At 71.3% G+C, this 56607-nt stretch carries 53 protein-coding genes, 1 tRNA gene and 2 pseudogenes (1 of these 56 running past the window's edge); 38 read left to right on the plus strand and 18 right to left on the minus strand.

Features of this window, described 5'->3' with window-relative positions:
* A pseudogene (locus AZE13_RS33655) lies at positions 1–240 on the minus strand (hypothetical protein); the annotation flags it as partial.
* A 678-nt stretch (positions 241–918) separates the two neighbouring features.
* Between AZE13_RS33655 and AZE13_RS03675 the strand changes: the two are divergent.
* Positions 919–3192 (plus strand): nitrate- and nitrite sensing domain-containing protein, encoded by a 2274-nt coding sequence (locus AZE13_RS03675; protein WP_066926680.1) that lies wholly within the window; start codon positions 919–921, stop codon positions 3190–3192.
* A gap of 98 nt (positions 3193–3290) precedes the next feature.
* Positions 3291–3779: a roadblock/LC7 domain-containing protein gene (locus AZE13_RS03680; protein WP_066927234.1), complete on the plus strand. Its 489-nt coding sequence runs from the start codon at positions 3291–3293 to the stop codon at positions 3777–3779.
* A 13-nt stretch (positions 3780–3792) separates the two neighbouring features.
* Here the strand turns inward: AZE13_RS03680 and AZE13_RS03685 are convergent, their stop codons facing one another.
* From AZE13_RS03685 to AZE13_RS03695, 3 genes are all read right to left on the minus strand, one after another.
* Complete coding sequence (locus AZE13_RS03685) at positions 3793–4023, minus strand: hypothetical protein (protein ID WP_066926681.1); 231 nt, start codon at positions 4021–4023, stop codon at positions 3793–3795.
* Positions 4024–4083: 60 nt separating this feature from the next.
* Positions 4084–4824, minus strand: a complete 741-nt coding sequence (locus tag AZE13_RS03690; RefSeq protein ID WP_066926682.1) for a TetR/AcrR family transcriptional regulator — start codon at positions 4822–4824, stop codon at positions 4084–4086.
* Between the two features lie 80 nt (positions 4825–4904).
* A complete protein-coding gene (locus tag AZE13_RS03695) occupies positions 4905–5852 on the minus strand; it encodes an AurF N-oxygenase family protein (RefSeq protein ID WP_066926683.1) in 948 nt (315 codons plus the stop codon).
* 204 nt (positions 5853–6056) lie between these two features.
* Here AZE13_RS03695 and AZE13_RS03700 point away from each other — a divergent pair, with 204 nt between their 5' ends.
* Complete coding sequence (locus AZE13_RS03700; protein WP_066926684.1) at positions 6057–7166, plus strand: ferritin-like domain-containing protein; 1110 nt, start codon at positions 6057–6059, stop codon at positions 7164–7166.
* Between the two features lie 16 nt (positions 7167–7182).
* On the opposite strand, the gene AZE13_RS03705 is transcribed toward AZE13_RS03700, so the two are convergent.
* The 5 genes from AZE13_RS03705 to AZE13_RS37770 all read right to left on the minus strand — a co-directional run bounded on the left by AZE13_RS03705 (position 7183) and on the right by AZE13_RS37770 (position 11260).
* The gene (locus tag AZE13_RS03705) at positions 7183–7659 is read right to left on the minus strand and encodes an HD domain-containing protein (protein WP_066926686.1); all 477 of its coding nucleotides are present in this window, start codon (positions 7657–7659) and stop codon (positions 7183–7185) included.
* A gap of 25 nt (positions 7660–7684) precedes the next feature.
* Positions 7685–9157, minus strand: coding sequence for a penicillin-binding transpeptidase domain-containing protein (locus AZE13_RS03710; RefSeq protein WP_066926688.1), 1473 nt, complete (start codon positions 9155–9157; stop codon positions 7685–7687).
* Positions 9154–10680, minus strand: a complete 1527-nt coding sequence (locus AZE13_RS03715; protein ID WP_079123651.1) for an FtsW/RodA/SpoVE family cell cycle protein — start codon at positions 10678–10680, stop codon at positions 9154–9156. The genes AZE13_RS03710 and AZE13_RS03715 overlap by 4 nt, the downstream gene beginning before the upstream one ends.
* Before the next feature lie 101 nt (positions 10681–10781).
* Positions 10782–11141 carry a hypothetical protein gene (locus AZE13_RS03720; RefSeq protein ID WP_107288228.1) on the minus strand — a complete coding sequence of 120 codons (360 nt, stop codon included), beginning with the start codon at positions 11139–11141 and terminating at the stop codon, positions 10782–10784.
* Positions 11138–11260, minus strand: coding sequence for a hypothetical protein (locus AZE13_RS37770; protein ID WP_258527553.1), 123 nt, complete (start codon positions 11258–11260; stop codon positions 11138–11140). Before AZE13_RS37770 ends, AZE13_RS03720 begins: the two co-directional genes overlap by 4 nt.
* Before the next feature lie 982 nt (positions 11261–12242).
* On the opposite strand from AZE13_RS37770, the gene AZE13_RS03725 reads away from it, so the two are divergent.
* Positions 12243–13529: a cytochrome P450 gene (locus tag AZE13_RS03725; RefSeq protein WP_079123652.1), complete on the plus strand. Its 1287-nt coding sequence runs from the start codon at positions 12243–12245 to the stop codon at positions 13527–13529.
* 414 nt (positions 13530–13943) lie between these two features.
* Here AZE13_RS03725 and AZE13_RS03730 read toward each other — a convergent pair whose 3' ends face one another.
* A complete protein-coding gene (locus tag AZE13_RS03730; protein WP_066926692.1) occupies positions 13944–14450 on the minus strand; it encodes a DUF6624 domain-containing protein in 507 nt (168 codons plus the stop codon).
* A gap of 142 nt (positions 14451–14592) precedes the next feature.
* Positions 14593–14755 (minus strand): annotated as a pseudogene (locus AZE13_RS33660) (transposase); the annotation flags it as partial.
* A gap of 212 nt (positions 14756–14967) precedes the next feature.
* On the opposite strand from AZE13_RS33660, the gene AZE13_RS03735 reads away from it, so the two are divergent.
* The 3 genes from AZE13_RS03735 to AZE13_RS03745 are packed head-to-tail and all read left to right on the plus strand — an operon-like array spanning position 14968 to position 16749.
* Positions 14968–15645, plus strand: coding sequence for a protein-L-isoaspartate O-methyltransferase family protein (locus AZE13_RS03735; RefSeq protein WP_258527554.1), 678 nt, complete (start codon positions 14968–14970; stop codon positions 15643–15645).
* 1 nt (position 15646) lies between these two features.
* Positions 15647–16366 carry a DUF429 domain-containing protein gene (locus tag AZE13_RS03740; RefSeq protein WP_066926694.1) on the plus strand — a complete coding sequence of 240 codons (720 nt, stop codon included), beginning with the start codon at positions 15647–15649 and terminating at the stop codon, positions 16364–16366.
* A 23-nt stretch (positions 16367–16389) separates the two neighbouring features.
* Positions 16390–16749: a hypothetical protein gene (locus tag AZE13_RS03745; protein WP_147264601.1), complete on the plus strand. Its 360-nt coding sequence runs from the start codon at positions 16390–16392 to the stop codon at positions 16747–16749.
* A gap of 90 nt (positions 16750–16839) precedes the next feature.
* On the opposite strand, the gene AZE13_RS03750 is transcribed toward AZE13_RS03745, so the two are convergent.
* Positions 16840–16911 (minus strand) — tRNA-Arg (locus tag AZE13_RS03750).
* A 243-nt stretch (positions 16912–17154) separates the two neighbouring features.
* On the opposite strand from AZE13_RS03750, the gene AZE13_RS03755 reads away from it, so the two are divergent.
* From AZE13_RS03755 to AZE13_RS03875, 25 genes are all read left to right on the plus strand, one after another.
* Complete coding sequence (locus AZE13_RS03755) at positions 17155–17676, plus strand: response regulator (protein WP_398780092.1); 522 nt, start codon at positions 17155–17157, stop codon at positions 17674–17676.
* A 90-nt stretch (positions 17677–17766) separates the two neighbouring features.
* Positions 17767–18888, plus strand: a complete 1122-nt coding sequence (nrtL, locus tag AZE13_RS03760) for an ArgS-related anticodon-binding protein NrtL (protein ID WP_066926698.1) — start codon at positions 17767–17769, stop codon at positions 18886–18888.
* A 116-nt stretch (positions 18889–19004) separates the two neighbouring features.
* Complete coding sequence (gene lysA, locus AZE13_RS03765; RefSeq protein WP_066926700.1) at positions 19005–20396, plus strand: diaminopimelate decarboxylase; 1392 nt, start codon at positions 19005–19007, stop codon at positions 20394–20396.
* A gap of 214 nt (positions 20397–20610) precedes the next feature.
* Positions 20611–21903, plus strand: coding sequence for a homoserine dehydrogenase (locus AZE13_RS03770; protein WP_066926702.1), 1293 nt, complete (start codon positions 20611–20613; stop codon positions 21901–21903).
* Between the two features lie 8 nt (positions 21904–21911).
* Entirely contained in the window at positions 21912–22988 is a 1077-nt protein-coding gene (thrC, locus tag AZE13_RS03775; RefSeq protein ID WP_066926704.1) for a threonine synthase, read from the plus strand.
* 368 nt (positions 22989–23356) lie between these two features.
* Positions 23357–24274 carry a homoserine kinase gene (gene thrB / locus AZE13_RS03780; protein ID WP_066926706.1) on the plus strand — a complete coding sequence of 306 codons (918 nt, stop codon included), beginning with the start codon at positions 23357–23359 and terminating at the stop codon, positions 24272–24274.
* 375 nt (positions 24275–24649) lie between these two features.
* Positions 24650–26728 carry a transcription termination factor Rho gene (gene rho, locus AZE13_RS03785; protein ID WP_066926709.1) on the plus strand — a complete coding sequence of 693 codons (2079 nt, stop codon included), beginning with the start codon at positions 24650–24652 and terminating at the stop codon, positions 26726–26728.
* Positions 26729–27125: 397 nt separating this feature from the next.
* Positions 27126–28247: an LCP family protein gene (locus AZE13_RS03790; RefSeq protein ID WP_066926711.1), complete on the plus strand. Its 1122-nt coding sequence runs from the start codon at positions 27126–27128 to the stop codon at positions 28245–28247.
* A gap of 234 nt (positions 28248–28481) precedes the next feature.
* Entirely contained in the window at positions 28482–28703 is a 222-nt protein-coding gene (gene rpmE, locus AZE13_RS03795) for a 50S ribosomal protein L31 (RefSeq protein ID WP_066926713.1), read from the plus strand.
* Positions 28704–28836: 133 nt separating this feature from the next.
* Positions 28837–29916, plus strand: coding sequence for a peptide chain release factor 1 (prfA, locus tag AZE13_RS03800; protein ID WP_066926715.1), 1080 nt, complete (start codon positions 28837–28839; stop codon positions 29914–29916).
* 174 nt (positions 29917–30090) lie between these two features.
* Entirely contained in the window at positions 30091–30936 is an 846-nt protein-coding gene (prmC, locus tag AZE13_RS03805) for a peptide chain release factor N(5)-glutamine methyltransferase (RefSeq protein ID WP_066926717.1), read from the plus strand.
* Positions 30937–30988: 52 nt separating this feature from the next.
* Entirely contained in the window at positions 30989–31636 is a 648-nt protein-coding gene (locus AZE13_RS03810; protein WP_066926719.1) for an L-threonylcarbamoyladenylate synthase, read from the plus strand.
* Positions 31636–32310 (plus strand): protein-tyrosine-phosphatase, encoded by a 675-nt coding sequence (locus AZE13_RS03815; protein WP_181690236.1) that lies wholly within the window; start codon positions 31636–31638, stop codon positions 32308–32310. The genes AZE13_RS03810 and AZE13_RS03815 overlap by 1 nt, the downstream gene beginning before the upstream one ends.
* A gap of 207 nt (positions 32311–32517) precedes the next feature.
* Positions 32518–33873 carry a serine hydroxymethyltransferase gene (gene glyA / locus AZE13_RS03820; RefSeq protein WP_066926721.1) on the plus strand — a complete coding sequence of 452 codons (1356 nt, stop codon included), beginning with the start codon at positions 32518–32520 and terminating at the stop codon, positions 33871–33873.
* A 181-nt stretch (positions 33874–34054) separates the two neighbouring features.
* A complete protein-coding gene (locus tag AZE13_RS03825; RefSeq protein ID WP_079123653.1) occupies positions 34055–35389 on the plus strand; it encodes an MraY family glycosyltransferase in 1335 nt (444 codons plus the stop codon).
* A gap of 288 nt (positions 35390–35677) precedes the next feature.
* Positions 35678–36115, plus strand: coding sequence for a hypothetical protein (locus AZE13_RS03830; RefSeq protein WP_066926725.1), 438 nt, complete (start codon positions 35678–35680; stop codon positions 36113–36115).
* Positions 36116–36394: 279 nt separating this feature from the next.
* Positions 36395–37189: a F0F1 ATP synthase subunit A gene (atpB, locus tag AZE13_RS03835; protein WP_066926727.1), complete on the plus strand. Its 795-nt coding sequence runs from the start codon at positions 36395–36397 to the stop codon at positions 37187–37189.
* A 79-nt stretch (positions 37190–37268) separates the two neighbouring features.
* Complete coding sequence (gene atpE, locus AZE13_RS03840) at positions 37269–37538, plus strand: ATP synthase F0 subunit C (RefSeq protein ID WP_181690237.1); 270 nt, start codon at positions 37269–37271, stop codon at positions 37536–37538.
* A 43-nt stretch (positions 37539–37581) separates the two neighbouring features.
* The gene (locus tag AZE13_RS03845) at positions 37582–38148 is read left to right on the plus strand and encodes a F0F1 ATP synthase subunit B (protein ID WP_066926729.1); all 567 of its coding nucleotides are present in this window, start codon (positions 37582–37584) and stop codon (positions 38146–38148) included.
* Positions 38145–38960, plus strand: coding sequence for a F0F1 ATP synthase subunit delta (locus tag AZE13_RS03850; protein WP_066926731.1), 816 nt, complete (start codon positions 38145–38147; stop codon positions 38958–38960). The genes AZE13_RS03845 and AZE13_RS03850 overlap by 4 nt, the downstream gene beginning before the upstream one ends.
* Before the next feature lie 123 nt (positions 38961–39083).
* The gene (gene atpA / locus AZE13_RS03855; protein ID WP_066926733.1) at positions 39084–40673 is read left to right on the plus strand and encodes a F0F1 ATP synthase subunit alpha; all 1590 of its coding nucleotides are present in this window, start codon (positions 39084–39086) and stop codon (positions 40671–40673) included.
* 20 nt (positions 40674–40693) lie between these two features.
* A complete protein-coding gene (locus tag AZE13_RS03860; RefSeq protein ID WP_066926735.1) occupies positions 40694–41614 on the plus strand; it encodes a F0F1 ATP synthase subunit gamma in 921 nt (306 codons plus the stop codon).
* Positions 41615–41619: 5 nt separating this feature from the next.
* Positions 41620–43062 (plus strand): F0F1 ATP synthase subunit beta, encoded by a 1443-nt coding sequence (gene atpD, locus AZE13_RS03865; RefSeq protein WP_066926737.1) that lies wholly within the window; start codon positions 41620–41622, stop codon positions 43060–43062.
* A 108-nt stretch (positions 43063–43170) separates the two neighbouring features.
* The gene (locus AZE13_RS03870; protein WP_066926739.1) at positions 43171–43554 is read left to right on the plus strand and encodes a F0F1 ATP synthase subunit epsilon; all 384 of its coding nucleotides are present in this window, start codon (positions 43171–43173) and stop codon (positions 43552–43554) included.
* Between the two features lie 146 nt (positions 43555–43700).
* Entirely contained in the window at positions 43701–44144 is a 444-nt protein-coding gene (locus tag AZE13_RS03875; RefSeq protein WP_066926741.1) for a DUF2550 domain-containing protein, read from the plus strand.
* A gap of 198 nt (positions 44145–44342) precedes the next feature.
* Here AZE13_RS03875 and AZE13_RS03880 read toward each other — a convergent pair whose 3' ends face one another.
* Both AZE13_RS03880 and AZE13_RS03885 read right to left on the minus strand, forming a co-directional pair.
* A complete protein-coding gene (locus AZE13_RS03880) occupies positions 44343–45050 on the minus strand; it encodes a response regulator (protein ID WP_066926743.1) in 708 nt (235 codons plus the stop codon).
* Positions 45047–46438, minus strand: a complete 1392-nt coding sequence (locus AZE13_RS03885; protein ID WP_258527555.1) for a sensor histidine kinase — start codon at positions 46436–46438, stop codon at positions 45047–45049. Before AZE13_RS03885 ends, AZE13_RS03880 begins: the two co-directional genes overlap by 4 nt.
* A 281-nt stretch (positions 46439–46719) precedes the next feature.
* Here AZE13_RS03885 and AZE13_RS03895 point away from each other — a divergent pair, with 281 nt between their 5' ends.
* Complete coding sequence (locus AZE13_RS03895; RefSeq protein ID WP_066926747.1) at positions 46720–47307, plus strand: hypothetical protein; 588 nt, start codon at positions 46720–46722, stop codon at positions 47305–47307.
* A gap of 8 nt (positions 47308–47315) precedes the next feature.
* Here the strand turns inward: AZE13_RS03895 and AZE13_RS03900 are convergent, their stop codons facing one another.
* The gene (locus AZE13_RS03900) at positions 47316–47888 is read right to left on the minus strand and encodes a cob(I)yrinic acid a,c-diamide adenosyltransferase (protein ID WP_066926749.1); all 573 of its coding nucleotides are present in this window, start codon (positions 47886–47888) and stop codon (positions 47316–47318) included.
* Positions 47889–48160: 272 nt separating this feature from the next.
* On the opposite strand from AZE13_RS03900, the gene AZE13_RS03905 reads away from it, so the two are divergent.
* The 3 genes from AZE13_RS03905 (at position 48161) to AZE13_RS03915 (ending at position 52593) form a co-directional block, all read left to right on the plus strand.
* Entirely contained in the window at positions 48161–49009 is an 849-nt protein-coding gene (locus AZE13_RS03905; RefSeq protein WP_066926751.1) for a 3-hydroxyacyl-CoA dehydrogenase family protein, read from the plus strand.
* Positions 49010–49181: 172 nt separating this feature from the next.
* Positions 49182–49505: an STAS domain-containing protein gene (locus AZE13_RS03910; protein ID WP_066926753.1), complete on the plus strand. Its 324-nt coding sequence runs from the start codon at positions 49182–49184 to the stop codon at positions 49503–49505.
* Between the two features lie 448 nt (positions 49506–49953).
* The gene (locus tag AZE13_RS03915) at positions 49954–52593 is read left to right on the plus strand and encodes an AAA family ATPase (RefSeq protein WP_066926755.1); all 2640 of its coding nucleotides are present in this window, start codon (positions 49954–49956) and stop codon (positions 52591–52593) included.
* A gap of 143 nt (positions 52594–52736) precedes the next feature.
* Here the strand turns inward: AZE13_RS03915 and nucS are convergent, their stop codons facing one another.
* Positions 52737–53399 carry an endonuclease NucS gene (nucS, locus tag AZE13_RS03920; protein ID WP_066926757.1) on the minus strand — a complete coding sequence of 221 codons (663 nt, stop codon included), beginning with the start codon at positions 53397–53399 and terminating at the stop codon, positions 52737–52739.
* A gap of 280 nt (positions 53400–53679) precedes the next feature.
* Here nucS and AZE13_RS03925 point away from each other — a divergent pair, with 280 nt between their 5' ends.
* Positions 53680–54072, plus strand: coding sequence for an SCO5389 family protein (locus AZE13_RS03925; protein WP_066926759.1), 393 nt, complete (start codon positions 53680–53682; stop codon positions 54070–54072).
* Between the two features lie 119 nt (positions 54073–54191).
* Here AZE13_RS03925 and AZE13_RS03930 read toward each other — a convergent pair whose 3' ends face one another.
* The gene (locus AZE13_RS03930; RefSeq protein ID WP_066926761.1) at positions 54192–55241 is read right to left on the minus strand and encodes an LLM class flavin-dependent oxidoreductase; all 1050 of its coding nucleotides are present in this window, start codon (positions 55239–55241) and stop codon (positions 54192–54194) included.
* A gap of 186 nt (positions 55242–55427) precedes the next feature.
* On the opposite strand from AZE13_RS03930, the gene AZE13_RS03935 reads away from it, so the two are divergent.
* Entirely contained in the window at positions 55428–55742 is a 315-nt protein-coding gene (locus tag AZE13_RS03935; RefSeq protein WP_066926764.1) for an ATP/GTP-binding protein, read from the plus strand.
* Between the two features lie 72 nt (positions 55743–55814).
* Here the strand turns inward: AZE13_RS03935 and AZE13_RS03940 are convergent, their stop codons facing one another.
* A protein-coding gene (locus AZE13_RS03940) for an ABC transporter permease subunit (protein ID WP_079123654.1) crosses the window boundary here: on the minus strand, positions 55815–56607 show its 3' portion. It continues 326 nt past the right edge of the window; 793 of the gene's 1119 nt are visible here — the last part of the coding sequence; its start codon lies beyond the right edge, outside the window; the stop codon is at positions 55815–55817.

A 56607-nucleotide genomic window follows, 5' to 3' on the forward strand; every position in this document is an offset into this window, starting at 1 on the left:
GGCGAGCACCTCAGTGAGCGTCATATCCCGGCGTGAGGCTGACAGTTCGAGCATCGCACCGCCGAGCCGCGCCGTGAACCACGGCACCGTGTGGACGCATCCGCAGTCCTCCGCGGGCGGTGTCACACCGTCCAGCAGGACCAGGGCACCGCCTTGGCCGGAGGCCGGTACGGCTACCGATGCATAGTCCTCATTGGGGTGTTGGGGGTCCCCCGGCTCGGTGGCGAGTTCGATGCGCATGACAGCCAGTCTGCCGGAGGGTGCGGTACCGGCCGGCGGGCCGGGTGCGCGCCGGAGGGGTGGTGTACGGCCGGGGCGAACGGCCGGGGCGGTGACGTAACGGAGGGTGCGGAAGAAGGTACGGACCGGAGGCCGCCGGATGCGGGCGGGCATCCTTCCAGGAGCGGGACGCATCTCCAAACCCGTCCGGGGGTTGCAGGAGGTTGCCGCCGAGAGCGTCGGTGCACGGAAGTTGATGGCCAAACTCCGATTGTTGTTCACTCGTTCAGGTGGCCAGGCATGTGTTGTCGGGCCGCTGCGCGGCGCCGGTGGAATGGTCGTTGCCCGTCCAGGGGTGGGGCCGGAACGTCCGTCGCGACGCGTGGAGCCGGACTGTTTACCCTTCGCGGAAGTGTGTGCTGCTGCGGTGTCTGCGCAGGTCCGCCCCGCGAGTGGAGAGCGAGCCGGTTCCGCGGCGCCGCACGGCGCGGGGCAGGCGAGACAGGAATGCGAGCAGCAGCGGTGCGGAAGAAGCGGCTTCGGGGCGGCGTGGGGGAGCCGGGTTCACCGGCCGGTTCGGGTTCGGGACCGGGGACGGGACCGGGGTCCGGGGCGGGGCAGGCGACGGCGCCGGGGTCCGGGCCGGGGCAGGCGGACGTGCCGGGCGGCCGGAACCCCGGGGGACGGCGTCCCGCACGGGTGCGCAACCGGCTGGTCGGCGCGGTGGCTGTGGTGGCCGCCGCCGTGGTGGGCGCCGGCGTACCGGGACTCCTCGACGCGGCCGACAACGCCCACGACAGCCAGCAGCTGGTCGATCTCGCCGAGCTGAACGCCCGCGCGATCACCCTGGCGCACTCCCTCGCCGACGAGCGCGACGCGATGACCGCGTACGTCGCCGCCGGACGTGGCGGCGGTGGCGACGGCGCTGGTGACGGCGGTTCGCGGCCTCAGCGCGCCCGGGTGGACCGGCAGATCGGCGAGCTGCGCTCCGAGGCCCAGGACTCCTCGGGGGACACCGCCGCCTACCGGTCCGCCGCCAAGCTCCTCCGCTCGCTCCCGCAGACCCGTCACAAGGCGCTGTCCGGCACCGATGCGGCCGATCACCTCTATACCGCCTACACCGAGATCATCCAGGCACTCGGCGCGATAGGCACCGACCTCGCCCGCGGACTGCCCGCCCGCGCGGACTCAGCGGACGCCGACACCCGGGCGCTGCCCGTCCTCGGCCGCGCCACCGAACAGGCGGCCGGCACCCGCGCGCTGCTGCTCGCCGCGCTGGACCAGAAGGGCGGCCCGTCCCGGCTGACCCGCCTCGCCCAGGTCACGAACATTCGCGAACAGGGCGCGTTGGGCGAATTCCGGCAGGACGCGAGCCCGGGCGCCCGCGATCGCTACGACCGCACCGTCACCGGCTCCGACGTCAACGCCGCCGAGCGCTATCTGACCTGGCTGACCGACCGGCCCCGCCTGGACACCGCCGACTTCCGGCTCGGCCGGCAGCGGGTGCGGAGCACCCTCACCACCCGCGTCGGGCTGATGCGGGGCGTGGAATCCGCCATGGCCACCGCCGACATCGAGCGGCTCGGCGGGCTCCGTGACGACGAGGTGACCGAGCTGGAGATCCGCGTCGGCCTGGCGGGGCTCTGCCTGCTGCTCGCCGTCGGTGCCGGTGTCTGGGCCGCCCGCACCATGACCCAGCCGCTGGCGGTGCTGCGGCTCGGTGCCCAGCGGCTCGCCGCCGACCCCGCGCACGAGGAGCCCCTCACCTACCAGGGCCGCAACGACGATTTCGCCGCCGCGGTGCGGTCCGTCAACGCCCTGCACGCCAAGGTGGGCGAGCTGGCCCGGCGCGCCGACGAACTGGAGGGCGAGCGCATGCGGCTGACCGGCGGCCGGCAGCGGCTGGCCGCCGAGCGCGAGGTCCGCCAGGAGCGGAGTACGACGCTCCGTGCCCAGGTCGCCGACCTCACCGAACGGCTGGCCCGGGCGCACACCGGAGTCCACGGCCGCCACCAGGACCGCCAGAACCACCAGGACCCGGTATCCCTGCCGGACGTGCTGCGTGCCGCGGTCGGTCAGATCGAGCGCGGTGAGCGGGTGCGGACGCGGTCGCTGCCGCCGGACGCCCAAGTCGCCGGGTTCGCCGCGGACGATCTCAGCCGTCTGATCGCCGAACTCCTCGACAACGCCACCGCGTTCTCACCGGCGGACGCCCATGTTGAGCTGTCCGGCCGGCTGCTGGAGAGCGGTGAGGTGGTGCTCTCGGTACACGACGAGGGCATCGGGATGACCGCGGAGCGGCTGGCCGAGATCAATGAGCGGCTGTCGGACGCGCGGGCCGCCGCGTCCTCCGAGGCTGTCGACGAGGCGCTGGGGCTGGGCCTGTACGTGGTGGTGCGACTGGCCGCCCGGCACGGCATCCGGGTCGAGCTGCGGGAGGCGCGGCAGGGCGGGGTGACCGCCGAGGCCGTCCTGCCGGGCACGATCCACACCACCTCGACCGGCGCCGGCGGCGAACAACACCGGAGGGCCGAGGACGACGCGAGCCCGGCCGCCGGTCCGGGGCCGGCGGACACGGACCCCACCGCCCCGGCCGCCGCCACCGCGTCGGACCCGTACGCCATCGGCCCGGACCAGCACACCCACGCCGGGTCGGAGACGGCACGTACCGGAGCCGGTGCCGCCACGGACGAACAGCCGCGGACCGCGCCGGGCTTGCCCAAGCGCACGCCCAGGACCGTGGCGCGTCAGGGCCGGCGGCCGGCGCCTGCCGCGACGCGCAAGGGCGGCGCGGCCCAGGCCGAGGCGCTACGGCGCCGGCTCGGCGGATTCCAGCAGGGGGCGCGCGACGGCCGGCGCGAGGCCGCGGCCGAGACCGGTCCACCGCGACAGCAGAAGACCCTTCCACAGACGGAGACCGACGGAGCGGGGGCGCCGGACGAGAGACACAGTGTCGAGGAGGCACACGAGTGAACGCGCAAGCGCCCACGGAGCACGGACAAGGGCACGGGCAGGAACAGGAACAGGGGCAAGGGCAGCGACAAGGCCAGGGCCAGGGACAGGGGCAGGGCCTGAGCAGTCAGGCACGGAATCTGCACTGGCTGCTGACCAACCTGGTCGACGAGGTGCCGGGCATCCGCTCGGTCGTGGTGGTCTCGTCCGACGGCCTGCCGCTGCTCAGCTCCGACCCGGCCGGGCCGGCCACCACTACGGCACCCCGGCCGGCCACCACCACCGCACCCCGGCCGGGCGGCCGCAGCGGCCCGAGAGGAGCCGACGCCGATCTGGCCACCATCGTGTCCGGCCTCGCCAGTCTGACCCGCGGTGCCGCGGACCTGATGGACGGCGGAACCGTCAAGCAGACCATGGTCACGATGGACGAGGGCAGCCTGTTCGTCGTGTCGATCAGCGACGGCTCACTGCTCGGCGTACACGCCACCCCGGACTGCGACATGAACGTGATCGCCTACCACATGGCGCTGTTCGTCGGCCGGGCCGGCCACGTCCTCACCCCCGAACTCCGCAGCGAACTGCGTCAGTCGATGGAGTACGCCGGCTGACCGCGATGTGGGATCAACCCCGCGTCGCGGCCGGGTCGTACTCGTACTTCCATCCTCGTGGCAGCCCCAGCCGGCCCACTCGCCCCGGGACCCGCCGGTAGACATGGAGCGTCGGCGGGCGCCCGTCATCGTTGGGCACCGGGATCTCGTAGGTCTTCGGCGGCTGGCCGGTCATCCCGACGAGCACGGGCAGTACCCGGCCGTCCAGGGGGCCGCCGACGAAGGGGGTGTTCTCGCTTCGCACGCCCCCCAGTCTTTCAGTATCGCGGTGAATGCGCAGGTCGCGGGGCGGCGGACGCGCAGGTCACAGGAGGTGTGTGGCGTCGCCGACGACCGGCAGGACCCGGCGGGCCAGATCGCCGAGGGGGCCGTCGGGCGCCTCCAGCTTCAGGGCCGCGCGGGTCACCCGGGCGGTCTGCGGGTCGCGGGCCGCGGTCGCGGTCAGCAGCGCGACGAAGTGGTCGACCAGCCAGTCGCGCAGCTCGTCCAGGGAGGGCTGCTTGTCCTCGTCGAGCCAGATCAGCGAGGCGCCCTCGACGGCGCTGATCCACATCCGGACGGTCATCCGCAGCCGGATGCCCGGCTCGGGTACGCCCAGATGCCGCAGGATCTGGTCGGCGGCGGCGCGCCGTACCTCGTCCACGATGGCGTTCGTACGGGCCGTCTCCACCACGCTGCCGCCCTGGAGCAGGGCGCTGAACCCGGCGTCGTGCTCGTCGACGAAGGCGAGGTAGCGGTCGAGGGCGTGCGCCAGCCGGTGCGTGAGCGGGCCGGTCTCCGGCTCGGCGAAGCAGCCCTCCAGGATGTCGGCCGCGCTGCGCAGCGCGGCCTCGTACAACTGCTGTTTGCCGCCCGGGAAGTAGCGGTAGACGAGCGGCCGGGACACCTCGGCGGCGGTGGCGACATCGTCCAGTGAGACGTCCTCGGGCGCGCGTTGCGCGAACAGCCCGAGCGCGGCGGAGAGCAGCTGACTGCGGCGCTGCTCGACGCTCAGCCTGCGGTAGGCGGGTCGGGGTACTGCTGGGGCGGTGCCGCTGCCGTTCATGCGCAGCAGGGTAACCGCCCCGGATGGCGACTCGCACAGGTGCGCTACGGGGTGCGCTACCGCATCCACTGCCGGGTCCACTACGCCAGCAACCCCGAGCTGCGCCACAACCGGCGGCCCACACCACGCAGTACGCCGATCTCGTCGAGGAAGTCGGTCAGCCGCCGGGCACCGGTCTGCATCACCTCCCGGCGGTGACCGCTCGCCCTCACCTGGGCGACCGCCTCCCGCTTGTCCAGCCCGACATTGCGGTACACCTCCGGATTGACGAAGGCGAGGGAGAACACCCGGGCGGCCTCACCGCAGCTGATCCGGGTCAACTCCCGCTCCCAGCGCGGCGCGGTGACCATCTGGCGGCGCAGTTCCTCACGGGCGTACCGGACGTGCCGGGCCTCTTCCACGACATGGATCCGGGTGACCCCGCGGACGAGGGGCTGCACCCGTTGGTCGGGGAACGTCAGGCGCTGCATCCAGTCCAGGATCTCCTCGCCGAGCAGGGTGCAGGCGAACGATCCCGGGGTGGTGGAGACCGTCTTGAGGACACGGGCGAGCTGGTGGTTCAGCCGCGAGACCGGGTACGCCGGTGCCCCGCCCCGCTGGATCATGCGCGCGAACATCTTGGAGTGCCGGCACTCATCGGCTATCTCGGTGAGTGCGTAGCGGACATGGGCGCTGGTCACCGGCTTGTCGTAGATATGCCGGACGAGCAGCTGCATCAGGATGATCTCGAACCAGATGCCCAGGGAGGCGAGCGAGGCGGCCTCGTGCCGGGCGAGGTCCTGCCGCTGCTCCAGCGGCATCCGCCGCCACAGCGGGGTGTCGTAGAGCGAGACCAGCTCCGGGGGCCAGAACCACTTGTCCGCTTCGAGGGGCGCGTCCCAGTCGAGTTCGGTGTCGGGGTCGAAGGAGTGCCTGGCGGAGGCGTCGAGCAGCCGCTCGGCGACCTGCTCCCGGTCCTTGAGCGGGCCGAGGGGGTCGCACGGGACGCCGGTGTCCGGCGCGGGCATCGGGGTGGGCGCGCTGGTCATGGCTGTGGGTACCTCGCTGGGGTCGGGACCGGTCCGGCGGATCAGGGCCGGAACCGCCCGCCCCGCCGCGGTACCGTCTTATGAGACTGCTTGTCAGCAAGCTCGTCAATCCCTCGCGCACGACTTATTGACCCGCGGGTAAGGAGCGTGTGAGCCTGCCAACCACCGCCTGCAGCAAGGCGTTTGGCGAGCCGAGGAGGCGCCGTGTCGACCCGAGAGCGCTACGTCCAGGATCCAGGCGACCCCCTGTGGAAGGTGCCCGCGTCCGGCGCGGCCCGCTTCAACTGGGAGTACGACGAGGGGCGCGAACGGCTGCTCGCGCTCTACCAGAAGGGCAAGGACAAGCAGTGGGACGCCAACCTGCGGATCGACTGGGATCTGGAGGTGGACCCCCAGGATCCGCTGGGCACCCCCGACGAGTCGCTGTCCCTGCACGGGACCAAGTACTGGGCGAAAATGACCCAGAAGGACCGCGGTGACCTGCGCCGGCACTACACCTCCTGGCAGTTCAGCCAGTTCCTGCACGGCGAACAGGGCGCCATGGTCTGCGCGGCCAGGATCGTGGAGTCCGTCCCCGACCTCGACGCGAAGTTCTACTCCGCCACCCAGACCATGGACGAGGCGCGGCACGCCGAGATCTACAGCCGCTTCCTCCAGGAGAAGATCGGGATGCTCTACCCGATCGACGACAGCCTGCGGTCACTGCTCGCCGACACCCTCGCGGACTCCCGCTGGGACATGCCCTACCTCGGCATGCAGGTCCTCATCGAAGGCCTGGCACTGGCCGCGTTCGGCATGATCCGCGACACCACCACCAAGCCGCTGCCCCGGCAGATCCTTGCGTACGTCATGCAGGACGAGGCGCGCCATGTCGCCTTCGGCCGGATGGCGCTGCGCGACTATTACCGGCAGCTCACCGACGCCGAACTGCGCGAACGCGAGGAGTTCGTCATCGAGGGCTGCTACCTGATGCGCGACCGGCTGCGCGGCCTCGAGGTCCTGGAGAACTTCGGCATCCCGCGCCAGGAGGCCGCCGTATACACCGAACGCTCCGAATTCCTGCACCTGTTCCGAAAGCTGCTGTTCAGCCGGATCGTGCCCTGCGTGAAGGACATCGGACTGTGGGGCGAACGCCTCCAGCGTGCCTATGTCGACATGGGCGTCTTCGAACTGGGCGACGCCAGCCTCGACCTGCTCATGACGCAGGACGAGGAGGCCGCCGAGGCGCTCGACGCCACACGCTTCGCCGCCGAGGAGGCGGCCCGCACGGCGGAGGTCACGGCCACCATCGCGGAGGGCGGGGCGGCGGACTGACCGACGGGGCCCGGCGTCAGCCCGGCGCCAGGCCCAGGAGGGCGCGCACGCGGGCGTACTTGGCCGTCAGGCGGTCGCGGGTCGGGGCGTCGAGTACGGACAGGCGGGACGGATCGGTGTTGTGGGCCAGGTCGGCTTCCTTGATCAGCAGCGCGCCCGGTGTGGCCAGGATGCGGGCGGTGTACGCGGCCGGCGGCTCGCCCGGCCGCTTGGTGACCGCCAGGACCATCGCCTTCGTCGCGTCGCTCAGCGCCGCACCGGCCAGCCACTCACGGCTGAGCGCCGCGTCCTCGACCGCGTCGTGCAACCAGGCCGCCGCGATCTGTTCGTCGCTGCCGCCGCGCTCGCGCACCCCCTCCGCCACCGCGGCCAGGTGCTCGGCGTACGGGCGGCCGGCCTTGTCGGTCTGCCCGGCATGGGCTCGCCGGGCCAGCGCCTCGACTTCGGGCAGGGACAGCGGCGGCAGCGGCGGGGGCGTGTCGGCGGTGGTCATCTGCCCATTGTGGGGTGGCCGGGGTTCACGGGGCGGAGCCCTCCGGTGATGCCGACGCGGCCATCACCGCGCGGGCGATCGGTGCGGCGCTCCCTCCGCCGCTGATGTCCGCGCGGTCGGCGGCCGCTTCCTCGACCACCACGGCCACCGCGACCGTCGGCTCGTACGAGTCCGGCTTCCGGGCCCAGGAGATGAACCAGGCATAGGGCGTGCCCTCGTTGTACACGCCGTGCTGGGCGGTGCCCGTCTTGCCGCCGACCGTCAGGCCCTTGACGGCCGCGTTCCGCCCGCTGCCGCGCTCGACGACGTCGACCATCATCTCCTGGAGCTGCTCGGCGGTGGCCGGACCGACCACCTGGCGGGTGGGCGGATGCGGTCCGGCCGCGACGAGCACACCCCCGGCGTCGGTCACCTTGTCGACCAGGTACGGCGGTCTCAGCTGGCCCCCGTTGGCGACCACCGCCGAGACCATCGCCATCTGGAGCGGCGTGGCGGCGGTGTCGTACTGCCCGATGGCCGACAGGGCGAGCTGCGCGGGATCCATCCGGGCGTCGAAGGTGCTGGGCGCGACGGCGGACGGGATGCGCAGCCGGCGGTCGTCGAAGCCGAACCTGCGGGCCGTGTCCGTCATTCCGCGCAGCCCGACCCTGGCGCCGAGCCGCGCGAAGACGGTGTTGCACGAGGCGCGGAAGGCGTAGCGGAGCGGTGCGTCCGCGCAGTCCACCGCCGCGTTGTCGAGCTGGGTGGTGGTGCCGGGCAGGGTGTAGGGATCGGGCGAGTCCGTACGGGCGTCGATATCGGTGACCAGCCCGCGCTCCAGCGCGGCCGCCGCGGTGACCACCTTGAAGGTGGAGCCGGGCGGATAGGTCTGCCGCAGCGCCCGGTTGAGCATCGGCCGGCCGGCGGCCCCGTTCAGCCGGCGCCAGGCGTCGGTGACCTCCGGGCCGTTGCCGGACAGCTCTCCGGGTTCGTACGACGGCGAGCTGACCAGCGCCAGCACGCGCCCGGTACGCGGTTCGATCGCGGCCACCGCGCCCTTCCGGCCGCCCAGGCCCTCGAACGCGGCGCGCTGCATCCGGGGGTTGATGGTGGTGTGGACCACGCCGCCCGCCCGGTGGGCGCGGGTCAGCCGGTGCCACCAGGGGAAGGCGACCAGCCGGTCGTCGGCGCCGGAGAGCACGCCGTCCTCGGCCCGTTCCAGCAGGGACGTCCCGTAGACCTGGGAGGAGTAGCCGGTGACCGGTGCGTACAGCGGCCCGTCGGTGTAGGTGCGCTCATAGCGCAGGCGCCCGCCGCTGTCCCGGGACCCGGTGACCGGCCGGCCCTCGACGAGCAGGGCGCCGCGGGGCCGTTCGTAACGCGCGATCTCCGCCCGCCGGTTGGCCGGGCTCGCGCCGTACCCCTCCGCTTCGAAGACCTGCACCCGGGCGGCGTTCACCAGCAGGGCGACCAGGAGGAGGAAGGAGAACGCGGCGGTGTGCCGGATGCAGCGGATCAACGGCCGGCCTCCGGCTCCGGATCCCGCTCCGGTCCCGGTCCCCGCTCCGGTCCCGGTCCCCGCTCCGGTCCCGGCTTCCGCTCCGACGTCAGCCTCGCCGCCGGCTCGGACACCAGCTCGGACACCAGCTCCGGCGCCGGCTCGGACGTCGGATCCGGCGCCGCCGGCTCGGGTTCCGGGCAGCGCGCCCGGTCGCTGATCTTCAGGAGGAGCGCGACGATGATCCAGTTGGTGACGACGGACGACCCGCCCTGTGCGAGGAACGGCATCGCCATCCCCGTCAGCGGAATCAGCCCCATCACCCCGCCGGCGATGACGAAGACCTGGATCGCGGGGAGCGCCGCGAGGCCGACCGCCAGCAGGCTGCCGAACGGGTCCGCCAGCCCGAGCGCCGCACGGTACCCCCGGGCGACCAGCAGCGCGTACAGCAGGAACAGCGCGGTGAGCCCCGCCAGCCCCAGCTCCTCACCGACCGTCGCCAGGATGAAGTCGGACTTCATGGCAAAGCCGATCAGATACGAGTGGCCCTGCCCGAGGCCGGTGCCGAGCAGCCCGCCGGACGCGAACGCGAACAGCGACTGGGCGAGCTGACCGGGCCCCTCGCCGGCTTCGATCCCGGCGAACGGCTGCTGCCAGTCCTCGACCCGGCCGTGCACATGCGGCTCCAGCGTGCCGACCGCGGCCGCGCCGATGCCCGCCAGCAGCAGCCCGACCGCGATCCAGCCGGTCCGGCCGGTCGCGACGTACAGCAGGACCACGAAGATCCCGAAGAACAGCAGCGAGGTCCCCAGATCGCGTTCGAGGACCAGCACGGCCACGCTGACCAGCCAGATCGCCACCACCGGCGCCAGCACCCGGCCGGCCGGCAGCTGCAGCCCCGCCACCCGGTGCCCCAGCCGCGCCAGCCCGCTCCGGTTGGCGGCGAGGTAGGCCGCGAAGAACACGGTGATCAGCACCTTGGCGAACTCGCCCGGCTGGAGGGAGAATCCGGCGAACCGGATCCAGATCTTCGCCCCGTTGACCGCGGGGAACAGGATCGGCGCCACCATCAGGAGCAGCGCGAGCGCCGCGCACCGGTAGGCGTAGCGCTGGAGCACCCGGTGGTCGGGCAGCAGCAGGACCACGGCGATGAAGAGCGCGACGCCGATCGTCGACCACACCAGCTGTGTGGGCGCGGCATGATCGGCCGGCGTCTCCAGGTCGAGCCGGAAGATCAGCACCAGACCGAGCCCGTTGAGCAGTACGGCGGTGGGCAGCAACAGGGGATCGGCGAAGGGGGCGCGGAGGCGTACGACGAGGTGCGCGAGGAGCGCCAGCCCGCCGAGCCCGGCGCCGTACTGGAGCGCACCGGCCGGGAGAGCGTGCCCCCGGGCCAGGCCCACGACGACATATCCGCAGACGCTGATCAGCACAGCGCCGACCAGGAGGGCGAGTTCGACACCGCGCCGCTTGGGCTGGGACGGCAAGGAGGGAGGAGTGTCCGCCGGGCGTGCCGTGGCGGCCGCCCTCGCCGTTGCCGTCATGCCTGGCAACGTAGCAAGCGGAGGCCGCTATTTCCGTTATGTCGGATACGGCGTGATGTCGGATGCGGCCTTCAGGGCGTACGCACCCCCGGCGGCCGGGCTCAGCACCAGCGGGGCCGCTTGCCGTCCTGGACGATGTGCCGCTCCGAGGACCAGGCGTACGAGGCGTCGCTGAGCTTGTACCAGACCGGGTTGCCCTCGACCCGCTGCCCCTTCACCCGGCAGACGATCCCCACCACCGTTCCGTACTGCTTGGACCCGAGCGCGCGGTACTGGTAACTCGGACCGGTGCGGACCACCAGGCCCGACCTGGCGACGACCCGGCCTTCGTACTCTGCCCGGCCCTCGTGGTCTGCCCGGCCCTCGTGCACCGCCCGTGCCGGACCGGCCATGGCGACGACGGCCAGCAGGCCGCATGCGACACCCAGACCGCACCGACCGCCCTTCGCCGACGTAATCAACCACTGCGGAACCATCCGCTTCCGAGATATTCGCTCACGAGCCGCGCGACGCGAAGGCACGTGACGGCGATAGCGATAACGATGACGATGACGACGGCGATGGTGAGGGTGATGGACAAATACGCACTGCGGAGACATGCACTTCCTCCTGCAAAGGAGTAGAGGCTCCAGGGGCGAGATCGAATCCGCGAATTCAGCGGAATCCCTGGAGGTTTCCCGGGAGCCGGGAGCCGGGAGCCGGGAGCCGGGAGCCAGAAGCCGGAAGCCGGAGGTCCCAGGCCAATCTCGGGGAAACCCATGGAAATCCCCCCGCTTCTCACGCTAAGGAGGCCCCGAAGTGTCCGCAACTCATCACGATCCGTGATGATTAGGGTAAGGGTGTCGAAATTGGGCGCGATCTCAACTCGGACCTCGAACTGCCCCCGCCCGCCGACGCCTTCCCTTCGCCACCAACGGAATCCGCCGCTATCCAGGCTGTGCTCGCCCGCCGGAAGTGTCGGTTCGCTGTCGCACATCCGCCCGTAAGGATGGCGGAGCTCTGCCCCCGACACCTGCCCCCTGATCGCTGATCCGACGGACCCGTCGAGCGCATCTACGCCTTCCGTGACGCCGAGGGGTGGCTCACGCGGAGGTGCGGCGGCGCGCCTGGTGGGCGCTCCTCGGGCGCGTATCAGGGTTCCGCCGGGCGTTCATCAGGGTTGGCCCAGGGCTCTCCCAGGGGGATCCCGGGTTGTTCGGTGAACGTGCCCGATGGCACTTTGTAAACTCGTTCGGACCGAACGGGCCGGATGGCCCTGGCGGGCCCGGCGGGCCAGGAGTAGACCAAAGAACCGACCGAAGCAGAAGCGCAGACCGAAGTTCAGATCAAGCGCAGATCAAGTACAGATCACAACAGACGAGAAGAAGGCCGAGCTCATCATGCTGCCGCGGACGATCGGGGGACCGGTCGGGGCATGGACCCGCGCCATGACCGCCGCGGACGAGGGGCTATGGCGTACGTCACACCCGTGCACGCCGAGTGGGGGGCCCGTGCTGTCCGGCCGCCTTCGGGCCGCCGAGCGCGGGTGACCGTCCCCCTCGACGAAAGGCAGTATTAGCGTCATGACGACTCTCCGTTCCCGGATCATCGCCTGGGCCGGCCGCATGTATCTGGCGAGAACGCGCAAGAAAGGATTCGACCTGTCTCGAATGTCTTTCTTGCCCGAGTCCGTCCTGATGCCCTTGCGGCGCGAGGGGCTCGACCCGGTGGGCGATCTGGCGGTGGTCCGGGAGAAGGAGCCGATCAGCAAGCTCCCCGTGCCGATAGCCGCCAATGTCTGGCTGGTCACCGGCTATGACGAGGCGAAGGCGGTGCTCGGTAAGGGAAAGGCCTTCAGCTCGGACTTCACCAATCTCGTCGGCAAGGCCGGCGCGGGTGCCGAACAGAACCCCGGAGGCCTCGGATTCGCCGACCCGCCGGTGCACACCCGGCTCCGCCGGCTGCTGACCCCCGAATTCACCATGCGCCGCCTCGGTCGGCTCACGCCCCGGATCCACGAGATCATCGAGGAACGTCTTGATGCCATGGAAGAGGCGGGCAAGAACGGCGATCCGGTCGACGTCGTCCATTCCTTCGCCCTGCCCATTCCCTCCCTGGTCATCTGCGAACTCCTGGGCGTTCCTTACGAGGACCGCGCCGATTTCGAACGTCTCAGTGCGGCACGTTTCGACCTCTTCAGCGGCGCCAATGCCTCCTTCGGTGCCATATCCGAATCCCTCTCCTATTTCCGGGACGTCGTCAAGAAGCAGCGTGAAAACCCGGGCGACGGGTTGCTCGGCATGATCGTCAAGGAGCACGGCGACTCGGTCACCGACGAGGAACTGGCCGGTCTGGCGGACGGCGTTCTCACCGGCGGCTTCGAAACCACCGCCAGCATGCTGGCGCTGGGCGCCCTGGTGCTCCTGCAGGACCCGGAGCACTTCGCAGCCATCAAGGACGACGATGACGTCATCGATGGCTATGTGGAAGAGCTGCTGCGTTACCTCACCGTCGTCCAGGTCGCCTTCCCGCGCTTCGCCCGCGAGGACCTGGAGATCGGCGGTGTCCGGATCGCCGCCGGAGATGTCGTGCTGTGCTCTCTGAGCGGTGCGGACCGGGACGGCAAACTCGGCCCGGACATGGAGCAGTTCGACCCCTCCCGCGATGTCCCCTCCCATTTGGCCTTCGGCTACGGAATACATCGCTGCGTAGGCGCCGAACTCGCCCGCATGGAACTCCGCGCCGCCTACCCCGCCCTGGTCCGCCGCTTTCCCCAGATGCGCCTGGCGATCCGCCCGGAGGAACTGGAATTCCGCAAACTCTCCATCGTCTACGGAATCGAGTCGCTACCGGTCCGCCTGAACGGCTGATCCGTACCGCGGTCCGGGCTGCGGAGGCGGGCTGCCGAGGTGGACCGCTGATGTGGGCGGCGGAGGCGGGCCGGGTTGCCGAGGCCGGGCAGCGCCGGGGCCTCCCCCCCCATGAACTGCTGGGCACCTCAAGCGGGTTGCGGCGGGCGCTCCCGGACGAAGGTCGGCGGCCCGTGGCGCGGGGATGGCGCGGCGGGCCCTTCTCGGTCGAGGACGAGGGCGCGACGGTGCCGCTGTCGCTCGCCCTCGCCGCCGACGCCTTCCTGGGGGCGCACCCCGGGATGACCTGCTCCCCGGGCTCGGCGGACGTCGACGTCTCGGATGGCGGCTACGGCCCAGGGCCTCTCCGGCGGATCATCGCCCGCGGCGAGTATGCCCGGGCAGTGATCCACCGGACACGCTGGGGAGGGGGCGTCAGGCCACGGAGAACTGGGCAACGTACTCGTCGAAGGGCTCGATGCCGACTCCGGCGCGGAGTTCGTCCATACGCTCGGGCTCTTCACAGGGCCACGGAACCGGTGCCCCGTCCTTCACGCCGGCGATCTGAGTGCCGTAGACCTGCTTGCGGCCCTCATTGACCAGCGTGCGATCGCGCAGGAAGGCCAGCTCGCGGGGGCTGGCCGAGCCCGCCGACACCGCCTGCTGCATCAACTGGAGGGCACGGCGCTGAACGTCGAGCTGCCGGTCGGAGTGCTGAGCGATCAGCCATGCCGCGCGTGCGGCCTCTTCGCCGACGAGTTCCGCCGTCGGCCAGCCGTACTCCTCCATGATCTCGGCAAGCCGGTCACCGTGCCGAGCGGTCAGCCGCCGCCACGCCAGCTGCTCGACGGGGTCATCGCTGTTCGCGCGGGCTGCGGACTGGTGATCGGCCGTAGCCATGTCCGTGAGTTCCACCGTCAGCGCGGCAACGTCGTGCGCCACTCTCAACTCCCAGGTCAGATCCGTGCTTTGCGTCGGCTCGCAAGCCTACAAGCGCAAATCGGGCGTAAAGATCATTCCGGAGAACGGTGACAGGCGCCTCCCCGCACCGGGATAATGGATCTACCCCCGGAGCCAGAACCGGATCGCGCGATGGCACTCCGGTCCGGTTCCGGTACAGAATCCCGTTGATGACCCTGCGGTGGCTGTCCCAACGCCCACCGCGCTGCCCGGACTTCGGCAGATGCGGCTTTCAGTCGGGCCCATTCCTCGTTCGTGAGATCTCCCCGCCCCCCTGGACATGCCAACGAACAACCAAGGCCGAGACGGTCACAAGGCTCGCCGGACAGGCCCTAGCCGCCCCGGCCTGACCGACCTGACCTGACCGCCGGCCCGACCCGGCCCGGTCTGACTTGGCCATTCGTGATTTCTTGTATCGGTGGCAGGGAGCGGCCATGACAGCAGCGGGCGAGCCCGTGACCTCTGCGTGCCCGTCCGATAGCCTGGACGGGAGGCGATCATGATGCCCCACCTCCGTCCCGATCCGGGCCCCGAGGATCTGGTCGAGGCCGCCCGCGCCTGCGGCGTGACGGACGAGCGCCTGCTGTGCGCCCTCCGTGCCACCCCGCGCGCGGCCTTCGTCCCGGCCGCCCACCACGCGTCGGTGTACGTGGATGTCCCGCTTCCGATCGGTCATGGCCAGGTGACGACGCAGCCCTCCCTCGTGGCGAGGATGATCGCCGCGCTGGGCCTCACCGGAGACGAGCGCGTACTGGAGATCGGCAGCGGTCACGGCTTCCAGACCGCGTTGCTGGCCCGCCTCGCCGCGTACGTCGTCGGCGTCGAACGATGGGCGGACATCGCCGGGCAGGCCCGGGCCAACCTCGCCGGCCAGAGCATCGGAAACGCCGAGATCGTCGTCGCCGACGGCACCCTGGGTGCGGCGGACCGGGCGCCGTTCGACGCGATCGTGGTCTCCGCCGCCTACCCGGAGGTGCCGCCACCGCTGGCCGCACAGCTGCGTGCGGGCGGCCGCCTGGTGCAGCCGATCGGGCCGGGCGGCCAGGAACGCGTCGAGCTGTACGAGGGGACGCGCGAGGGCCTCGTGCGCCGCCGGACCGTCGCCCTCGCCCACTTCGTCCGCCTCTACGGCGAGTACGGCTATCCTCCGGCGGCCCCGCCCGAGGACGATGGCTGACATGGTGACCGTCTACGGCGCCGACGCGTGCCCGGCCGGATGGCTGGCGGTGGGCCTCCGCGACGGCCGCTTCGCACAGGTACGGCTCATCACCACCCTGCGCTCCCTCCTGGTCGAGGCCGAGGCCGAGACTGAGACCGAGGCCGCGACCGAGGCCGACGGCGTCGCCGTCATCGCCGTGGACATGCCGCTGGGACTCCTCGACTCCGGGTGGCGGCGCGCGGACCGGGAGGCGGCAGCCCTGCTGGGACCCCGCAGGGGCAGCGTCTTCCCGGTGCCGCCGGGCGCGGTCTGGCAGGAGGCGGAGTACGACGGCGCGCGGCGCCGGTGCCGCGAACTCACCGGGGCCGGGCTGAGCCGCCAGACCTGGGCGCTCGCGCCCAAACTCCGGGAGGCGAACGCCTGTATCGCGGAGCCCGGGGGCGACCGGCTCTTCGAAGCACACCCGGAGGTGTCCTTCCGGGCCCTCGCGGGCGGGACGCCGCTCCTCGCCCGTAAGAAGAGCTGGGCAGGGCAGATGGCACGACGCTCGCTCCTCGCCGCGGCCGGCATCGTCCTCCCGGACGACCTGGGGGACGCCGGAAGCTCCCCACCGGACGACGTACTCGACGCGGCCGCCGCCGCGTGGACGGCCCACCGGATCGCCCGCGGCCGTGCGCACTCCCTTCCGGATCCTCCCGAGCACGACGCGGACGGGCGCCCGATCGCGATCTGGTACTGACCTGTGCCCCCAAGTGGACCTGCGTGGACTGGCTGCCGAACGTAAGCGGGCCGAGGAAGCAGAGCAGTTCCAGGCTCAAGCGGCTCCGCCGGGAAGCAGCGATGCGTCAGGCCCGTACCGACTATGCCGAGGCATTCCGCATCCGTGCGCTGGAAGCGCAGGAGAAGAGGTGGCGGCAGGCCGAACGGCTCTCCGCATACCTGAGTCAGGCGCGCGAGCGCGTTGACGCCATGCCGGACGGTACCGAGCGCACCGATGCCGAGGCGTGCGGTCTTCCGGGCTGCGGGCGGTACGCCGGGGATGAAGCAGGACGGGCCGGAGAGGGATCGGCGCCGCGGGCGGTGAGCCGATGCTGGCCCAGGCCGGAGCGGATGGAGGAGTGAACGCTCATGGCCCTGTGGGCCGTTGCGGTTTTGGCATGCACAAGAAAGGCCCTGACCGGCATCTCTGCAGGTCAGGGCCTTTAATTCCGGTGCCCCCGGCAGGATTCGAACCTGCGCACACGGCTCCGGAGGCCGTTGCTCTATCCCCTGAGCTACGGGGGCGTTGCCGCCGTTTCCTTGGCGACGGGTAGAACACTACCAGCTCCGATGGGGTGGTCATGAACGGGTTTTGCCGGAGGGGGCGGAGGTGGGGGGAGGGGCGTCTCTAGCGCATGTGGGGGGTGTGGCGGTGGTGGTCGGGGAAAGGTCCCTCGCATGAGGGCGGAAGTGGGCAAAGCCGGGACGGTGCCGCAGGTGGGCCCCTAGCCTCGTGGTGTGCCTGGCTTGTCCGGTCGGATCCTTGTGGTGGATGACAACAAGGTGATCCGGCAGTTGATCAGGGTCAATCTCGAGCTGGAGGGCTTCGAGGTGGTGACCGCGGCTGATGGTGCCGAATGTCTGGATGTCGTGCACCACGTGAGACCTGATGTCGTGACCCTGGATGTGGTGATGCCGCGGCTCGACGGGCTGCACACCGCGGCGCGGCTGCGGTCCGACCCCCGGACGTGGGACCTCCCGATCGTGATTGTCAGCGCGTGCGGCCAGGGCGAGGTGGACAACGGGGAGTCGGTCGGGATCGACGCGTTCCTGGCGAAGCCGTTCGAGCCGACGGAGCTGGTGCGGACGGTGGGGAAGCTGGTGCGTGAGGGGCGGCAGGAGGGCCTGCGGGAGGCGCGGCGCGGAGGGCTGCAAGGCCTGCAAGGGGGGCGGCAGCGGGAGCACGGGGGTGAACGCGGGGCCGAGCAGCAGCGGGAGGACGGCGGGGGAGGAGAGGACGCGGAGGGAGACCGGGACTGGGATCGCCACCGGGACCGGTCCTGGACCTAGGCCGCGATCGCGGCCTGGCGCCGGGCCGGGGCTGAGGGGAAGCGACCGGGGCGCGGGGTGGGAGGGCGGGGTCTCCCATACGCTTGTCTCGTGACTCCTGATGAGCTCTCCCGTGTCGTGCTGCGCTCCGTGCGTGGTGCCGTGGCGGAGCGGGAGCTCTCTGTGCCCGTGCCGGAGCGGATCGTGGTGGGGCAGCCGCCGCGGCCCGGCTGCGGGGACTACGCCTCCAATGTCGCGCTACAGCTCGCGGGGCCGGCGGGGCGGTCGGCCCGGGAGGTCGCCGAGATTCTGCGCAGGCGGCTGGCCGGCAGCCCGGGGATCGTCCGGGTCGAGGTCGCGGGGCCGGGATTTTTGAACTTCACCCTGGGGGACGGTGCGCAGGCCGCGGTCGTACGGGATGTGCTGGCGCAGGGGGAGCGTTACGGGATTCGGGGCCGGCATGAGGCGGGGGCGCTGGTTGTCGGTGGCGCGGCGGGCGCGGTGGTTGCCGGTGGGGCGGCGGGCGGTGGCGGGTCAGGCGCGCGTGAGGCTGTGGTGGCCGATGCGCTGGCGCGGGTCGAGGCGGCGGCCGGGCCGGCGGCCGGCCGGGACGGTGGTCGGCCGCCGGTTCTTGTTCCCGCTCCGTATGAGCTCGACGCGCTGACCGCCCGCCTGGGTGCCGACGAGGCGCGCTGGGTGCTGTTGCGTCCGGCCGCGCACGACCAGGTGCAGGTGCCGGAGCGGCCGGTGCAGCGGGAGAGCAATCCGCGCTTCCGGGTGCAGTACGCCTGCGCGCGCAGCCGGGCGATGGTGCGCAATGCCCGTGAGCTGGGTTTCGAGGCGGAGCCCGGGGACGTCGAGGAAGCCCGTCCGGGAGGGGAAGCCGGTCCGGGAGGGGAAGCCAGTCCGGCAGTGGCGGCAGGTTCGGCAGCGGAAGCCGGTTCGGCAGCGGAAGGCGGGGCCGCGTCGCGGGCCTTGTGTGCGCGGCTTGCCGGCTTCCCGTCCGTTGTCGAGGACGCCGCGCGACTGAGGGCGCCGGACCGGCTGGTGCGGCATCTGGAGGCGACGGCGGATGCGTACTTCCGGTGGCAGGACGTCTGTCCGCCGCTGCCCGTCGGGGAGGAGAAACCCTCGGCCGTGCACCGCGCCCGGCTGGCCCTCGCCGATGCCGCCGGAACGGTGCTCGCCAACGGCCTGCGTCTGCTCGGTATCTCCGCTCCTGAACACCTCTGATGAACACCTCCGATCTCCGGTGAACTGAACATCTCCGACGGACTGATACACCTCCGACGAACTGAACACCTCCGACGAACACCTCTGCACATGATTTTGAGGGGAACTCACCACCCATGAGCCGTTCCGCGCACCCCGCCGGGCCCCGGCATGGCGACGTACTGCCCGAGGGGCACTACGCCGGGCCGCCCGCCGATCTCAACAGCCTTGACCCGCGCGTCTGGTCCCGTACGGTCCGGCGCAACGAGGACGGTGTGGTCACCGTCGGCGGACGGGACGTCACCGCGCTCGCCGAGGAGTTCGGTACGCCGGCGTACTTCCTGGACGAGGCGGACTTCCGGGCGCGCTGCCGGGACTGGAAGGAGGCCTTCGGGCCGGGGGCCGACGTGTTCTACGCGGGGAAGGCCTTTCTGTCGCGCGCCCTCGTGCGGTGGCTGACCGAGGAGGGGCTCAACCTCGACGTGTGTTCCGGGGGTGAGCTGGCGACCGCGCTGGGCGCCGGGATGCCCGCGGAGCGGATCGCGCTGCACGGGAACAACAAGAGCACGGAGGAGATCACCCGGGCCGTGGAGGCGGGGGTGGGGCGGATCGTGCTCGACTCGTTCCAGGAGATCGTGCGGGTCGCGCGGATCGCGGAGAAGCTGGGCAAGCGGCAGCGGGTGCAGATCCGGGTGACGGTGGGCGTCGAGGCGCATACCCACGAGTTCATCGCGACCGCGCACGAGGACCAGAAGTTCGGGGTCGCGCTGGCGGGCGGGCAGGCCGCGGAGGCGGTGCGGCGTGCGCTGAAGCTGGACGGGCTCGAACTCATCGGGATTCACAGCCACATCGGGTCGCAGATCTTCGACATGGCGGGGTTCGAGGTGTCCGCCCGGCGGGTGGTGCAGCTGCTGGCCGCGGTGCGCGACGAGCACGGCATCGAGCTGCCGGAGATCGACCTCGGGGGCGGGCTCGGCATCGCGTACACGCCGGACGACGATCCGCGGGAGCCGCGGGAGATCGCCGCGGCGCTGCGCGACATCGTCGGCAAGGAGTGCGCGGCGGCGGGGCTGGCCGTGCCGCGGCTGTCGGTCGAGCCGGGGCGGGCCGTCGTGGGGCCCACGGCCTTCACGCTGTACGAGGTCGGCACGGTCAAGGAGCTGGCGGGGCTGCGGACGTACGTGTCCGTGGACGGCGGGATGTCGGACAACATCCGGACGGCGTTGTACGACGCGGAGTACAGCGTGGCGCTGGTGTCGCGGACGTCCGACGCCGAGCCGATGCTCTCGCGGGTGGTCGGCAAGCACTGCGAGAGCGGGGACATCGTGGTGCGGGACGCCTTCCTGCCGGCCGATGTGCGGCCGGGGGACCTGCTGGCGGTGCCGGCCACCGGGGCGTACTGCCGGTCCATGGCGAGCAACTACAACCACGCGCTGCGGCCGCCGGTCGTGGCCGTCAAGGACGGCGAGGCGCGGGTGATCGTCCGGCGGGAGACGGAGGAAGATCTTTTGCGGTTGGATGTCGGGTAGGGCCCGACGCCACACTCGCGCCGTCCGCACCTGCGGTGGCCTGGTCGTCAAGGCCCGGGGCCGGTTCACCGGGGCCCGGAACCGGATGAAATAAATGTCTCGGCATCTGGACGGAGGACGGAATCCGCCGTCCGGTGCGTGAGACTTGTGCAAGAGCACATGTCAAAAAAGAGCACATGTCGAAAATCGCTGGTCGATGAGAAGTAGAGGTCGAATGATGCGTACGCGTCCGCTGAAGGTGGCGCTCCTGGGCTGTGGTGTGGTCGGCTCAGAGGTGACGCGCATCATGACGACGCACGCGGACGACCTCGCGGCCCGCATCGGCGCGCCCGTGGAGCTCGCCGGGATCGCGGTGCGCCGCCCCGACAAGGTGCGCGACGGCGTCCCGGCGGAGCTGGTCACCACCGACGCGACCGCGCTCGTCAAACGCGGCGACATCGACGTCGTGATCGAGGTCATCGGCGGTATCGAGCCGGCCCGGACGCTGATCACCACCGCGTTCGAGCACGGCGCGAGCGTGGTGTCGGCGAACAAGGCCCTGGTCGCGGCGGACGGCGCGGCGCTGCACGCGGCCGCCGAGGCCAACGGCGCGGACCTCTACTACGAGGCCGCCGTCGCGGGGGCGATTCCGCTGGTGCGGCCGCTGCGGGAGTCGCTGGCCGGCGACAAGGTCAACCGGGTCCTCGGCATCGTCAACGGCACCACCAACTTCATCCTCGACAAGATGGACGCGACCGGCGCCGGCTACAGCGAGGCGCTGGACGAGGCGACCGCGCTGGGGTACGCGGAGGCCGACCCGACCGCCGATGTCGAGGGGTTCGACGCCGCCGCCAAGGCCGCGATCCTGGCCGGTATCGCCTTCCACACCCGGGTGACCATCGACGATGTGCACCGCGAGGGCCTGACGGAGGTCACCGCGTCCGACATCGCCTCCGCCCGGCGGATGGGCTGCACGGTCAAGCTGCTGGCGATCTGCGAGCGGGCGGCGGACGGCGCGTCCGTCACGGCGCGGGTGCACCCGGCGATGATCCCGCTGACGCATCCGCTGGCCTCGGTCCGCGAGGCGTACAACGCGGTCTTCGTGGAGGCCGAGGCGGCCGGTCAGTTGATGTTCTACGGGCCGGGTGCGGGCGGTGCGCCGACCGCCTCCGCGGTCCTCGGCGACCTGGTCGCGGTCTGCCGCAACAAGCTCGCCGGTGCCACCGGCCCGGGCGAGTCCGCGTACACCCGACTGCCGGTCAGCCCCATGGGCGAGGTCGTCACGCGGTACCACATCAGTCTCGACGTGGCCGACAAGCCGGGCGTCCTGGCGCAGGTCGCGACGGTCTTCGCCGAGCACGGTGTATCGATCGACACGGTGCGCCAGACGGGCAAGGACGGGGAGGCGTCCCTCGTCGTCGTCACCCACCGGGCGGCCGACGCGGCGCTGTCGTCGACCGTCGGCGCGCTGCGCGAGCTGGACACCGTCCGCGGTGTCGCCAGCATCATGCGGGTTGAAGGGGAGTAGAGGAACCCATGTCTGCCAAGTCCACCGCGAGCCGTCAGTGGCGCGGAATCATCGAGGAATACCGTGACCGGCTTCCGGTCGGTGACACGACCGAGGTCGTCACGCTGCGGGAGGGCGGCACGCCGCTCGTACCGGCGCAGGTGCTCTCCGAGCGCACCGGCTGTGAGGTGCATCTCAAGGTCGAGGGCGCCAACCCCACCGGCTCCTTCAAGGACCGGGGCATGACGATGGCCATCACCCGCGCCAAGGAGGACGGCGCCAAGGCCGTGATCTGCGCCTCCACCGGCAACACCTCGGCCTCGGCCGCCGCCTACGCGGTCCGGGCCGGCATGGTGTGCGCCGTGCTGGTCCCGCGGGGCAAGATCGCGCTCGGCAAGATGGGCCAGGCGCTGGTGCACGGCGCGAAGATTCTCCAGGTCGACGGGAATTTCGACGACTGCCTGACGCTGGCCCGGGGGCTGTCCGAGAACTACCCGGTCGCACTTGTGAACTCCGTGAACCCGGTACGGATCGAGGGCCAGAAGACCGCCGCCTTCGAGATCGTCGACATGCTCGGCGACGCGCCGGACATCCATGTGCTGCCGGTCGGCAACGCCGGCAACATCACCGCGTACTGGAAGGGCTACCGGGAGTACGCGGCCGACGGGATCGCCGGCCGCACCCCGCGGATGTGGGGCTTCCAGGCCTCCGGCAGCGCGCCGATCGTGCGGGGCGAGGTGGTCAAGGACCCGCACACCATCGCCACCGCGATCCGCATCGGCAACCCCGCCTCGTGGGCGTACGCGGAGCGCGCGCGGGACGAGTCCGGCGGCTTCATCGACGACGTGACCGACCGTCAGATCCTGGCCGCGTACCGGCTGTTGGCCGCGCAGGAGGGCGTCTTCGTGGAGCCCGCCTCGGCCGCCTCGGTCGCCGGTCTGCTCAAGGCCGCCGAGGAGGGCAAGGTCGACCCGGGCCAGCGCATCGTCTGCACGGTCACCGGCAACGGCCTCAAGGACCCGGACTGGGCGGTGGCCGGCGCGCCGCAGCCGGTCACGGTGCCGATCGACGCGGACGTCGCGGCCGAGCGCCTCGGTCTCGTCTAGGACCCGTGAGGGCCCGTCCGACGGGCCGCGGCGCCGGGTGCGGGGCGGTGAGCGTCCCGCACCCGGCGCTGCCGCGGGTCCCGCCACCCGCGACAGCAAATTGTGCAAAGGCCGCAAAGCCCGGCGAAGGCAGTGCCTGGTGAACCCGGGGCGCGGGAAGGTGTGCGACACGCATCGTGCGCCTCCTGTGCGCCCTATGTCGCGACAGAACCTTCCTTCGATAGGCTGGCAGTCAACTCCCCTCCCCACGGCATAACGCAGTGGTGTTCAGGGCAGGTCAGAACAGACCCCACGAGCCGGCCGGGCACCTCGGTGCCGCGGCGCTCCGGGGCAGTACCGCAGCATCAATCAAGGAGAGTCATCGAGCGATGGCCGGTCCCGCGTTCCGCGCCGCCGCCGTCCGGGTGCGCACCCCCGCTACCAGCGCCAATCTCGGCCCCGGCTTCGATGCCCTGGGACTTTCCCTGGGCCTGTACGACGACGTCGTGGTGCGCGTCGCCGACTCCGGGCTGCACATCGACATCGCGGGTGAGGGCGCCGACACCCTGCCGCGCGACGAGAACCACCTGCTCGTACGGTCGATGCGTACCGCCTTCGAGGTGCTCGGCGGACAGCCGCGGGGCCTGGAAATCGTCTGCGCCAACCGCATCCCGCACGGCCGTGGCCTGGGATCCTCCTCGGCCGCCATCTGCGCCGGTATCGTCGCCGCCCGCGCCGTGACGATAGGCGGCGAGCAGAAGCTCGACGACGCCGCGCTGCTGGAGCTGGCCACCGAGATCGAGGGCCACCCCGACAACGTCGCCGCCTGTCTGCTCGGCGGCTTCACGCTCGCCTGGATGGACACCGGCAGCGCCCGGGCGATCCGGATGGATCCCGCAGATTCCATCGTTCCGGTGGTCTTCGTACCGGAGAAGCCGGTGCTCACCGAGACCGCCCGCGGACTGCTGCCGCGCACCGTCCCGCATGTGGACGCCGCGGCCAACGCCGGTCGCGCCGCACTGCTCGTCGAGGCCCTGACCAGGCGCCCCGAGCTGCTGCTCGCCGCGACCGAGGACCGACTCCACCAGGATTACCGCACCCCGGCGATGCCGGAGAGCATGGCCCTGGTGAATCGACTGCGCGCGGACGGCGTCCCCGCAGTCGTGTCCGGTGCGGGCCCGACGGTGCTCGCGCTGGTCGATGACGCCGCGGCCGAGAAGGTCGCGGCACTGGCGGGAGAGGGGTGGGCGGCCAACCGGCTGACCCTCGACGCGGCAGGAGCGTGTGTGCTGCCGCTCGCCGGGTGATCACACGGTTGATCGACGATTGCCGGTCTTGGAGAGGGGGAATGTTTGTTGGATCCGGTAGTGTTAACCTCAAGTCAGTATCCGACGCCTGAGCGGCGCGGTACTTCGTGTCCCCCATCGGGACCACTTTCTTCCGGGAGCTTCCCCATCTGCTTGGAGCACATGGCCTGAGCAGAAGTGAGCACGCTCCGGAATCGGCGTGACGACATGGGCCACTCTGCATCTCTTCACGCCGGAGCCATGAACTGATCTTTCCGCCACTTCCGGCGGGACCACCGCCCCGGTCCGGTCCGCAACACCACAGGGACCCGGCCGGACAGCACAACCGGTCGCCGAGCCAGACAGGCCGACGCCCGCTCCAGGGAAGGACCCTTCGTGAGCGACACCACCGATCTGATGGGCGCGCGCACCGATGGCAGTGCCAACACGCCCGCCACGGACGCTCCCGCCGCGCCTGCAACCACACGTCGCCGCCGTTCCGGCACCGGCCTTGACGGCATGGTCCTGGCAGAGCTGCAGCAGGTCGCCTCAGGCCTCGGTATCAAGGGCACCGCGCGGATGCGCAAGAGCCAGCTGATCGAGGTCATCAAGGAGAGGCAGGCCGGGGGCACTCCCCAGGCCGGTTCGGGCACGGCCGCCAAGGCCGACGTGCCCGCCGAGACCCCGACCAAGCCCAAGCGCCGTACCACCTCCAAGGCCCGCACCGGTGAGGACACCGCGGAGCCGGCCGCCGCCAAGGCGGCGAAGTCCGGACGGGCCGCCAAGGCCGAGAAGGCCGCGGACCAGGCCGGCACCCAGCAGCAGATCGACATCCCCGGCCAGCCGGAGGGGGGCACCTCCCTGCTCGAGCGCGGCCGGGAGCTCGGGGGAGACGAGCAGCCGGCCGGCGAGCGCCGCCGGCGCCGGGCCACCGCCGCCGCGGGCAGCCCGGAGGCCTCGGGCGACCTCAAGACCGACACCAAGGCCGAGGCGAAGACCGAGGCCAAGACGGAGGCCAGGACCGAGACCGCCCCGCAGGAGACCGGCGAGGGCCGGTCCGGCAGGGCCGAGCGCCAGGACCGTGGCGAGCGCCAGGACCGCGGTCAGAAGGGTGAGCGCGGCCGTCGCGACCGTGACCGCGACCGCGACCGCCGCAAGGGTGACGCCGGCGACGGCGGCCAGGGTGGTCAGGGCGGCCAGCGCCAGCGGGACCGCCGGGACGACGACGACGACTTCGAGGGCGGCCGGCGCGGCCGTCGCGGCCGCTACCGCGACCGCCGGGGCCGCCGCGGCCGCGACGACTTCGGCAACGAGCCGCAGATCGCCGAGGACGATGTCCTGATCCCGGTCGCCGGCATCCTCGACATCCTCGACAACTACGCGTTCATCCGGACCTCCGGCTACCTGCCCGGCCCGAACGACGTCTACGTCTCCCTCGCCCAGGTCCGCAAGAACGGCCTGCGCAAGGGCGACCACGTCACCGGCGCGGTCCGGCAGCCCAAGGACGGCGAGCGCCGCGAGAAGTTCAACGCGCTGGTCCGGCTCGACTCGGTCAACAGCATGGCGCCCGAACAGGGCCGCGGGCGGCCGGAGTTCAACAAGCTGACGCCCCTTTACCCGCAGGAGCGCCTGCGCCTGGAGACCGAGCCGGGCGCGCTGACGACCCGGATCATCGACCTGGTCTCGCCGATCGGCAAGGGCCAGCGCGGTCTGATCGTGGCCCCGCCGAAGACCGGCAAGACCATGATCATGCAGGCGATCGCGAACGCCATCACCCGCAACAGCCCCGAGTGCCACCTGATGGTCGTCCTCGTCGACGAGCGTCCCGAAGAGGTCACCGACATGCAGCGGTCGGTCAAGGGCGAGGTCATCTCCTCGACCTTCGACCGTCCCGCCGAGGACCACACCACGGTCGCGGAGCTGGCCATCGAGCGCGCCAAGCGCCTGGTGGAGCTGGGCCACGATGTGGTCGTCCTGCTGGACTCGATCACCCGTCTGGGCCGCGCGTACAACCTCGCCGCGCCGGCCTCGGGCCGCATCCTGTCCGGTGGTGTCGACTCCACCGCGCTCTACCCGCCGAAGAAGTTCTTCGGTGCCGCGCGCAACATCGAGGACGGCGGCTCGCTGACCATCCTGGCCACCGCGCTGGTCGAGACCGGCTCGCGGATGGACGAGGTGATCTTCGAGGAGTTCAAGGGCACCGGCAACATGGAGCTCAAGCTCGACCGGAAGCTCTCGGACAAGCGCATCTTCCCGGCGGTGGACGTGGACGCGTCCAGCACCCGTAAGGAAGAGATCCTGCTCGGCAGCGACGAGCTGGCGATCGTCTGGAAGCTGCGCCGGGTGCTGCACGCCCTGGACCAGCAGCAGGCGATCGAGCTGCTGCTGGACAAGATGAAGCAGACCAAGTCCAACGCGGAGTTCCTGCTCCAGATCCAGAAGACGACGCCGACCGCGGGCAACGGCAACGACTGACGCCCCCTTCGCGCCCCGGCGCCGTCACCACCGCCCCCCTCGCCCCTACGGGTGAGGGGGGCGCTGTGCTGGGCGGGCCCGTCCGGTGCGCCGCGCCGGAGAGCCCCGGGCGCCGCCCGGCCTGAGACCTTCCGCACAGATCCCGTTGCGGCGAACACTTTCGGCCATGGCCGAAAACGGGACGAAAGGCCAGGTGAGCGGGGTGGGGCCGGAGCGCGGCCGGCCACCGCGCGCGGCCTTTTCTAAGAATTCGCTCATCTTTCGCTGTGCAACCCTTCCCGTCGACCCCCCGTCTGACAAGGCGCAACGTGCCGTGACAGCCCGCAGCACGACGGCGGCGGGGGTGGGCCGCGTCTCCAGGGCCGGGCCGAGCGAGCGAACGAGGACTGAGGAGCAGATGGCGGACAGCAACGGGACCGCGACGGCCGAACGCCGTTCCCGCGGCATACGTGCCACCGGCCGCCGGCGCAAGGCACCCAGCCGGCGCCGCCGAGTACTCACCGTCTCCCTGTGCGCGCTGGCCAGCGTCGTACTGCTCGGCGGCGCCGGACTCGGATACGTCTACTACCAGCTCAACGGCAACCTGAAGGGCGTCGACATCAACGCCGCCCTCGGCACCGACCGGCCCCAGAACATCGACGACGGCTCGATGGACATCCTCGTCATGGGATCCGACTCACGCGCCGGCAAGAACAGCGACTACGGCCGGGACGAGGGCGGCGCCCGCTCCGACACGGCGATGATCGTGCACATCTACAAGGGCCACAAGAAGGCCAGTGTCGTCGGCATCCCGCGCGACACTCTCGTCGAGCGGCCCGACTGCACCGTCAAGGGCAGGACCGTTCCCGGGCAGCGGCGGGCGATGTTCAACACCGCCTACGAGGTCGGCGGCGCGCCCTGCGCCGTGAAGACCGTCGAGACGATGAGTAAGATCCGGATGGACCACTTCATCGAGGTGGACTTCACCGGCTTCAAGAAACTCATCGACGCGCTCGGCGGAGTGGGCATCACCACCACCAAGTCGATCGACGACGAGTACAGCCACCTGCACCTGAAACCGGGCAAGCACACCCTCGACGGCGAGCAGGCCCTCGGCCTCGTGCGCACCCGGCACGGCGTCCCCGGCGGCGACGGCAGCGACCTGGGCCGCATCCAGCTCCAGCAGGCGTTCATCAAGGCCCTGATGAACCAGGTCAAGAGCATCGGGCTGCTCACCAGCCCCACCAAGCTCTACAACATCGCGGAAACCGCCACCAAGGCCATCACCACCGACACCGAGCTCAACTCGGTCGGCGAGCTCACCGGCCTGGCCAAGAGCCTGGGCGGCATCGGCTCGGAGAACGTCGACATGGTGACCCTCCCGGTGACGGGCGACACCATCGACAAGGACCGCGTGGTGCCGCTGGAGCGGCAGTCCCAGCAGGTCTGGCAGGCGCTGCACCAGGACAAGGACATCCCCAAGTCCGCGATCCAGGGCTCGGCCGGCGACAAGGGCGGCACCGGCAACTACGTGAAGTAGCCGACCGGCCCGCTACGTGAAGCAGCCGTGCCCGGCCCGCTACGTGAAGTGGCCGGAAGTCGGCGCACCGTGACGCCCGGGCCCCCGGCGGGCCCCTGAAGGGCCGGGAATAGTTGCGCGGGTCCCCCGGTTTTGGGAGATGCGGCTAGTCCTGGCAGACTGGACCGTCGGCCCCGGTTCACGTGACGCAACCCGCGACACGACCCGGTGCACTCCCGAACCTAGGAGAATCCCTTGAAGCGCGACATCCACCCGGAGTACGTCGAGACCCAGGTCAGCTGCACCTGTGGCGCGTCCTTCACCACCCGTAGCACCGTTGCCGGCGGCGCCATCCGCGCCGACATCTGCTCCGAGTGCCACCCGTTCTACACCGGCAAGCAGAAGATCCTGGACACGGGCGGCCGCGTGGCCCGCTTCGAGGCCCGCTTCGGCAAGGCCGCCACTGCCAAGAAGTAGCGACTCTCAAGGCGCCGGTTCCTGGTCGCCCCTGCCCAGGGGTGACCGGACCGGCGTCTTTGTTTCGTCGTAGCCATCGTCAGCAGCCACCAGGTCAGCCAGCCAGCAGCCACAGCCAGCAGAGGAACCCACGATGTTCGAGGCGGTCGAAGAACTGATCGGCGAGCACGCCGATCTCGAAAAGCGGCTGGCCGACCCCGCGGTCCACGCCGACCAGCGCGAGGCCATGCGCCTCAACAAGCGCTACGCCGAGCTGTCCCCGATCATCGCCACGTACCGCGCCTGGAAGCAGACCGGCGAGGACATCGAGACCGCACGCGAACTGGCCGCGGACGACCCGGACTTCGCCGACGAGGTCAAGGAGCTCGACGCCCGCCGCGAGGAGCTCACCGAGAAGCTGCGGCTGCTGCTCGTCCCGCGCGACCCCAGCGACGACAAGGACGTCATCCTCGAGGTCAAGGCCGGTGAGGGCGGCGAGGAGTCCGCGCTGTTCGCCGGCGACCTGCTGCGGATGTACCTGCGCTACGCCGAGCGGGTCGGCTGGAAGACCGAGATCCTCGACGCCAACGAGTCCGACCTCGGCGGCTACAAGGACGTCCAGGTCGCCGTGAAGACCAAGGGCGGGGGCGGTGCCACCGAGCCCGGCCAGGGCGTCTGGGCGCGGCTGAAGTACGAGGGCGGGGTGCACCGCGTCCAGCGCGTGCCCGCCACCGAGTCGCAGGGCCGCATCCACACCTCCGCGGCCGGTGTGCTGGTCACCCCCGAAGCCGAGGAGGTCGAGGTCGAGATCGTCGCCAACGACCTGCGGATCGACGTCTACCGCTCCTCCGGGCCCGGCGGCCAGTCCGTCAACACCACCGACTCCGCGGTGCGCATCACCCACCTGCCCACCGGCATCGTCGTCTCCTGCCAGAACGAGAAGAGCCAGCTCCAGAACAAGGAGCAGGCGATGCGCATCCTGCGCTCCCGGCTGCTGGCCGCCGCCCAGGAGGAGGCCGAGCGGGAGGCCTCGGACGCCCGGCGCAGCCAGGTCCGCACGGTCGACCGCTCCGAGCGCATCCGCACCTACAACTTCCCGGAAAACCGCATTTCGGACCACCGGGTGGGCTTCAAGGCGTACAACCTGGACCAGGTGCTCGACGGCGAGCTGGACCCGGTCATCCAGGCGTGCGTGGACGCCGACGCGGCGGCCAAGCTCGCCGCCGCGCAGTAGGCCGACCGGAACCCGCGCCACCATGGACCAGTAAGACCCGTAGACCCGTAAGACCTGTAAGAGACCCTGTACGTAACGGCCGGAGACCGTATCCCCGGGGCTGAGAGACCAGCGGCCGACGCCGCCGGCCCCGGAGCCCGGCCGACGAAGACGCAGCACTAGGAGGAAGGGCCCGTGAACCTGCTGCTCGCCGAGGTGGCCCAGGCCACCCAGCGGCTGGCCGACGCCGGCGTGCCCTCTCCGCGCTTCGACGCCGAGGAGCTCGCCGCGCATGTGCACGGCGTCAAACGAGGCGCCCTGCACCTGGTCCCCGACGCGGACTTCGACGCCCGCTACTGGGAGGCGATCGCCCGCCGCGAGGCGCGGGAGCCGCTCCAGCACATCACCGGCCGGGCGTTCTTCCGCTACCTGGAACTCCACGTCGGGCCGGGAGTGTTCGTCCCCCGGCCGGAGACCGAGTCGGTGGTCGGCTGGGCGATAGACGCCGTACGGGCCATGGACGTCGTCGAGCCGCTCATCGTCGACCTGTGCACCGGCTCCGGGGCGATCGCGCTGGCGCTGGCACAGGAGGTGCCGCGCTCGCGGGTACACGCCGTGGAGCTCTCCGAGGAGGCCCTGGGCTACGCCCGCAAGAACGTCGAGGGGTCCCGCGTCGTTCTCCATCAGGGCAATGCGCTGACCGCGCTCCCCGAACTGGACGGCCAGGTCGACCTGGTCGTCTCCAACCCGCCGTACATCCCGCTGACCGAGTGGGAGTACGTCGCACCCGAGGCGCGCGACCACGACCCCGAGCTCGCGCTGTTCTCGGGCGAGGACGGCCTGGACACGATCCGAGGCATCGAGCGGACCGCGCACCGGCTGCTGCGGCCCGGCGGTGTGGTCGTCGTCGAGCACGCCGACACCCAGGGCGGGCAGGTGCCGTGGATCTTCGCCGAGGAGCGGGGCTGGGCCGACGCGGCCGACCACCCCGACCTCAACAACCGGCCCCGTTTCGCCACCGCGCGCCGGGTGACGCCATGACGCCCGCCGCCCCGATGAACCCCCCAACCGTTCGGTACCAGGAGGACCGCTAATGTCACGGCGATACGACTGCAGCGACGCGACCGACCGCGCGACCGGTCTGCGCGAGGCCGCCGCGGCCGTCCGCCGCGGTGAACTGGTCGTGCTGCCGACCGACACCGTCTACGGCATCGGTGCGGACGCCTTCAGCCCGGAGGCGGTCACCGACCTGCTGGCGGCCAAGGGCCGCGGCCGCGGGATGCCCTCCCCGGTCCTCGTCGGATCCCCCAACACTCTGCACGGTCTGGTCACCGACTTTTCCGAGCAGGCCTGGGAGCTGGTCGACGCCTTCTGGCCCGGCGCCCTCACCCTCGTCGCCCGGCACCAGCCGTCGCTGGCCTGGGACCTGGGCGAGACCCGCGGCACGGTCGCGGTGCGCATGCCGCTGCACCCGGTCGCCATCGAGCTGCTGACCGAGTTCGGCCCCATGGCCGTCTCCAGCGCCAACCTCACCGGCCACCCGGCCCCGCAGGACTGCGACGCCGCGCAGGAGATGCTGGGCGACTCGGTCTCCGTGTACCTCGACGGCGGACCCACGCCCGCCGCGGTGCCGTCCTCGATCGTCGATGTCACCGGCAAGGTGCCCGTACTGCTCCGCGAAGGCGCGGTCAGCGCGGACGACCTGCGATCGGTGGTACCCGAGCTCGAGGTGGCCAATTGATGCCGCCCCTGGGGCGTGGCATAGCGGGACCAGGCGACCACCACCCGGTACCCCCGGCGTCCGCCTTCCGGATCCTCCACGTCAGCACCGGCAACGTCTGCCGCTCGCCGATCACCGAGCGGCTGCACCGCCATGCCCTGCAGCGGCGGCTCGGCGGGGCGCACAGTGGTGGGCTGGTCGTGGAGAGCGCCGGCACCTGGGGGCACGAGGGCGCCCCGATGGAGGCGCACGCCGCCACGGTGCTCGGGGACTACGGCGCCGACCCGGCCGGCTTCATCGGCCGCGAGCTGCTCGACGAGCACGTCATCCGCGCCGACCTGGTGCTCACCGCGACCCGCGACCACCGGGCCCAGGTCATCTCGATGGGCCACTCGGCGGGGCTGCGTACCTTCACCCTCAAGGAGTTCAACCGGCTGGTGCGGGCCATAGACCCCGCCACGCTGCCCGAGCCCGACCCGGACCTGCCGGACGGCGGCCTGGTCGAGCGGGCCCGTGCGCTGGTCGGAGCCGCCGCGGCGCTGCGCGGCTGGCTGCTGGCGCCCAACCCGGAGTCCGACGAGGTCCACGACCCCTACGGCGCCCCCATCACCTTCTTCCGGTCCATCGGCGACGAGATCAACCAGGCCCTGGACCCGGTCGTCACGGCCCTCACGGGCGTCCCGGCCCGAGCCTGACGCGGACGCGGAGGCGGGAATACAGCCCGCCCCTCGCCGGTTGTGGCCTCGCAGGGGGCCCTCGCGTCCCCTAGGGGATCTGTTCGACCAACCCGTAAGGGCCGTCTCCCCCACCCGGTCCCGGCGGGCCGGTGGTGTACACCGCGCCCGATCGGCGGACCGCGCCTACATTGGGACGTGAGTCCGTACGAGGCCCGGAGCCAGCCCATGTGCGCCACTACCGCGTCACCCCGCAGCGAGTCCTCGGCCGGCCGTGGTCCGGCCGCCGGGACGGTCGAGGAACGGGCCCGGGCGGCCGCTCCCGACGGCGCCACCCGGCCGGCCGGCGGACCGGACTTCGCCGCGCTGCTGAGCCAGGACCCGGAGATCGCCGGCGTCCTGCTCGGCGAGAGCGCCCGGCAGTGCGACGGACTGCAGCTGATCGCCGCGGAGAACTTCACCTCACCGGCCGTGCTGGCCGCGCTCGGCTCCCCGCTGGGCAACAAGTACGCCGAGGGCTATCCGGGAGCCCGGCACCACGGTGGCTGCGAGATCGTCGACCTCGCCGAGCGGATCGCGGTGGAGCGCGCCAAGGCCCTGTTCGGTGCCGAACACGCCAACGTCCAGTCCCACTCCGGGTCTTCGGCCGTCCTGGCCGCCTATGCCGCCCTGCTGCGCCCCGGTGACACCGTCCTGGCGATGTCCCTGCCGCACGGCGGGCACCTCACCCACGGATCGCCCGCCAACTTCTCCGGCCGCTGGTTCCACTTCGTCGGCTACGGCGTCGACGAGGAGACCGGGCTGCTGGACTACGACGCGATCGCCGGCCTGGCCCGATCCCACCGGCCCAAGGCGATCGTCTGCGGCTCGATCTCCTACCCCCGGCACATCGACTACGCCGCCTTCCGTGATATCGCCGACGAGACCGGCGCGTATCTGATCGCGGACGTCGCGCACCCGCTCGGGCTGATCGCCGGGGGAGCGGCGCCCAGCCCGGTCCCGTACGCGCATGTGGTCTGCGGTACCACCCACAAGGTGCTGCGCGGTCCGCGCGGCGGGATGATCCTGTGCGGCGCCGGGCTCGCCGAGCGGATCGACCGTGCGGTCTTCCCGTTCACCCAGGGGGGTGCGCAGATGAACGCGATCGCCGCCAAGGCCGTCGCCTTCCGGGAGGCCGCCGCGCCCGGCTTCCGTACGTACGCCCGTCAGGTGGCCGCCAACGCCGGGACGCTCGCCGGGGCGCTGGCCGGGCAGGGGCTGGCGATCACCACCGGCGGTACGGACACCCACATGATCACCGCCGACCCCGCCCCCCTCGGGCTGGACGCGCGGACCGCCCGCGGCCGGCTGGCGGCGGCCGGGATCGTGCTGGACACCTGCGCACTGCCCGGCGCCGACGCGGCCGCGGACCGGCGCATCGGTCTGCGGCTGGGCACCGCCGCGGTGACGACCCAGGGGATGGGGGAGCCGGAGATGGCGACGGTCGCCGAGCTGATGGCGGCGGCGCTGCGGGAGGACGGCACGGTCCGCGCCCGGACCGCCGCCCTGGTCCACGGATTCCCGCCGTACCCCGTTCAGGGGTGAGCCGGCGGGAGCCGGTCCCGCGCGAGTGGCGGAAATCCGGCCATGGGGGACGGGCGGGAACCGTCCATGAGCGGGGCGCGTCTTGTCCCGTATTCGCGGTTCCGGCATTCCGCGGCTCCTGTGTTCACGGCCGGGGGTCCGACACGCATAGGGTGTGGGGCTGTGATGGCCAGCTATACCTGTGGGGCAGCCTGTGCGTGAATACCTGCTGACGCTGTGCGTCACGGCCGCGGTCACCTATCTGCTGACCGGGCCGGTGCGGAAGTTCGCGATCGCGGCCGGTGCGATGCCGGAGATCCGTGCGCGTGATGTGCACCGTGAGCCGACACCACGGCTCGGCGGGATCGCGATGTTCGGCGGGCTGTGCGCCGGTCTGCTGGTCGCCGCGCATCTGACCAACCTCAAGAGCGTCTTCGACTCCAACGAGCCCCGGGCGCTGCTGTCCGGTGCCGCGCTGATCTGGATCCTCGGCGTACTGGACGACAAGTGGGGCGTGGACGCGCTGGTCAAGCTGGGCGGCCAGATGATCGCCGCGGGTGTGATGGTGCTCCAGGGACTGACGATCCTGTGGATCCCGGTCCCCGGCGTCGGCACGGTCTCGCTCACCCCGATGCAGGGCACGCTGCTGACCGTCGCACTGGTCGTGATCACGATCAACGCGGTGAACTTCGTGGACGGCCTCGACGGGCTGGCCTCCGGCATGGTGTGCATCGCCGCCGCCGCGTTCTTCATGTACGCGTACCGGATGTGGTTCGGGTACGGCATCGAGGCGGCCGCGCCCGCAACGCTGTTCTCGGTCGTCCTGATGGGGATGTGCCTGGGCTTCCTGCCACACAACATGCACCCGGCCCGGATCTTCATGGGGGACTCGGGGTCGATGCTGATCGGTCTGGTGATGGCGGCCGGCGCGGTCTCGGTGACCGGCCAGGTCGACCCGGACGCGTTCAACCAGAAGGCGGGCGGTCTGCGCGAGGCCACCCACGCGATGGTGCCGGTCTACATCCCGCTGCTGTTGCCGCTGACGGTGATCGCGGTGCCGGTCGCCGACCTGATCCTGGCGATCGTGCGGCGGACGTGGAAGGGCCAGTCGCCGTTCGCCGCCGACCGCGGGCATCTGCACCACCGGCTGCTGGAAATCGGCCATTCGCACAGCCGGGCGGTGCTGATCATGTACTTCTGGTCGGCGCTGATCGCGTTCGGCGCGGTCGCCTACTCGGCGAACAACGCCAGCATGTGGATCGTTCTGGGCATCGTCCTGCTGAGCGCGGTGGGCCTGGTGCTGCTCCTGCTGCCGCGCTTCACCCCGCGGGCGCCGCGCTGGGCCGAGCGGATGGTGCCGCCCCGCTACCGCAGGGTGGTCCGTACGGCGGGGGCGGCGGAGACCGACGGCTCCGCCGGCGGGGCGCCGGAGGCGGAACGGGAGCGCGCATCGGTCCCGGCGGGCGTGCACGGGGCCACCGCGATCGGCGACCGGTCACGTTTTGTGGACCGGCGGAAGGCGAGCAGTCACCGCTGAGCCTCGTGGTTCGATCGCTCGAACGAGGGGCGAAAGCCAGCTCGATTGACCGAATACCAGACAAAAATCTGGCCGTCAGTGCACCAACGCGCACGTTCACGCTCAGGTGTGACAGGGTCCACATCAGGCAGGTAAAGACCTCATCAAATAGTTTGTGATACCGTTCACGAAACCCGGCGAAAGAGCCGAAGGACCGTACTGCGACGGGCCCTCGGCCGCAGGCTGCGCCTCGCGCCGGGTCTACGCTCGTCCCTGACGACATCCCCCACCCTTTGCCGGAGCGCCGCCATGCAGTCGAATGACGCCCGACTACTCCTTCACGCCGTTGTCCCCACGCTTGCCGCCGGCGTTGTCGCCGTGGCCGTGAGCGCGGGCATCGCCGGCGGTACGGGAGCGATCGGCGCCGTCGTCGGCACCGCGCTGGTGGTGCTCGTCATGGGGGCCGGCCTGGTGGTTCTGCAGAAGACCGCGAAGAGCTTCCCGCAGCTGTTCCAGATGATGGGGCTGCTGCTCTACACGACGCAGATCCTGTTCGTGCTGGTCTTCCTGATCGCCTTCAAGGACACAACGCTCTTCGATACCAAGGCATTTGCGTTCACCTTGCTCGGTACCACCCTTGTGTGGATCGCGGCGCAGACCCGTGGCCATATGAAGGCAAAGATTCTGTATGTGGATCCTGACTCCGCCGAGCCGAAGAAGGCCGAGACGGCGGGGTCGCCGACGTGACACGTAGGCCCGAGATAAATGGCCTCATGCGGGCCTGCTATCGTCCGGTGCCAACTGCGGCACAGTTGGCGCAGGCGGCTGAGCTCCCGGGTTCCACGGAATGGAACGCGCAGTTCTCGCGGCCGAAGCCTGTGATCCGGACCGGCCCCGCGCCGGCCAGCCGCCCCCTAATCCGTAAGACCAGTCCAGTGCCGCTCCGTGGCTCAACGCCGCGCCGACACAACGAGGTTGCCGTACCTATGCGCCACGCTGAAGGAGCTCGCGGTGAGTGCTGAAACGATGCTCGCCTTCGAGACCGACTGCCACATCTTTTCCGGGTGCGGCTTCGATGCCCCCGGGCTGCATAACTTCGTCTTCGAGCCGCTCTTCACCATCAAGGGCTTCGAGTTCAACAAGCCGATGCTGCTGGCCCTGCTCAGCACCGTCGTCGTGGTGTGGTTCTTCTGGGCCGCATTCGGCAAGGCGAAGGTGGTCCCCGGAAAGCTGCAGATGGTCGGTGAGGCGGGCTACGACTTCGTACGCCGCGGACTCGTCTATGACGCGCTCGGGAAGAAGGAGGGCGAGAAGTACGTCCCCTTCATGGTCTCGCTGTTCTTCTTCGTGTGGATCATGAATCTGTGGTCGATCGTTCCGGTCGCCTCATTCCCGGTCACATCGGTCATCGCCTTCCCCGCGGGCCTGGCCGCGATGGTCTACATCCTGTGGGTCTACCTGACCTTCAAGAAGCACGGCTTCGTGGGCGGCTGGAAGAACATCACCGGCTATGACAAGTCCCTGGGCTGGGTCCTGCCGCTGCTGATGGTCATCGAGCTCCTCTCGAACCTGATCATCCGGCCCTTCACCCACGCGGTCCGGCTCTTCGCCAACATGTTCGCGGGCCACCTGCTGATCCTGATGTTCACCATCGCCAGCTGGTACCTGCTGAACGGCATCGGCATCGCCTTCGCCGGCGTCTCGTTCGTCATGACCCTCGTGATGACGGCGTTCGAGCTGTTCATCCAGGCCGTTCAGGCGTACGTCTTCGTCCTCCTGGCCTGCAACTACGTCCAGGGCGCGCTCGCCGAGCACCACTGAGCACCCCGCCTCCCGCAATCAACACCAGACGTCCGGTGGCCAACCCCCACCGGTCCGTGAAAGAGAAGGAAGTAACGGCATGTCCGCTGCTCTCGACATGGTCAACAACCTCGCCGCCGCCGGGGACTCCGCCAAGACCACCGTTGTCGGCAACGTCGCCGCGATCGGTTACGGCCTCGCCGCGATCGGCCCCGGCGTCGGCGTCGGCATCATCTTCGGTAACGGCACCCAGGCCCTGGCCCGCCAGCCCGAGGCCGCCGGCCTGATCCGTACCAACCAGATCATGGGTTTCGCCTTCTGTGAGGCGCTCGCCCTGATCGGCATCGTCATGGGCTTCGTTTACAAGTAAACGGACCGCATCGACCACGCCCAATTAGACGGAAGGCACTGATGTGAACGCCCTGGTGCAGATGGCGGCGGAGGTTCCGGAGAACCCCCTCGTCCCGCCGATTCCAGAGCTGGTCATCGGCCTGGTCGCCTTCTTCATCGTCTTCGGTTTCCTCGCCAAGAAGCTCCTCCCGAACATCAACAAGGTTCTGGACGAGCGCCGCGCGGCGATCGAGGGCGGCATGGAGAAGGCCGAGGCCGCGCAGGCCGAGGCTCAGCAGGTCCTCGACGACTACCGGGCCCAGCTCGCCGACGCCCGCCACGAGGCCGCGCGTCTGCGCCAGGAGGCGCAGGAGCAGGGCGCGACTCTCATCGCTGAGATGCGCGCCGAGGGCCAGCGGCAGCGTGAGGAGATCATCGCCGCCGGTCACGCCCAGATCGAGGCGGACCGCAAGGCGGCCGCGCAGTCGCTGCGCCAGGACGTGGGCACGCTCGCCACCGAACTGGCCGGCAAGCTCGTCGGCGAGTCCCTGGAGGACCACGCCCGGCAGAGCCGGACCATCGACCGCTTCCTCGACGAGCTCGAGGCCAAGGCGGCGACGGACGCGACGAAGGCTGAGGCCGGCCGATGAACGGAGCGAGCCGCGAGGCACTCGCCTCCGCACGCGAGGCTCTCAACGCGCTGACGGACAACGCCTCCGTCGACGCCGCGAAGCTCGCCGAGGAGCTGGCTGCCGTCACCGCTCTGCTCGACCGCGAGGTGTCGCTGCGTCGGGTCCTGACCGACCCGGCGCAGGCCGGCGAGGCCCGCGCCGAGCTGGCCGGACGGCTGCTCGGCGGCCAGATCGGCGGCCCGGCCGTCGACCTGGTGACCGGCATGGTCCGCTCCCGCTGGTCGCGCTCGCGTGACCTGGCGGACGCGATCGAGGAGCTGGCCTACAGCGCCGACCTCGTCGCGGCCCAGCGGGCCGGCGCGCTCGACGACGTCGAGGACGAGCTGTTCCGGTTCGGCCGGATCATCGCTTCCAACGGTGAGCTGCGTCGCGCGCTGACCGACCGGAACGCGACGGTCGCGGCCAAGACGGAGCTGCTGCGGTCCCTGCTGGGCGGCCGGGCGAACCCGGTCAGCGAGCGGATCGTGACCCGTCTTGTCGTCCAGCCGCGGGGCCGTAGCCTGGAGGCAGGGCTCGAAGCCCTCGCCAAGCTGGCGGCGAGCCGCCGGGACCGGATGGTCGCGGTGGTCACCACCGCGGTGCCCCTCAGCGACGGACAGCGGCAGCGCCTGGGTGCCGCCCTGACCACGCTGTACGGGCGGGAGATCCACCTGAACCTCGACGTGGACCCCGAGGTCCTCGGCGGCGTCCAGGTCCGGATCGGCGACGAGGTCATCAACGGGACCATCGCGGAGCGCCTCGACAAGGTGTCCCAGCGGATGGCCGGCTGAACCAGCCACCAACACAAGCATGACGGCGGCCCGAGTTGGGCCGTAAGCGGAAACCCTCTGGGGGACCAGCCCCCAGACCCCCGCACGTAACTTCGGGCCCAACAAGGAGAGCAGGGAACCCAGATGGCGGAGCTCACGATCCGGCCGGAGGAGATCCGGGACGCGCTGGAGAACTTCGTCCAGGCGTACAAGCCGGACGCGGCCTCGCGCGAGGAGGTCGGCACGGTTAGCGATGCCGGTGACGGCATCGCACACGTCGAGGGCCTCCCCTCGACGATGGCGAACGAGCTGCTGAAGTTCGAGGACGGCACGCTCGGTCTTGCGCTGAACCTGGAGGAGCGCGAGATCGGTGCGGTCATCCTCGGTGAGTTCAGCGGTATTGAGCAGGGCCAGTCGGTGCAGCGCACCGGCGAGGTGCTCTCGGTCGCCGTGGGCGAGGGCTACCTCGGCCGCGTCGTCGACCCGCTGGGCAACCCGATCGACGGCCTCGGCGAGATCGAGACCGAGGGCCGCCGCGCCCTGGAGCTGCAGGCTCCCGGCGTCATGGTCCGTAAGTCGGTGCACGAGCCGATGGAGACCGGCTACAAGGCCGTCGACTCGATGGTGCCGATCGGCCGTGGCCAGCGTCAGCTGATCATCGGTGACCGCCAGACCGGCAAGACCGCCCTGGCCGTCGACACGATCATCAACCAGCGCGACAACTGGCGCTCGGGCGACCCGAAGAAGCAGGTCCGCTGCATCTACGTCGCCATCGGCCAGAAGGGCTCCACCATCGCGTCCGTGCGCGGCGCGCTGGAGGAGGCCGGCGCCCTGGAGTACACCACCATCGTCGCCGCCCCGGCGTCCGACCCGGCGGGCTTCAAGTACCTGGCGCCCTACACCGGCTCGGCCATCGGCCAGCACTGGATGTACCAGGGCAAGCACGTCCTGATCATCTTCGACGACCTCTCGAAGCAGGCCGACGCCTACCGCGCCGTGTCCCTGCTGCTGCGCCGCCCGCCGGGCCGTGAGGCCTACCCGGGTGACGTCTTCTACCTGCACTCGCGTCTGCTGGAGCGCTGCGCCAAGCTCTCCGACGACATGGGCGCCGGTTCGATGACCGGTCTGCCGATCGTCGAGACCAAGGCGAACGACGTGTCGGCGTTCATCCCGACCAACGTCATCTCCATCACCGACGGCCAGTGCTTCCTGGAGTCGGACCTGTTCAACGCGGGCCAGCGCCCGGCGCTGAACGTCGGTATCTCCGTCTCCCGTGTCGGTGGTTCCGCCCAGCACAAGGCGATGAAGCAGGTCTCCGGCCGGCTCCGCGTGGACCTCGCCCAGTACCGCGAGCTGGAGGCGTTCGCCGCCTTCGGTTCCGACCTGGACGCGGCCTCCAAGGCGCAGCTGGAGCGCGGTAAGCGGATGACCGAGCTGCTCAAGCAGGGCCAGTACGCCCCGTACGCGACCGAGGACCAGGTCGTCTCCGTCTGGGCCGGCACCAACGGCAAGATGGACGACGTCCCGGTCGAGGACATCCGCCGCTTCGAGCGCGAGCTCCTCGACCACCTCCACCGGGAGAAGAAGGACCTGCTGACCAGCATCCGCGAGGGCGGCAAGATGTCCGACGACACCATCGGTGCGATCTCCGAGGCCGTCGACGGCTTCAAGCGGCAGTTCGAGACCTCGGACGGCAAGCTGCTCGGCGAGGACGCCCCCGCCACGAGCAAGTGACGACGGAAGGGACCTGATCCATGGGAGCCACGCTCCGGGTCTACAAGCGTCGCATCCGCTCCGTCACCGCGACCAAGAAGATCACCAAGGCGATGGAGATGATCGCCGCCTCGCGCGTCGTCAAGGCGCAGCGCCAGGTGGCGGCGTCGACGCCGTACGCGAGTGAGCTGACCCGCGCGGTGACAGCGGTTGCCACGGGCTCGACCACCCAGCATGCCCTGACGACCGAGGCGGAGAACCCGACCCGGGCCGCGCTGCTGCTCCTCACGAGCGACCGCGGTCTGGCCGGCGGCTACTCCTCCAACGTCATCAAGGCCGCGGAGCAGCTCACCGAGCGGCTCAAGGCCGAGGGCAAGGAGGTCGACGTCTACATCGTCGGCCGCAAGGGTGTGTCGTACTACGGCTTCCGCGACCGCAAGGTCACGGACTCGTGGACCGGCTTCACCGACAGCCCGACGTACGCGGACGCCAAGGCGATCGCCGCACCGCTGATCGAGGCCGTGCAGCGGGACACCGCCGAGGGCGGGGTGGACGAACTCCACATCGTCTACACCGAGTTCCTCTCGATGATGACGCAGACCGCGCTCGACGACCGCCTGCTGCCGCTCAGCCTCGCGAAGACGGCCGAGGCGGAGGAGGACACGTCCAAGGGCGAGATCCTCCCGCTGTTCGACTTCGAGCCGTCGGCCGAGGACGTCCTGGACGCCCTGCTGCCGCGGTACGTCGAGTCGCGGATCTACAACGCGCTTCTGCAGGCCGCCGCCTCCAAGCACGCCGCCACCCGGCGTGCGATGAAGTCGGCGACCGACAATGCGGAAGAGCTCATCAAGTCGCTCTCGCGGCTTGCCAACGCGGCCCGCCAGGCCGAAATCACCCAGGAAATCAGCGAGATCGTCGGTGGCAGTGCCGCACTGGCCGACGCGACCGCGGGGAGTGACTGACAACTATGACCACCACTGTTGAGACGGCCGCTGCCACGGGCCGCGTCGCCCGGGTCATCGGCCCGGTCGTCGACGTGGAGTTCCCCGTCGACGCGATGCCGGACATCTACAACGCGCTGACCGTCGAGGTCGCGGACCCGGCCGAGGCCGGTGCCACGAAGACCCTGACCCTCGAGGTCGCCCAGCACCTGGGCGAGGGCCTGGTCCGTGCGATCTCCATGCAGCCCACCGACGGCCTGGTCCGCCAGGCCCCGGTCACCGACACCGGTGACGGCATCACCGTGCCGGTCGGTGACGTCACCAAGGGCAAGGTGTTCAACACCCTTGGTGAGATCCTGAACAAGCCGGAGGCCGAGTCCGAGGTCACCGAGCGCTGGGCGATCCACCGCAAGGCCCCGTCCTTCGACCAGCTCGAGTCCAAGACCGAGATGTTCGAGACCGGCGTCAAGGTCATCGACCTGCTGACCCCGTACGTCAAGGGCGGCAAGATCGGTCTGTTCGGCGGCGCCGGCGTCGGCAAGACGGTGCTCATCCAGGAGATGATCTACCGTGTCGCCAACAACCACGACGGTGTCTCCGTGTTCGCCGGTGTCGGCGAGCGCACCCGTGAGGGCAACGACCTCATCGAGGAGATGACCGACTCCGGCGTCATCGACAAGACCGCGCTGGTCTTCGGTCAGATGGACGAGCCCCCGGGCACCCGTCTGCGCGTCGCGCTGGCCGGCCTCACCATGGCCGAGTACTTCCGTGACGTCCAGAAGCAGGACGTGCTGTTCTTCATCGACAACATCTTCCGCTTCACGCAGGCCGGCTCCGAGGTCTCGACCCTGCTCGGCCGGATGCCCTCCGCGGTGGGTTACCAGCCGAACCTGGCCGACGAGATGGGCCTCCTCCAGGAGCGCATCACCTCGACCCGCGGTCACTCGATCACCTCGATGCAGGCGATCTACGTCCCCGCGGACGACCTGACCGACCCGGCGCCGGCGACCACCTTCGCCCACCTGGACGCGACCACCGTTCTGTCGCGTCCGATCTCGGAGAAGGGCATCTACCCGGCGGTGGACCCGCTGGACTCGACGTCCCGGATCCTGGACCCCCGCTACATCTCGCAGGACCACTACAACTGCGCCTCGCGCGTCAAGACGATCCTGCAGAAGTACAAGGACCTCCAGGACATCATCGCGATTCTGGGTATCGACGAGCTCGGCGAGGAGGACAAGCTCACCGTCCACCGCGCCCGTCGTATCGAGCGGTTCCTGTCGCAGAACACCCACGTGGCGAAGCAGTTCACCGGTGTCGACGGCTCGGACGTGCCGCTGGACGAGTCGATCGCCGCGTTCAACGCGATCGCCGACGGTGAGTACGACCACTTCCCCGAGCAGGCCTTCTTCATGTGCGGTGGCCTCGAGGACCTGAAGAACAACGCCAAGGAGCTGGGCGTCTCCTGACCCCGGCACCGGTCCCGGGGGCGGCCATGGCCGCCCCCGGTCCGTACGACCACTAGTATTTGACCCAACATCTGCCACGCCAGGCAGGTGGAGACCCGAGGAGCCATCGTGGCTGAGCTGCACGTCGAGTTGGTCGCCGCGGACCGTCAGGTCTGGTCCGGCGAGGCCAGCCTGGTCGTCGCGCGCACCTCGTCGGGCGACATCGGCGTCATGCCCGGACACCAGCCGCTGCTCGGCGTGCTGCAGTCGGGCCCGGTGACGATTCGTACGACCGGCGAGAGCGGTGACGGCACGGTCGTCGCCGCGGTGCACGGCGGCTTCATCTCGTTCGCCGACAACAAGCTGTCCCTGCTCGCAGAGGTGGCCGAGCTGTCGGACGAGATCGATGTCCAGCGCGCGGAGCGGGCCCTGGAGCGAGCGAAGTCGGAGGCCGACGCGGCCGCCGAGCGTCGCGCCGACGTCCGGCTGCGTGCGGTGGCGGGCGTTCACTGAGCCCCGTCACCGACGAGATCGATCCTCAGCCGCGGGCTGCCCGGAATTGTCCGGAGCGGCCCGCGGCTGAGGCAATGCAGGTGCTTTTCCGTCCCCGTGCCTGAACGGCGCGGGGTACCACCATCGAGGCGAGGAGGTCGGTCGGGATGGTCCTCGCTCTGCTTGTGAGCGGCGCGGTCGTGGTGCTGTTGCTGCTGGGACTGTTCGTCTTCGGGCTGAGACGGCGGCTCATCCAGCGGTCCGGCGGCACCTTCGACTGCAGCCTGCGCTGGAACGTGCCGGAGAGCGAGACCGGCGGCAAGGGCTGGATCTACGGCGTGTCGCGCTACAACGGTGACCGGATCGAGTGGTTCCGGGTGTTCTCGTACGCGCCCCGGCCCCGGCGCCTCCTGGAGCGCTCCGCCATCGAGGTCCTGGAGCGGCGCACCCCCCAGGGCGAGGAGGAGCTGGCGCTGCTCTCCGACTCCGTCGTGCTGGCCTGTCGGCACCGCGGCACCCGCCTGGAGCTGGCGATGAGCGAGGACGCACTCACCGGCTTCCTCGCCTGGCTGGAGGCGGCCCCGCCCGGGCAACGGGTCAATGTGGCTTAAGCAGAGGGCCCCGTTGGATGGGGGTACCCCCGGACGAAGTCTGGGGGAGGGTGAACGTGGCCTGAACCGGGAATACCCCCGCCCCCCGGCCCGTTGTGGCCCCGCAGGGGGCCCTCGTATCCCTTAGGGGATCTGTTCGACCACCCCCTACGGGATCCGTTCGGCCCAGCCGCAGAGGCCGGCGGCCAGTTCCCGGGCCTACGGTCCGGCCACCCCCAACTCCTGGGCCAGTACCGCCGCCTGCACCCGGCTGCGCAGGTTCAGTTTCGCCAGCAGCCGGCTGACATGTGTCTTCACGGTGGCCTCCGCCATGGCCAGCCGTAGCGCGATATCGGCGTTCGACAGGCCCCGGCCCAGACACCCCAGGACCTCCCGCTCGCGCGGGGTCAGCACGTCCAGGACCGACGGATCCGGTGCGTCACCCGCACCCGCACCCGTACCCGCACTCGCCGGCCGCGCCGCCGTACGCGGACGGGCGAACTCCGCGATCAGCCGCCGGGTCACCGCCGGCGCGATCAGCCCCTCGCCGGACGCCACCGTCCGCACCGCCGTCAGCAGCGTGCCCGCGTCGCTGTCCTTGAGCAGAAAGCCCGCCGCGCCCGCCCGCAGCGCCCCGAAGACGTACTCGTCCAGATCGAACGTGGTCAGCACCAGGACGTCCGCCAGTTGCTCGGACACCACCTGCCGGGTCGCGGTGACGCCGTCGAGCCGGGGCATCTGGATGTCCATGAGGACGAGGGCGGGGCGCAGCTCGCGGGCGAGCCGCACCGCCTCCTCGCCGTCCACCGCCTCCCCGATGACCTCGATGTCGGGGGCGGTGCGCAGGATCAGGACCAGCCCGGCCCGGACGGCGGACTGGTCCTCCGCGACGAGAACCCGGATCGGCTGCGCTGCGGCGCCTGTCATCGTTGCTCTTCCTCCTCGGCGGCGGGCAACGCCGCCCGCACCAGCCAGACTCTGCCGTCCGGCCCGTTCCGCGGACCGGCCTCGAACGCCCCGCCCAGCAGGGCGATCCGCTCCCGCATACCGACCAGGCCGCTGCCGGAGCCGGGGGCGCGGGGGCCGGGCCGGTCGGCGTAGGGGCTGCGGACGGTGACGCTGAGCGCGCCCCCGCGCTCATGGGCGATCCGCACCCGTACCTCGCCCGGTGCGGCGTGTTTGAGCGCGTTGGTCAGCGATTCCTGGACGATGCGGTACGCGGCGAGCCCGGCCGGGGAGGCCGGCCCGGGGTCGCCGCCCCGCCGCTCCTCCGGCTCCCGCCGCTCCTCCGGCTCCCGCCGCTCCTCCGGCTCCCGCCGCTCCTCCGGCTCCCGCCGCTCATCCGGCTCCCGCTGCTCGTCCGGCTCCCGCTGTTCCTCGGGCCCCTGCCGCTTCTCCGGCCCGCGCCGCTCGTCCGGCTCCCGCCCGTCCGTGCGGCGGGCGTCGTCCAGGACGAAGGTCAGCCCGCTGCCCGCGCCGTTCGCCCGGGCCTGGGCGATCAGCGCCGCCAGCCCGTCCAGGGACGGCGTCACGGCCGGCCCCTCCGCGTGCGCCTTCGGGTCCCGCAACAGCCCGATGAGGCGCCGCATTTCGGCCAGGCCCTGCACACTGTTCTGGCGGATCACCCCGAGCGCCTCACGGGTCGCCGCCGGGTCGTCGATGGACTGTGCGGCGGTGGCGTGGATGGCGATCGCGGACAGGTGGTTGGCGACCAGGTCGTGCAGCTCACGGGCCATCCGGGCGCGCTCACCGGCCACCGCCTGGGCGCGGTCCATCTCGGCCAGCAGCGCGATCCGTTCGGCGCGCAGTCGGGCGGACTGCGCGGCGTCGCGGTGGTTACGGATGATCAGGCCGGTCCACGCCGGGGCGATGGTGATCACTGCGATGGCGATGACGACCACCACCACCTGCGGGTTCCGCCAGAGTGCGGTGAGGGTGACGGCCGCCGCGACGGTCACCAGGACCGAGTGCACGAGAATGTGCCGGGCCGCGCGCGCCGGGCCGTAGAGCACCGCCGCGTAGATCACGTCGGTGAACATCACGACCGTGGCGACGAGTGTGCCGGTGCAGAAGTCCAGCGCGAGCGCCGGCACCGCTACGGCCAGCGCGGTCATCGGGGCCGTACGGCGCAGCAGCTCCGCCCCCGCCATCGCGGTGAGCGCGGCCAGCGTCAGCGAGGGCGGCAGCCCCAGCCGCGGCGGTCCGCCGTGCAGATCCAGCGACCAGAGCAGCAGCCCGGTGAGCAGCCCGCCGACCGCGACGAGCACATCGAGCCAGTGCGGCCGGGTGAGGGCGGCGCGGGGTCTGTCGGTCACCCCTCCATGAAACACGGCTCCATGACACACGGCCGCAGGGCCCTGCCGCGGCCATGTCCGCGTCATCCCCGCACCTCCCGCGCTACATCGAAAGATGCAGTCCCGGATCGTCATCTGCGACGACGTTCCGGCCGGAAGCCGCTGGGAACCTTGAGGTGTCCGGAGGCGTTCGCCGGAAGGCCCGGAAGGCCCGGAAGGCCCGGAAGGCCCGGAAGGCCCGGAAGGCCCGGAAGGCCCGGAAACCCGTGAAGAAGCCCCTGAAGCCCAGATAGGAGAGAGCCGTGGTCGTCGCGCTGATCATCGCCTGTGAGGTGGGCTTCTGGGTGCTGCTGGTGGCCGGCCTGGCGCTGCGGTACCTGGCACGGATGCCGCGCACCGGCGCGGCGGTGCTGCTGACCGAGCCGCTGCTGGAGCTGGTCCTGCTGGTCGTCACCGCGATCGACCTGAAGAACGGCGCCGCCGCGGACTGGAAGCACGGTCTGGCGGCCCTCTACATCGGCTTCACCGTCGCCTACGGCCACTACATGATCAAGTGGGCCGACGGACACTTCCTGCACCGCTTCGCAGGCGGCCCGCCGCCGGTCAGGCCGCCGAAGTACGGCCTGCCCCGGGCCAGGCACGAGCTGCGGCTCTGGCTGCGGACGCTGCTGGGGATGGCCGTCGCGGCCGCCCTGCTCCAGGCCGCCATCTGGTACGTCGGCGAGGATGGCGACGCCGCCTCGCTGCGCGCCACGCAGGGCGCCGCGGCCCGCATCCTGCTCGTCCACGGTGTGATCACCGCTACCTACTTCATCTGGCGGAAGAAGGAGCCGGCGCGGCCCGCCGCCACGGGGCAGGCGGACCTGCCGCCGCGGAAGACCCTGCGCTGAGGGGCCCCTCAGCGTTCTCCGCCCGGTACCCACAGCACGTCCCCGACCTCCTTGTTCGCCGTCCTGGCCAGGATGAACAGGAGGTCGGAGAGGCGGTTGAGGTAGGTGGCGGTGAGCGGGTTCATCGTGTCGCTGTGTTCCTCGAAGGCGGCCCAGGTGGCGCGCTCGGCACGGCGGACGACCGTACAGGCCTGGTGGAGCAGGGCCGCGCCGGGCGTGCCGCCGGGGAGGATGAAGCTGCGCAGCTTCTCCAGGTCCGCGAGGAAGCGGTCGCAGTCGGCCTCCAGTTTGTCGATGTAGCTCTGCTCGACCCGCAGCGGCGGGAACTCGGGGTTCTCCACCACCGGTGTCGACAGGTCCGCACCGACGTCGAAGAGATCGTTCTGCACCCGCAGCAGCACCGCGGCGACCTCCTCCGGCAGCGAACCGAGCGCCAGGGCCACCCCGATCGCCGCGTTGGCCTCGTTGGCGTCCGCGTACGCCGCGATCCGCGCATCGGTCTTGGCGGTACGGCTCATATCTCCCAGGGCGGTGGTGCCCTTGTCGCCCGTGCGGGTGTAGATACGCGTCAGATTCACCATAAGAGCGAGCCTACGCCGCGGCTCTCCGAAAGGCCCGCGCCGGCCACCGCGGCCCGCACCGCACAACTCGCTCCCGCTGCCGGGAACTCGGCGAGCGACGAGGGGGCCCGGCTCTCCGGTCCGCGCGGCGATGCCCGGGAGAACGGGAAGCGGGAACAGGAAGCAGTGACGCGCATCTCTAACCCGCCCACGTGCCGCCCGCGACCGCTAACGTCAGCGGGAGACCGACAGACCAACAGGCTTTCAAATGCACAGGGTGTGAGGGGACAGCAGTGGCAAAGAAGCTCGCCGTCATCGGGGCCGGACTGATGGGGTCCGGTATCGCGCAGGTCTCCGCCCAGGCGGGCTGGGACGTGGTCCTCCGCGATGTGACGGACGAGGCGCTGGCCCGTGGGAAGGGCGGCATCGAGGCCTCGTACGAGAAGTTCGTCTCGAAGGGGAAGCTGGCGGCGGCCGACGCCGAGCGGGCGCTGGCCCGGATCACCACCACGACCGACCTGGAGGCCGCGGCGGACGCCGATATCGTCGTCGAGGCGGTCTTCGAGCGGATCGAGATCAAGCGGGAGATCTTCCAGGCGCTGGACAAGCTGGTCAAGGACGAGGCCGTACTGGCCTCCAACACGTCCGCCATCCCGATCACCAAGATCGCCGCGGCCACCTCCCGCCCGGAGCGGGTCGTGGGTACGCACTTCTTCTCGCCGGTGCCGATGATGCAGCTGTGCGAGCTGGTCCGGGGCTACAAGACCAGTGACGAAACCCTGGCGACGGCGCGGCAGTTCGCCGAGAGCACCGGCAAGACCTGTGTCGTCGTCAACCGCGACGTGGCCGGCTTCGTCACCACCCGGCTGATCTCGGCGCTGGTCGTCGAGGCCGCCAAGCTCTACGAATCCGGTGTGGCCAGCGCCGAGGACATCGACACCGCCTGCAAGTTGGGCTTCGGCCACGCGATGGGGCCGCTGGCCACCGCCGACCTGACGGGTGTCGACATCCTGCTGCACGCCACCGACAACATCTACACCGAGTCCCAGGACGAGAAGTTCGCCCCGCCGGAGATCATGCGGCGGATGGTCGACGCGGGTGACATCGGGCGCAAGAGTGGGCAGGGCTTCTACGAGCACTGAACCCGGCGGCCGGGGCCGGCGCTGATACCGCGTCAGGGCGGACGGGCCCGATCGGATCACCCGGTGGGGTGAAATGCGGTACCGGTTCGCTTACAGGCGGCAACTTCGCCGCGTGAGAGGCAGTCAGATCTGTAGACGTCCATGCACGAACCCATGACACAGGGGAGCGCATATGCACATCAGGGGCGACCACGCCGAGCTGGTCGTCGAGGGCCGCCTCGACGTGCGCAGCGCGGCGGACGCCCGCACGGCCCTGCACACCGCCGTCGACTCCGGCCGGGGTGATCTGGTGCTGGACCTCACCGAGCTGCATTCCTGGGACGCCACCGGCCTCGGTGTGATCATGGGGGCACACCGCCGGGCCGGCCGGGTCAACCGCAGGCTGGTACTGCGCGGTGTGCCGCCCCAGATGCAGCGACTGCTGGTCGCCACCCGGCTGCACCGCATCCTCGCCATCGAGGGCGGTATCGAAGCTGAATCGCTTCCTCGGGTGTGAACAAGGGGTCCACCGGGTGTGAACGCGGCGGTGGACGGCGGCGGGGCCGCCTTCCGGCGGACACGCCGTAACCGGAGAAGATGCGGTAAATCGCGCGATCTCGGTCAATTCCGGGCGTTCCGGTCAGTGCCCGCCCCCGGTGGTGCACCGTCCCGCTTCCGGGGCTAGGGTGCGGTTCCCGCCCGTATGCCATCATCCGCGGCGGGCACCGGACCAGACGCGACAGCGGAGGGCGCCCCAGGCCCGGTCGCCACCCTCCCGTCCGCCCCGCGACGCCTGGCACGGCCCCCACGCCCGAACGGCCCGCGGAACCCCGCGGCGGAGTGCACCGGACACCGCGGGGCCCGCCCTCCGGGCGGACGACGGGAGGGTGACGACAGGACCTGGCCGGCGGAGTGCGGACGGCCGGAGCGCACTTCGGCACAGCACATCTCTGGGAGCTTGCAGCATGGACCCGAACACCCACCGGGGACCCGAGGAGTACGGCGAGCAGGGCGACCCCGCCGAGCCCCCGGCCTCCGCGTTCGGCGGCGCGCAGGGCGGCTCCGGCGGGCCCGCCCGCGTCGTCCGGCTCGTCTCCGGGAACTACCTCGTCACCGTCAACCCCGTCGACGGCAGCGAGATAGAACCCTGCCCGCCCGGAGAGCGCCCCGCGCTCCCCGCCAAGCTCGGTCCGCAGGAGCGCGCCGCGGCCGCCCGCGCCGTGGCGCCCCCGCTGCCCCCTGGACCGCCCGGTTCCGCCCCGTACGACGCTCCGCTCGAGGAGCGCACCGAGGACACCGAGCGCCTGGTCCGGCTGCTCTCCCGCGGCCGCTCGGTACGCCTCACCGGCCCGTCCGGCTCCGGCCGCACCCGGCTGCTGGACGCCGTCGCCACCGCCTGTGCCGGAGTCGCCCCCGACGGGGTGGTCCGGCTCTCCGGCTACCACCGCACCGCCACCGACCTGCTGTACGCGCTGTTCACCGCGGTGTACCGGGCCCCGCAGCACCGCCCGGACCGGCCCGAGCTGCTGCGCTTGGTCGCCGGCATCGGCGCGATCGTCGTCCTGGACGACCTGGAGTTCGGCGGCGCCGCGCTGGACGAGCTGCTCGACGCCACACCCGAGTGCGCCTTCCTGATCGCCGCCACCCCCGACGTCGCGGCCCCCAGCCCCGGCTCGCACCTCGAAGAGATCTTCCTCGGCGGTATCGGCCGGGCCGGCTGCACCCGGCTCCTGGAGCGGGCCGTGGACCGGCCGCTCACCGACGACGAGGAGGCCTGGGCCGCCGACCTCTGGTTCGAGTCCGAAGGGCTGCCGCTGCGGTTCGTCCAGGCCGCCGCCCTGCTGCGGCAGCGCGAGCGGCAGCGCGGCGGATCCGGCGCCCTCGACGACGGGTACGGACTCTTCCCCGAGGAGACGCCGGAGACGGCGCAGCGGGCGGCGGACGGCCCGCAGGACGCCACACCGGACGGGGACGACGGTCCGCCGGAGCCGCCACTGCCGTCCCTCGGCGAGGCCGCCGCGCCCGCCCCGCTGCTCGCCTCCCGGCTGAGCGACGCCGCCCGGGAGACCCTGCGCTTCGCCGTCGCGCTCGGCGGTGACCTGCCCCACCAGGCGCACCTGCCGGCCCTCACCCAGGACACCCACGCCGACGCCGCCCTCGGCGAGCTGCTGGCCTGCGGCCTGATCACGCCGGTGGCCGGCCATTACCGGCTCGCCGCCACCGTCCAGGACCAGCTGACCGGCGCCGGCTACGCCGAGGACGCCGGCACCCGGGCGCACACCGCCGCCCAGCACTACGCCTGGTGGGCCGGCCACCCCTCGGTCACCCCGGAGCGGGCCGCCGCCGAGGCCGATGTGGCGCTGGCCGCGATGGGCGTCCTGACCGGCAGCCGGGAGGGCGGGCACGCCAGCGCGGCCGTGCTGCTCGCCCGTACGGCCGCCCCCGCGTTCGCCGCGGCGCTGCACTGGAGCGCCTGGGAGCGCGCCCTGCGGTACGGCCAGGAGGCCGCGCGGCTGGCCGGTGAGGTCGCCGAGGAGGCCTACTTCCACCACGAGCTGGGGGTGCTGGCGCTGTGCACCGGCAGCCTCGACCGGGCCCGGGCCGAGCTGGAGGCGTCCATCGGACTGCGCGGTGTGCTCTCCGACCGCGACGGCGCGGTGGCCGGGCGGCGGGCGCTGGCGCTGGTCACCGACCGCGCGCGGGCCGCTTCGGCGGTCACCACGGCCGTGCCGCAGGTCGCCGCGGCGGCCGCCGGCACCCGGCAGCCGGACGTCCCCAAGGGCCTGGACGCGCCGACGGGCCCGCAGGCCGCCTCGCCCGACGCGGTGTCGACCGCCAAGCTGCGGGCCGCGGGCGCGGCGGACACCGCGGAACTGGCCGCCGTCCGGGATGCCGGCCGGACTTCCGACGCCACCACGGCCCTCCCGGCCGTCGGCGGCACCGGCAAGGGCGGCAGCCACAAGGCGGCCGGCAAGCGGGCGTTCGGCGGGACCGCCCGCCGCAACCTCGTGGCCGCGGGCGCCGGCGCGCTGCTGGTGGCCGTCCTCGGCACGGTCGTCACCCTCGGCCTGACCTCCGACGGCGATGACGCCGGCTCCGACAACAAGGTCATCACCGAGCAGACCACGGAGGACAGCGCCACCCCGGACCCGTCGACCGGCAAGCCCGACGACGGCACCGACCGGCCCTCGGCCCGTCCCGGCACCACCCGCCCCGGCAGCCCGGCCCGCACCGGCGGCCCGTCCCCGTCCCCCAGCGCCCCCGCGACCGGCGACGCGCCGACCGACCCGAGCACCCGGCCGACGAGCCCCACGGCCCGCCCGACCGGCCGGCCGACCCGCCCCACCCCGCCGACCGACGAGCCGACCGACCCGACGCCGACCGACGAGCCCACGGACCCCACGCCGACGGACGAGCCCACCGACCCGACGCCGACCGACGAGCCCACGGACAAGCCCACCGACAAACCGACGACGCAGAGCCCCTCGGAGAGCGCCGTCGCGTCCTCGGCCGGTGACCCGTCCGTCGGCGGCTCCTCGGTCGGCGGCTCCCCGGACGGCGCGGGCCCGGCCTCGGGTACGCAGGAGAGCGCCCCGGCCGCCTGACGCCCCGGCACGGCACCACAAACGCACCCCAGCACAGCGCGACGGCCCGGTCCGGGAAGGACCGGGCCGTCGCGCTGTGTGACGCCGTGTCGGCCATGCCGTTGTTGCCGTGCTGCCGCGCGCCGTCCCGCCGGCCGGCCGGGTCAGAACAGGCGGAGCTTGTCGTCCTCGATGCCGCGCAGCGCGTCGTAGTCCAGGACGACACAGCCGATACCCCGGTCGGTGGCCAGCACCCGGGCCTGCGGCTTGATCTCCTGCGCTGCGAAGACGCCCTTGACCGGGGCCAAGTGCGGGTCGCGGTTGAGGAGTTCGAGATAGCGGGTGAGCTGCTCGACCCCGTCGATCTCACCGCGGCGCTTGATCTCGACCGCGACGGTCTGGCTGTCGGCGTCCCGGCACAAGATATCCACCGGGCCAATGGCAGTGGGGTATTCACGCCGAATCAGGGAGTAGCCCTCGCCGAGGGTCTCGATCCGGTCGGCGAGCAGCTCCTGGAGGTGGGCCTCCACCCCGTCCTTGATCAGCCCCGGGTCGACGCCGAGCTCGTGCGACGAGTCGTGCACGACCTCCTCCAGGGTGATGATGAGCTTCTCGCCGCCCTTGTTCTCCACCGTCCACACGCTGCCGTCGCCCTCCTTGAGGGTGCAGGGCGGGGACATCCAATTCAGGGGTTTGTAGGCCCGGTCGTCGGCGTGGACGGAGACGGAGCCATCCGCCTTCACCAGGATGAGACGGAGGGCGGACGGCAGGTGGGCGGTGAGCCGGCCCGCGTAGTCCACGGAGCAGCGGGCGATGACGAGACGCATGGTGCGCCACGCTACTCGACCGGGGGCCCGCTGCGCGATTCGGCCGGTTCCCGGGGGCCCGTGACGGCCCGGGGCGCCACGGGGAGCGGCGTTACGGCGGAAATCGCCGCAGCCCAGGCGCTCGCCATTGGCCGGTTGTATGTGCAATCTCCTGGTGCAGGCCTCTTGCGCGGCATACGGTTGACGCGGGGGGTTGTGAGGCGAACACGCTGCGTCGCGGACTCCCCAGTCCCGTCCCTAGGCCCTGTCCGTCCCGACGGGGCCGCGAGAGGAGAACCTCATGTCGCTCGACGTCTCACCGGCCCTCCTCGAACAGGCCGAGCGAGGCGAGGTCGACGAAGCCGCTTTTGTCGACTGCGTCCGGAACTCCCTGCCTTACGCATGGGGGATGATCAGCTCTCTGGTGGCACAGCTGAAGGTGGACGGCGGAGACTTCGCCGACAATCAGACGCCGCCGCCGGACGAGCAGGCGCGCGGCCAGCTGCTGCGCGCGCTGGCGAGTGACGCGATCCGTGGTTCGCTGGAGCGGCACTTCGGTGTGCGGCTCGCCTTCCAGAACTGTCACCGGGTCGCGGTCTTCCCGCTCGACCCGGTGGTGGACGACCGCCTGGCCAAGTTCACCTCGATCCGGGGCCAGCTGCTGAACCAGTCGCCCGAACTCCGCGACTGCTGAGGGGGGTTGCTGCCGCTGCGTACGAGGAGTAGGGCGCGCTCCTCCACGATGTGCCAGCGGCAGCACACCGTGCCGCCGACGCCACCACCCGGACGGCCACCCGCCCTCCGTACCGGGCGTCACCCCAGCCGCGGCAGGACCTCGGTGCCCAACCGGCGGACGTTCTCCTCCGTCGCCGCGAGATCACCGGAGCCCTCGACCAGCAGCGCGAAGCGGGTGATGCCGGTACGTTCCGCGCTGGCCGCCAGCCGGTCCGCGCACAGCTCCGGCGGGCCGACGGGATGCAGCCCGCACAACAGCTCCGTGTACGCCACCGGATCGCGCATGGCGCGATAGCGGCCGTCGACCGTCACATGCGCGCCCAGGCCCTGCCGCAGCCAGCCGGGCATCGCCTTCGTCAGGCTCTCCGTCGCCGCCGCGCGGTCGTCCGCGATCTGCACCACGCCCGCCGAGACATGCCCGGCGGAGGCGATCGCGTCGCCGTCCCGGCCGGCCTGGCGCGCGCAGCGCCGCCACAGCGCGACCATCTCCGCCTTCTCCTCGTCACCGCAGTGCATGCCCAGCAGCATCGGCAGCCCGCGCTCGGCGGCCGTCCGCACGGACGAGGGCGACGTACAGGCCATCACCACCGGCGGCCCCGGGGGCCCGGCGCACGGATCGTCCGGATCGCCCAGCGCCTGGTCCGGCCGCGGCACCACCGCCACCTCCCGGAACGTATAGCGCTCGCCCCGCGCGCCCACCCGCGGCTCGCGCAGCCAGCGCAGCAGCAGGTCCAGCGACTCGGGGAAGTCCCGCTCGTACGCGGCGAGACCGGCGCCGAAGACCTCCAGATCCACCCAGGGGCCGCCGCGGCCGACGCCCAGCGTGAACCGCCCGCCGGAGGTGAGGTGCAGCAGCGCGGCCTGCTCACCGAGCGTCACCGGATGCTGGGTGGGCAGGACACTCACGGCCGTACCGACACCGATCCGGCGGGTGCGCCCCAACAGCAGCGCGGCCAGCGTCGCCGCATTCGGGCAGACGCCGTACGGTACGAAGTGGTGCTCCGCGAGCCAGACATCGGCGAGCCCGGCCTCTTCCGCCGCCTCGGCGGCGCGCACCGCACGGTGCAGTGCCTCCCCCTGTCCCTGACCGGGGAACTGAGCGGCCAGGATGAAAGCCCCAACGCGCATCGCTCTCTGCCTCCTCGCAGCCGACGCGGTCCCCCCTCACACGCAACAACGGCCGACACGTGCCAAGGGCACGGCCTGCCGCGAAATTTCCCGATGATCGCAGGAACCCCGGCCGGCGACCGGACCCGGCGCCCGCCGCGTACGCTGGTGACAGCCCGTGACCCCGTACACATCCCGAGGTGTTGTGTGTCCCCGCGTCGAAACCGCCAGCGCGGTGCGAAGCCCGTCGACCGCACGGGCACCAGCCGCTACGGCCTGGAAGAGACCGCGGAGTGGCGCGGCGAGGACTGGGTGGTACGGCAGGTCGGGGGCGGCGGCGCGGCCAAGCACTACCGCTGCCCCGGCTGCGACCAGGAGATCCCGCCCGGGGTCCCGCACGTCGTCGCCTGGCCGCAGCACGGCGGTGTCGACGACCGCCGGCACTGGCACAAGGCGTGCTGGAACGCACGGGACCGCCGGAGCGCGCGGCTCCAGCGGTCCCGTAACGCGCCGAGGTACTGACCCCCCCGTCAGACGGTCACCCGTCCACCCGTCCACACATCTCCGGACGTCTCCGCGCGTCTCCGCACGGCGCTACACGTCGCGCTTGGCCTGGGCCGCGAAGGCGCCGCCCAGGACGACGGCGGTCAGGCCGGCCATGATCCACAGCGGGGTCCAGCCCTGCGGGCCCGACTCCGTGCCCAGGAACGGGTTGTCGTAGAGCGTCGCCAGCGAGTTGGGCACCGAGTAGCTGATCAGCGCCTTGCTGATCTCCTGGAGGCTCTCCGAGCCGATCATGAAGACCGCGAGCAGCATCGGCAGCAGCACCACGCCGAGCATGGCGCTGATCGCACCCGCGGAGTGCCGCAGCAGCGAGCCCACCGCCAGGGCGAGCAGCCCGAGCAGCGACACGTACAGACCGACGCCCACGGTGGCCCGGAGCCACTGATCGGCGGTGGGAGCCGGGCCGTTGACCAGGCCATTGAAGATCAGCGCGACGAGGGTCGTGGTGAGGGTCGTGATGACGAAGGCGAGCCCGGAGAAGACGACCGACTTGGCGGCGAGCACCCGCGCCCGGTTGGGGCAGGCGGTCATGGTGGTGCGGATCATCCCCGTCCCGTACTCGGAGGAGATCACCAGGACACCCAGCGGGATGAGACACAGGGTGCCCAGCAGGATGCCGAGGAAGGAGAATCCGAGCTTGGGGTCCACCTCGCGGTCCGGGCTGCCGAGCGCGGCGGCGGCCATCAGGCTGATGCCGAGGATCAGGACGACCATGATGCCGAGCGTCCAGATCGTCGAGCGCACCGAGCGGATCTTCGTCCACTCGGAGGCCAGCGCATGGCCGAGGTGGGCGGGGCGCACCGGGATGGGCGAGACGTAACCG

It is taken from the genome of Streptomyces sp. NBRC 110611, from assembly GCF_001590865.1.
In the GTDB taxonomy this organism is placed as follows: Bacteria; Actinomycetota; Actinomycetes; order Streptomycetales; family Streptomycetaceae; genus Streptomyces.

Excerpts from the sequence above, each read along its gene's own strand:
- AZE13_RS03690 (WP_066926682.1), bottom strand. The coding sequence starts at position 4,824 with ATGAACGGCAGCGGCACCGCCCCAGCAGTACCCCGACCCGCCTACCGC.
- AZE13_RS03695 (WP_066926683.1), bottom strand. The coding sequence starts at position 5,852 with ATGACCAGCGCGCCCACCCCGATGCCCGCGCCGGACACCGGCGTCCCG.
- AZE13_RS03705 (WP_066926686.1), bottom strand. The coding sequence starts at position 7,659 with ATGACCACCGCCGACACGCCCCCGCCGCTGCCGCCGCTGTCCCTGCCC.
- AZE13_RS03715 (WP_079123651.1), bottom strand. The coding sequence starts at position 10,680 with ATGACGGCAACGGCGAGGGCGGCCGCCACGGCACGCCCGGCGGACACT.
- AZE13_RS03725 (WP_079123652.1), top strand. The coding sequence starts at position 12,243 with ATGACGACTCTCCGTTCCCGGATCATCGCCTGGGCCGGCCGCATGTAT.
- AZE13_RS03735 (WP_258527554.1), top strand. The coding sequence starts at position 14,968 with ATGATGCCCCACCTCCGTCCCGATCCGGGCCCCGAGGATCTGGTCGAG.
- AZE13_RS03740 (WP_066926694.1), top strand. The coding sequence starts at position 15,647 with ATGGTGACCGTCTACGGCGCCGACGCGTGCCCGGCCGGATGGCTGGCG.
- lysA (WP_066926700.1), top strand. The coding sequence starts at position 19,005 with ATGAGCCGTTCCGCGCACCCCGCCGGGCCCCGGCATGGCGACGTACTG.
- AZE13_RS03770 (WP_066926702.1), top strand. The coding sequence starts at position 20,611 with ATGATGCGTACGCGTCCGCTGAAGGTGGCGCTCCTGGGCTGTGGTGTG.
- thrC (WP_066926704.1), top strand. The coding sequence starts at position 21,912 with ATGTCTGCCAAGTCCACCGCGAGCCGTCAGTGGCGCGGAATCATCGAG.
- thrB (WP_066926706.1), top strand. The coding sequence starts at position 23,357 with ATGGCCGGTCCCGCGTTCCGCGCCGCCGCCGTCCGGGTGCGCACCCCC.
- AZE13_RS03790 (WP_066926711.1), top strand. The coding sequence starts at position 27,126 with ATGGCGGACAGCAACGGGACCGCGACGGCCGAACGCCGTTCCCGCGGC.
- prfA (WP_066926715.1), top strand. The coding sequence starts at position 28,837 with ATGTTCGAGGCGGTCGAAGAACTGATCGGCGAGCACGCCGATCTCGAA.
- AZE13_RS03810 (WP_066926719.1), top strand. The coding sequence starts at position 30,989 with ATGTCACGGCGATACGACTGCAGCGACGCGACCGACCGCGCGACCGGT.
- AZE13_RS03815 (WP_181690236.1), top strand. The coding sequence starts at position 31,636 with ATGCCGCCCCTGGGGCGTGGCATAGCGGGACCAGGCGACCACCACCCG.
- glyA (WP_066926721.1), top strand. The coding sequence starts at position 32,518 with ATGTGCGCCACTACCGCGTCACCCCGCAGCGAGTCCTCGGCCGGCCGT.
- AZE13_RS03830 (WP_066926725.1), top strand. The coding sequence starts at position 35,678 with ATGCAGTCGAATGACGCCCGACTACTCCTTCACGCCGTTGTCCCCACG.
- atpB (WP_066926727.1), top strand. The coding sequence starts at position 36,395 with ATGCTCGCCTTCGAGACCGACTGCCACATCTTTTCCGGGTGCGGCTTC.
- atpE (WP_181690237.1), top strand. The coding sequence starts at position 37,269 with ATGTCCGCTGCTCTCGACATGGTCAACAACCTCGCCGCCGCCGGGGAC.
- AZE13_RS03850 (WP_066926731.1), top strand. The coding sequence starts at position 38,145 with ATGAACGGAGCGAGCCGCGAGGCACTCGCCTCCGCACGCGAGGCTCTC.
- atpA (WP_066926733.1), top strand. The coding sequence starts at position 39,084 with ATGGCGGAGCTCACGATCCGGCCGGAGGAGATCCGGGACGCGCTGGAG.
- AZE13_RS03860 (WP_066926735.1), top strand. The coding sequence starts at position 40,694 with ATGGGAGCCACGCTCCGGGTCTACAAGCGTCGCATCCGCTCCGTCACC.
- atpD (WP_066926737.1), top strand. The coding sequence starts at position 41,620 with ATGACCACCACTGTTGAGACGGCCGCTGCCACGGGCCGCGTCGCCCGG.
- AZE13_RS03875 (WP_066926741.1), top strand. The coding sequence starts at position 43,701 with ATGGTCCTCGCTCTGCTTGTGAGCGGCGCGGTCGTGGTGCTGTTGCTG.
- AZE13_RS03880 (WP_066926743.1), bottom strand. The coding sequence starts at position 45,050 with ATGACAGGCGCCGCAGCGCAGCCGATCCGGGTTCTCGTCGCGGAGGAC.
- AZE13_RS03900 (WP_066926749.1), bottom strand. The coding sequence starts at position 47,888 with ATGGTGAATCTGACGCGTATCTACACCCGCACGGGCGACAAGGGCACC.
- AZE13_RS03910 (WP_066926753.1), top strand. The coding sequence starts at position 49,182 with ATGCACATCAGGGGCGACCACGCCGAGCTGGTCGTCGAGGGCCGCCTC.
- AZE13_RS03915 (WP_066926755.1), top strand. The coding sequence starts at position 49,954 with ATGGACCCGAACACCCACCGGGGACCCGAGGAGTACGGCGAGCAGGGC.
- nucS (WP_066926757.1), bottom strand. The coding sequence starts at position 53,399 with ATGCGTCTCGTCATCGCCCGCTGCTCCGTGGACTACGCGGGCCGGCTC.
- AZE13_RS03925 (WP_066926759.1), top strand. The coding sequence starts at position 53,680 with ATGTCGCTCGACGTCTCACCGGCCCTCCTCGAACAGGCCGAGCGAGGC.
- AZE13_RS03930 (WP_066926761.1), bottom strand. The coding sequence starts at position 55,241 with ATGCGCGTTGGGGCTTTCATCCTGGCCGCTCAGTTCCCCGGTCAGGGA.